Source organism: Ktedonobacter sp. SOSP1-85 (assembly GCF_016587415.1).
In the GTDB taxonomy this organism is placed as follows: domain Bacteria; phylum Chloroflexota; class Ktedonobacteria; order Ktedonobacterales; family Ktedonobacteraceae; genus Ktedonobacter.
The window spans coordinates 6155604-6213274 of record NZ_BNJI01000001.1 but is presented as its reverse complement, the minus strand read 5'-3'; the positions used below and the strand labels follow the sequence as shown (position 1 = coordinate 6213274).

43 protein-coding genes (1 of these 43 only partly in view) are annotated in these 57671 nt (G+C 55.2%); 18 read left to right on the top strand and 25 right to left on the bottom strand.

All coding sequences use genetic code 11. From position 1 onward, the window contains the following. The 4 genes from KTE_RS25980 to KTE_RS25965 form a co-directional block, all read left to right on the top strand. Positions 1-517: the end of a zinc ribbon domain-containing protein gene (locus KTE_RS25980; RefSeq protein WP_201386115.1), read on the top strand. It extends 773 nt beyond the left edge of the window; only the last 517 of its 1290 coding nucleotides appear in the window; its start codon lies beyond the left edge, outside the window; its stop codon occupies positions 515-517. Between the two features lie 32 nt (positions 518-549). Next, complete coding sequence (locus tag KTE_RS25975) at positions 550-2088, top strand: spermidine synthase (RefSeq protein ID WP_236600575.1); 1539 nt, start codon at positions 550-552, stop codon at positions 2086-2088. A 109-nt stretch (positions 2089-2197) separates the two neighbouring features. Next, positions 2198-3496 carry an adenylosuccinate synthase gene (locus tag KTE_RS25970; RefSeq protein ID WP_201386114.1) on the top strand — a complete coding sequence of 433 codons (1299 nt, stop codon included), beginning with the start codon at positions 2198-2200 and terminating at the stop codon, positions 3494-3496. A 277-nt stretch (positions 3497-3773) separates the two neighbouring features. Continuing rightward, positions 3774-5144 carry an MFS transporter gene (locus tag KTE_RS25965; protein WP_201386113.1) on the top strand — a complete coding sequence of 457 codons (1371 nt, stop codon included), beginning with the start codon at positions 3774-3776 and terminating at the stop codon, positions 5142-5144. Between the two features lie 47 nt (positions 5145-5191). On the opposite strand, the gene iscB is transcribed toward KTE_RS25965, so the two are convergent. The 3 genes from iscB to KTE_RS25950 all read right to left on the bottom strand — a co-directional run bounded on the left by iscB (position 5192) and on the right by KTE_RS25950 (position 8322). Next, complete coding sequence (iscB, locus tag KTE_RS25960; RefSeq protein WP_201386112.1) at positions 5192-6511, bottom strand: RNA-guided endonuclease IscB; 1320 nt, start codon at positions 6509-6511, stop codon at positions 5192-5194. A gap of 343 nt (positions 6512-6854) precedes the next feature. Next, the gene (rsmG, locus tag KTE_RS25955) at positions 6855-7559 is read right to left on the bottom strand and encodes a 16S rRNA (guanine(527)-N(7))-methyltransferase RsmG (protein WP_201386111.1); all 705 of its coding nucleotides are present in this window, start codon (positions 7557-7559) and stop codon (positions 6855-6857) included. A 25-nt stretch (positions 7560-7584) separates the two neighbouring features. Then, positions 7585-8322: a TetR/AcrR family transcriptional regulator gene (locus KTE_RS25950; RefSeq protein WP_201386110.1), complete on the bottom strand. Its 738-nt coding sequence runs from the start codon at positions 8320-8322 to the stop codon at positions 7585-7587. A 184-nt stretch (positions 8323-8506) separates the two neighbouring features. Between KTE_RS25950 and KTE_RS25945 the strand changes: the two genes are divergently transcribed. From KTE_RS25945 to KTE_RS49725, 5 genes are read left to right on the top strand one after another with little or no spacing between them, the layout of a single operon-like run. Continuing rightward, the gene (locus KTE_RS25945) at positions 8507-9508 is read left to right on the top strand and encodes a YndJ family transporter (protein ID WP_201386109.1); all 1002 of its coding nucleotides are present in this window, start codon (positions 8507-8509) and stop codon (positions 9506-9508) included. After that, the gene (locus tag KTE_RS25940) at positions 9499-10299 is read left to right on the top strand and encodes a TIGR01777 family oxidoreductase (protein ID WP_201386107.1); all 801 of its coding nucleotides are present in this window, start codon (positions 9499-9501) and stop codon (positions 10297-10299) included. Before KTE_RS25945 ends, KTE_RS25940 begins: the two co-directional genes overlap by 10 nt. A 43-nt stretch (positions 10300-10342) precedes the next feature. After that, complete coding sequence (locus KTE_RS47755) at positions 10343-10834, top strand: winged helix-turn-helix domain-containing protein (protein ID WP_236600252.1); 492 nt, start codon at positions 10343-10345, stop codon at positions 10832-10834. Continuing rightward, entirely contained in the window at positions 10771-11349 is a 579-nt protein-coding gene (locus KTE_RS47750) for an IS630 family transposase (RefSeq protein ID WP_236600253.1), read from the top strand. The genes KTE_RS47755 and KTE_RS47750 overlap by 64 nt, the downstream gene beginning before the upstream one ends. Then, positions 11350-11487: a DUF1731 domain-containing protein gene (locus KTE_RS49725; protein ID WP_374226787.1), complete on the top strand. Its 138-nt coding sequence runs from the start codon at positions 11350-11352 to the stop codon at positions 11485-11487. It begins immediately after the preceding gene. An 81-nt stretch (positions 11488-11568) separates the two neighbouring features. Here the strand turns inward: KTE_RS49725 and KTE_RS25925 are convergent, their stop codons facing one another. The 10 genes from KTE_RS25925 to KTE_RS25880 all read right to left on the bottom strand — a co-directional run bounded on the left by KTE_RS25925 (position 11569) and on the right by KTE_RS25880 (position 26419). Further along, entirely contained in the window at positions 11569-13758 is a 2190-nt protein-coding gene (locus KTE_RS25925; protein WP_201386104.1) for a VWA domain-containing protein, read from the bottom strand. Between the two features lie 99 nt (positions 13759-13857). After that, positions 13858-15261: a sigma 54-interacting transcriptional regulator gene (locus tag KTE_RS25920; RefSeq protein ID WP_201383383.1), complete on the bottom strand. Its 1404-nt coding sequence runs from the start codon at positions 15259-15261 to the stop codon at positions 13858-13860. Between the two features lie 244 nt (positions 15262-15505). After that, on the bottom strand, positions 15506-17686 hold the full coding sequence (locus KTE_RS25915) for an APC family permease (RefSeq protein ID WP_236600574.1): 2181 nt from the start codon (positions 17684-17686) through the stop codon (positions 15506-15508). Between the two features lie 283 nt (positions 17687-17969). Next, positions 17970-19256: a universal stress protein gene (locus KTE_RS25910; RefSeq protein WP_236600573.1), complete on the bottom strand. Its 1287-nt coding sequence runs from the start codon at positions 19254-19256 to the stop codon at positions 17970-17972. An 18-nt stretch (positions 19257-19274) separates the two neighbouring features. After that, positions 19275-19859: a potassium-transporting ATPase subunit KdpC gene (kdpC, locus tag KTE_RS25905; RefSeq protein WP_374226825.1), complete on the bottom strand. Its 585-nt coding sequence runs from the start codon at positions 19857-19859 to the stop codon at positions 19275-19277. Positions 19860-19894: 35 nt separating this feature from the next. Further along, complete coding sequence (gene kdpB, locus KTE_RS25900) at positions 19895-22033, bottom strand: potassium-transporting ATPase subunit KdpB (RefSeq protein WP_201386102.1); 2139 nt, start codon at positions 22031-22033, stop codon at positions 19895-19897. Between the two features lie 3 nt (positions 22034-22036). Next, positions 22037-23770, bottom strand: a complete 1734-nt coding sequence (kdpA, locus tag KTE_RS25895; RefSeq protein WP_201386101.1) for a potassium-transporting ATPase subunit KdpA — start codon at positions 23768-23770, stop codon at positions 22037-22039. A 38-nt stretch (positions 23771-23808) separates the two neighbouring features. Next, entirely contained in the window at positions 23809-23904 is a 96-nt protein-coding gene (locus tag KTE_RS25890; protein ID WP_201386100.1) for a potassium-transporting ATPase subunit F, read from the bottom strand. 221 nt (positions 23905-24125) lie between these two features. Further along, positions 24126-24551 (bottom strand): response regulator, encoded by a 426-nt coding sequence (locus KTE_RS25885; protein ID WP_201386098.1) that lies wholly within the window; start codon positions 24549-24551, stop codon positions 24126-24128. Between the two features lie 245 nt (positions 24552-24796). Next, on the bottom strand, positions 24797-26419 hold the full coding sequence (locus KTE_RS25880; protein WP_201386096.1) for a serine hydrolase: 1623 nt from the start codon (positions 26417-26419) through the stop codon (positions 24797-24799). 182 nt (positions 26420-26601) lie between these two features. On the opposite strand from KTE_RS25880, the gene KTE_RS25875 reads away from it, so the two are divergent. After that, the gene (locus KTE_RS25875) at positions 26602-26940 is read left to right on the top strand and encodes a hypothetical protein (RefSeq protein ID WP_201386094.1); all 339 of its coding nucleotides are present in this window, start codon (positions 26602-26604) and stop codon (positions 26938-26940) included. Between the two features lie 115 nt (positions 26941-27055). Here the strand turns inward: KTE_RS25875 and KTE_RS25870 are convergent, their stop codons facing one another. Next, complete coding sequence (locus tag KTE_RS25870; RefSeq protein ID WP_236600572.1) at positions 27056-28972, bottom strand: glycosyl hydrolase family 28-related protein; 1917 nt, start codon at positions 28970-28972, stop codon at positions 27056-27058. 490 nt (positions 28973-29462) lie between these two features. Between KTE_RS25870 and KTE_RS25865 the strand changes: the two genes are divergently transcribed. From KTE_RS25865 to KTE_RS25845, 5 genes are all read left to right on the top strand, one after another. Then, positions 29463-30770 (top strand): MFS transporter, encoded by a 1308-nt coding sequence (locus tag KTE_RS25865; RefSeq protein WP_201386092.1) that lies wholly within the window; start codon positions 29463-29465, stop codon positions 30768-30770. A gap of 32 nt (positions 30771-30802) precedes the next feature. Next, positions 30803-32089, top strand: a complete 1287-nt coding sequence (locus KTE_RS25860) for a copper resistance CopC/CopD family protein (protein ID WP_201386091.1) — start codon at positions 30803-30805, stop codon at positions 32087-32089. 127 nt (positions 32090-32216) lie between these two features. Beyond that, positions 32217-32522 (top strand): VOC family protein, encoded by a 306-nt coding sequence (locus tag KTE_RS25855; protein WP_201386090.1) that lies wholly within the window; start codon positions 32217-32219, stop codon positions 32520-32522. A 21-nt stretch (positions 32523-32543) separates the two neighbouring features. Beyond that, the gene (locus tag KTE_RS25850; protein WP_201386089.1) at positions 32544-33866 is read left to right on the top strand and encodes an RNA-guided endonuclease TnpB family protein; all 1323 of its coding nucleotides are present in this window, start codon (positions 32544-32546) and stop codon (positions 33864-33866) included. A gap of 215 nt (positions 33867-34081) precedes the next feature. Continuing rightward, positions 34082-35293, top strand: coding sequence for a serine hydrolase (locus tag KTE_RS25845; RefSeq protein WP_201386088.1), 1212 nt, complete (start codon positions 34082-34084; stop codon positions 35291-35293). Positions 35294-35305: 12 nt separating this feature from the next. Here the strand turns inward: KTE_RS25845 and KTE_RS25840 are convergent, their stop codons facing one another. Continuing rightward, on the bottom strand, positions 35306-38176 hold the full coding sequence (locus KTE_RS25840; RefSeq protein WP_201386086.1) for a serine/threonine-protein kinase: 2871 nt from the start codon (positions 38174-38176) through the stop codon (positions 35306-35308). Positions 38177-38490: 314 nt separating this feature from the next. Here KTE_RS25840 and KTE_RS25835 point away from each other — a divergent pair, with 314 nt between their 5' ends. Further along, positions 38491-39300 (top strand): SDR family NAD(P)-dependent oxidoreductase, encoded by an 810-nt coding sequence (locus tag KTE_RS25835; protein WP_236600571.1) that lies wholly within the window; start codon positions 38491-38493, stop codon positions 39298-39300. A gap of 51 nt (positions 39301-39351) precedes the next feature. Next, on the top strand, positions 39352-41088 hold the full coding sequence (gene ilvD / locus KTE_RS25830) for a dihydroxy-acid dehydratase (protein WP_201386084.1): 1737 nt from the start codon (positions 39352-39354) through the stop codon (positions 41086-41088). Positions 41089-41136: 48 nt separating this feature from the next. Here ilvD and KTE_RS25825 read toward each other — a convergent pair whose 3' ends face one another. Beyond that, a complete protein-coding gene (locus tag KTE_RS25825) occupies positions 41137-43908 on the bottom strand; it encodes an amino acid permease (RefSeq protein ID WP_201386081.1) in 2772 nt (923 codons plus the stop codon). A gap of 123 nt (positions 43909-44031) precedes the next feature. Next, positions 44032-44298, bottom strand: coding sequence for a hypothetical protein (locus KTE_RS25820; RefSeq protein ID WP_201386079.1), 267 nt, complete (start codon positions 44296-44298; stop codon positions 44032-44034). A gap of 286 nt (positions 44299-44584) precedes the next feature. On the opposite strand from KTE_RS25820, the gene KTE_RS25815 reads away from it, so the two are divergent. Continuing rightward, entirely contained in the window at positions 44585-45346 is a 762-nt protein-coding gene (locus KTE_RS25815; RefSeq protein ID WP_201386077.1) for a phosphatase PAP2 family protein, read from the top strand. Between the two features lie 110 nt (positions 45347-45456). On the opposite strand, the gene KTE_RS25810 is transcribed toward KTE_RS25815, so the two are convergent. The 8 genes from KTE_RS25810 to dnaK form a co-directional block, all read right to left on the bottom strand. Beyond that, on the bottom strand, positions 45457-46350 hold the full coding sequence (locus tag KTE_RS25810; RefSeq protein ID WP_201386076.1) for a hypothetical protein: 894 nt from the start codon (positions 46348-46350) through the stop codon (positions 45457-45459). Positions 46351-46352: 2 nt separating this feature from the next. Then, positions 46353-48302, bottom strand: a complete 1950-nt coding sequence (locus KTE_RS25805; protein WP_201386075.1) for a cyclic nucleotide-binding domain-containing protein — start codon at positions 48300-48302, stop codon at positions 46353-46355. Between the two features lie 18 nt (positions 48303-48320). After that, complete coding sequence (locus tag KTE_RS25800) at positions 48321-50753, bottom strand: FAD-dependent oxidoreductase (RefSeq protein ID WP_201386074.1); 2433 nt, start codon at positions 50751-50753, stop codon at positions 48321-48323. A 198-nt stretch (positions 50754-50951) separates the two neighbouring features. Continuing rightward, a complete protein-coding gene (locus KTE_RS25795; protein ID WP_201386073.1) occupies positions 50952-51836 on the bottom strand; it encodes an LLM class flavin-dependent oxidoreductase in 885 nt (294 codons plus the stop codon). A 139-nt stretch (positions 51837-51975) separates the two neighbouring features. Further along, entirely contained in the window at positions 51976-52965 is a 990-nt protein-coding gene (locus KTE_RS25790; protein ID WP_201386072.1) for an aldo/keto reductase, read from the bottom strand. A gap of 232 nt (positions 52966-53197) precedes the next feature. Beyond that, a complete protein-coding gene (locus tag KTE_RS25785) occupies positions 53198-55033 on the bottom strand; it encodes a serine/threonine-protein kinase (RefSeq protein WP_201386069.1) in 1836 nt (611 codons plus the stop codon). A gap of 341 nt (positions 55034-55374) precedes the next feature. Then, a complete protein-coding gene (locus tag KTE_RS25780) occupies positions 55375-55662 on the bottom strand; it encodes a hypothetical protein (RefSeq protein WP_201386067.1) in 288 nt (95 codons plus the stop codon). 103 nt (positions 55663-55765) lie between these two features. Then, positions 55766-57664 (bottom strand): molecular chaperone DnaK, encoded by a 1899-nt coding sequence (dnaK, locus tag KTE_RS25775; RefSeq protein ID WP_201386065.1) that lies wholly within the window; start codon positions 57662-57664, stop codon positions 55766-55768. Between the last annotated feature and the right edge of the window lie 7 nt (positions 57665-57671).

Sequence of the window (57671 nt, the reverse complement as noted above, 5' to 3'; positions counted from 1 at the left end):
GCCCAGTCCCACACCTGCGGTAACGGTCACACCGCCGCCCAACCCGGGCTTTGCCTGGTGCGACGCGCAGTGTAAAGCCTTTAGCTTCGCGACCCAGTACCCCGCGGGCTGGACTGTCACTCCCGCCGCCAATGCAGCGGGCATACAGTTCACCAATCCAGGGGCGCCAGATCAGTTCACGTCTTATAAGTCGGCTCTGGCTACAACGTCTTCGGCCAGTGACATGGCTGGCGCCGATCTCCAGACCAATTTTGGCGCCAAGGCGGGGTATACGCCACCGCCGAGCATTAGCGCGACCACCATTGGCGGAGAGACCTGGGTCCAGGCAATAGCCTATTATCAATCAGATCAGAATCCAGCCGCGCGCGAACGCGTGGTTGTCTACTCTACCAATCACAATGGCAAAAATTATATTATTGAACAGCAAGCACAGGACGACCTGTTTGATGCCCTTAATGGCCAGGCCTTCGCTCCTATGCTCAGTACATTTCAGTTCGCCAATCCACCTGCGGCATAGCAAGCAGCATAGAAGGAAAAGGTAGCAGCAGTTTGAAAAGGTCCTTTTTTATCATCCTGGTCTTTATCAGCGGCATGACCAGCCTGGGGCTGGAGATGTGCGCATCGCGTCTCCTGGGAGCGTATTTTGGCAGTTCGCTCTATATCTGGGCGGTCCTGATCGGGCTGATCTTGATCTATCTCACCACGGGGTATTTCCTGGGTGGGCGCGTGGCTGACCGCTATCCCTCTGAGCGCGTACTCTGCCTGATTACCGGCAGCGCCGCGGTCGCCACGGCATTGATTCCCTTTATCAGCCAGAGTGTGCTCTCATGGTCGGTTGACGCCATTGAGCATATCTCCGTCAGCGCCTTCCTCGGCTCGCTCCTGGGAACCGTCTTGCTCTTTGCCATTCCTGTGACCCTGCTGGGCCTCGTCTCACCGCTTGCTATCCGCCTGGTCACCAGTGACGTCAAACGTAGCGGGCGCATCAGTGGCTCGCTGTATGCCATCTCGACCTGCGGCAGCATCCTGGGTTCCTTCTTGCCTGTGCTCTGGCTTATTCCTACCTTTGGTGTGCGCCGCACCTTCCTGATCTTTGCCGCGCTGCTTTTTGCCGCCTCGCTCTGGGGACTCTGGCAGATGCAGCCCCGTCCCATCTGGCGCCCCCTGGCGATAATCATACAGGCCACCCTGATCGGGACGCTGCTGATGCAGTTGGGACCCTTGAAGCAAATTCCTAACCTGATCTACCACCAGGAGTCACTGTACAACTATATCCAGGTTGTTCAGCAGCCAGATGGCACACGCCAGCTCATTCTCAACGAGGGACAGGCCATTCACTCGGTCTATTATCCCGATAAGACGCATGTTCTGACCGGCTGGTACTGGGATTACTTTCTCGCTGCCCCCTACTTCAATAAGGGTTTTACGCCTGATAAATTGCATCGCGTGGGCATTGTTGGCCTGGCTGGCGGGACCATCGCGCACCAGTTTACCCAGGTGTATGGCCCGGTCCCCATTGATGGCGTTGAGATTGATCCCGCGATCGTAGACGTGGGGCGTAAATATTTCGACATGAATGAGTCCAATCTGCATGTGCATGTACAGGATGGGCGGCCCTATATCGCTACCACGCACGAGACCTATGATGAAGTCGTCATCGACGCCTTCCAGCAGCCCTATATTCCCTTTCAGCTTACCACCAAAGAGTTCTTCAGCCAGGTACGCAGCCATCTCTCTCCCCAGGGAGTCGTCACATTAAATACAGGGCATACACAGACCGACTATCGTCTGGTACAATCTATTGTAGCTACTATGAGCACGGTATACCCAAGCGTGTATGTGTTCAATGTACCAAATACATTCAACACGGTCGTCATGGCAACGATGCAACCCACCTCAATGGAGACGTTTCGAGCACAGCTCTCTCAAGTCGATCCATCTACCACGCTAGGACAGGTCGCCAATGAAGTCCTGCCCGTCGTCCAAAAAGGGCAGCCAGGCAATGGAGTCGTCTTCACCGACGACCGCGCACCGATTGAGGAGCTTACTGACCAACTCTTGCTCAGCTATATTCAGGGACAACCCTGATGGCTATTGACAGTCACTGGAGGCGTAATGTAAGGTAACACGGGCAAGCGTTGCGCATACCAGTTTTTGTTTGCGAGAGACTCAAAGAAAGCAAAGAGGAAACATCACTATGGTGGCAGTTGCAATTATTGGAGCACAATGGGGAGACGAAGGCAAAGGCAAGATCATTGATGAACTTTCGATGAAGGCCGATTTTGTCGTGCGTTACCAGGGAGGAACCAATGCAGGTCACCGCGTGGTTCATGAGAAAGGCGAGTTTTCCTTCCAGATTGTGCCTTCCGGCATTCTCTACCCCAACGCGACCTGTATCATTGGCAATGGCGTGGTCGTCGATCCCAAGGCCTTAATCCAGGAAATGGAGACCCTACAAAGCCAGGGCATAGATATTTCTCGCCTCTACATTAGCGAGCGCGCCCACCTGGTTATGCCCTATCATTTTGTGCTTGATCGCCTGGAGGAAGAGGCTCGCGGCAGCGAGGTCGTGGACAATACCTATCGTGGCATGGGACCCGCCTACGTCGACAAACATGCTCGCAATGGTATCCGCATGGCCGATCTGCTGGATGTCGACGCCTTCCGCGCCAAGCTTGCGACTATTCTCCAGCAGAAGAACCGCATGATCACTCAGATCTACGGTCAGCCTCCCCTCTCACTGGAAGAGATTCATGGAGAATATTTTGCCTATGGCCAGCGCCTCTATCCCCACATAGCCGACACGCAACAGATGCTCCAGGAAGCGCTGGAAGCGCAGAAGATCATTCTACTGGAGGGCGCGCAGGGCGCGCTCCTTGATGTCGACTTTGGCACCTACCCCTTCGTCTCCTTCTCCTCCACCATGGCGGCAAACGCCACCGTTGGCGCCGGGCTACCACCTCGCTCTATTGATCGCATCGTCGGGATCTACAAAGCCTATACCACGCGTATTGGCAGCGGGCCGCTCCCAACCGGTCTTTTTGACGATATCGGCCAGATTCTGCGCGAACGCGGCCATGAGTATGGTACACGCTCAGGGCGCGCCCGACGCTGTGGCTGGTTTGACGCCGTTGCCGGGCGCTACGTTGCGCAACTCAACAGCCTGGACTCAGCCATTATTACCAAACTCGATGTCCTGGATACGTTCCCCATCATCAAAATCTGCACCGCCTATAACTTACGCGGGCAAATTATCCATACCCCTCCTGCGACACTCAACGACCTGGCCGCCTGCGAACCCATCTACGAAGAGATCCCTGGCTGGCAGACCAGCACCACCAATATCAATACCTATGAAGAGCTGCCCGCCGAAGCCAAAGCCTATCTCAAGCGCCTGGAAGAACTCCTGGAGACACCGGTCAGTATGGTCTCGGTTAGCCCACAGCGCGGGCGAACCATTCAGCTACAAGATGTGCTTGAATCCACGTCCCACTAACAATCTGGCCCTGCTCCCTCTCACAGCTTCTGGCGCATAGGGAGCAAGGCCCAACCCCCAACCACTTGACAAAATAATGGCTCCCCACCCGACAATAGGGCGCACTATACTTTATATGAGCTGGCTTGTCACGTACACGAATTTAAGTGCAAACGAAAAAGGGGAGCAACTCTATTTTGCACACGATTTGGTCTATATCCGCAAAAAATCAATGATAGAAATATCATACTTCTTGACCCAATTAAAATGCATATAAGACCACAAGAAGGTATTTTATATGCAAAAAATGAGAAATCGCCTATTCCTCCTGTTACCCATTACGGATACGCGCCTGGTCATCTGGGCACGCGCATTGCGCACCTTTGGCTACGGCTTTACCAGTGTCCTGTTGGGTGTGTCCCTGACGGATGCTGGTCTTTCACCGCTGAATGTTGGCATCTTGCTCACTGTCGCGGCCCTTGGCTCAATCACCTTTAGTTGCGTGATGGGGTTCTATGCCGATCGTCTTGGTCGCAAGCGGCTGCTCATTCTCTCAGCCTTGCTGATGATGCTCACCGGTATGGTATTTGCCGCAACCCAGTATTACCCTCTCCTACTGATTGCCGCCTTCTGTGGCACTATCTCGCCTTCAACCAATGATAATACGCCCTTCAGTGGCGTTGAACAAGCAATTCTGGCCCAGTCGGCCTCTACAAAACGCTATACCTCCCTGTATACCTACTATAACCTGACGGCCCAGCTAGCCGGTGCGCTGGGAGGACTGCTTGTGGGTATCAGCAGCGTCCTCTCGCCTCTGGGCATTAGCGAACACATGAGTACACATAGCCTGTTCGCCCTCTATGGGCTGCTGGCTGGCTGTACAGCCCTGCTCTTCCTGCGTCTCTCGCCCAAAGCCGAGCTGACGCTTGAGCAGAAATATACGCAGAAATTGGATAAGCAGGGCGAACATACCCAGCTTCTCTATAAGCCACGTATACGCAAAGTTGTAATCCTGCTCCTGACCCTGTTTGCCTTCGATTCTTTCGCCGGTGGACTTGCAGTGCAGACCATGCTCTCACTGTGGTTTCGCCAGCATTTCGGTGCCTCGCTCGGTTCACTTGGAATGCTCTTCTTTGGCGTCAACATGTTCGCGGCCCTCTCACTTATCTTCGCTCCCTACCTGACGAAACGCCACGGCCTGCTGAAGACCATGCTCGTACCCCATTTCATTTCGAATGTCTTTCTGCTTCTGGTCGCCTGTATGCCAACCTACTTCCTGGCCGCGCTCTGCCTGCTCCTACGCCAGTCGCTCTCAAAAATCGATGTGCCAGCCCGCCAGGCGTTTACCGCCGCCCTGGTAACGCCCGAGGAGCGCACATCCACCGCCAGCTTTGCGACCGTGGCCCGGAGCACAGCCGTGGCGCTCAGTCCCCTCGCCGCGAGCGCGCTCATGATAGGTCCACTCCTCGCACTGGGCCTGCCCATCCTCCTGGCCAGTTGCCTGGAGATTGGCTATGACTTCACAATGTGGCAAACCTTCAAGCGTGTTACTTTACCAAGCGACGCGGTGCTCGCTACCAGCACAATTACTATCCCACCGAGCAAAGTTCCGACCATGAGCGAGATCGAGATTCTACCCAGTGGAGATGCACCCGCCCTCTCAAGGTAATTAAAATGATGCCATCATCACAGAGAGGCGGCAATTCCTCCCCGCCTCTATAGAGGCGGGGAGGAATTGCCGCCTCTCGTGCTGTGGTAACTATATCCATCGTTGCGATGAAGAGGACGACAATAGCGCACAGGGACCCCTTCTATGCGCCCACGTGCGGTTCTCAGATCAAACGATCCCGTTGCTCGTGCTAAGACGCGCCCCACATGTCTCCCCGCTGCCGCAAATCCTTCTGGTACTACCGCTCGCACCAGGTCTCCCGTCTGATACCCATGATGCACCTTTTTGCGTTGTCGATGGCGCTTAGGAAAACCATGCTTATCTACCCCACACAGCTGTCTCTTGCCATAGCCTGTTGCCGTGATCAGCAAGGAAGAGATCCTTGTGATGTTCAGGTGCTCAGGAGTGCTCTGACCGACACACGCCGCGTCTATCCAGTGCGTTTTTGCAAGCTCACGTGTCGTCCTGTTGTACTTCGTTAATCCGCCAGAACCACATTCGATTGGCAGCCCGAAAGCTTGTACCCCTCTGAACAACTCCCACCGTGTGGCATTGACCGCTGCGGCATCGTTGAGCGGGGCTTTTGCCTGAGCAAGAATGTGCTTGAGCACCGCTGGTTTCTTCTTGAGAAAGTCTTTGATGTCCTGCCTTCCCTTGGCCTGGTTACACTTCTCGCAGGCGAGCGTCAAGTTACTGACGCGGTGCGTGCCGTTGTTGGCACGAGGCACGATATGCTCCACTTGCAAAGGAACATTGCCCTTGCCGCAATACGCGCACATTCGGTTCCACTTCTCTAGCAGGTACTCACGCAGTTCATAGCCTGCCAGTGTGCCTTGTTGATACTCCCATCCCTGGATATCGGGGTTCTCCATCGCTTGCATATCAAACTTCACGAGCTCCATGCTGATTGCTGTGATCGGGCAAAGTTTGCGCAGACGCTTCACCCAGGTCAGGACATTGCTGATCCTGCTGGTAAGCGATGGCGGCAACCAGCCCTCGCGTCGTCTCCGATTCTGCCATCTCGCTTTTCTGTAGCGTGTATGGCGTCGGCGTCGTGAACGTCTGACGGCTCTTCGATCATCGAGCGCCTCTTTGATCGTTGCACCGCGATGATGGAGTTCAGCCGCAAAGACGACTTCACCCGACCGGTCGTTGACGAGAGCTATGCCTGTGGTCTTTGAGCCTGGGTCAATCTTGATCCGCAGTTCTTCAACGACGGGAGCGTCTATCGCAACGTTGAGGATGATGGTAAAAGGAAAGCGTTTCAGTACTGCCGCCTTCCCTTGCGAGAGCAATAAGCGGGCCCTTCCAGGATGGACTGGATCGAGCGGTTGCTTGTTGGCATCGACGACAAAAACGTGGCTCATGTGCTTGCTCCTTTCAGAGCCTCCGATTGCTCGGGTAATGGTGGCCTCGATGATGTTATCAGGCGGTACATCCAGCAAGCACTGACTATACCCACGGTCTGTTTAACCTGCTGGTTGTAGAGCGGAAGACTGGCCGCGCATCCTCCGGTACGAACGTTGACACTTCCTGATAACGTAGCCCCATCGCTCCTCCGAAGAAGAGCGGTGGCTGGATCTGGTCATGTTTCAGCTTGCCAACCATTGGGGATTACAAGAAGCGTTCAAACTTCTTGCAAGCCCCGGTTTTCAAACTGGGGTCCATGACACCCTGCAATATTACAACTGAAAAGCACAGTGTCTCGACCTAACCCAGTGGGCGCTTAGCCATGGCGGCACCACTGCGTGGATACTGTTCGGGACAGCGCTTCTGCTGGCGCCAGGTGAGCAAACGACGCCCATCATTGATGCCAGGGAGATCTACCACCGTATCCGCCTCCAGGACAGCTCCTACCTGGGCCGCAGCACGCTTCCCCTGCGCCATCTCATCCTGCAGGTCGCCCTTCTTCGGCAAAATAATGGCTCCCCCCACCCGGCAATAGGGCGCGCAATACTCTAGCAAGGCTGGAAGCGCCGCAACTGCGCGCGCCGTCACCAGGTCGAACGCCGAGCGATAGGCTGGCTTCTGCCCAAGCTCCTCGGCACGCCCATGAATGACCTCGACATGCTCCAGCTCCAACACGTCAACCATATGGCGCAGAAAGGTGACCTTCTTATTGGTGGCCTCGACCAGGGTCACACGCCAGTGTGGACGCGCCATCTTCAGCGGCAAACCGGGAAAGCCCGGTCCCGTGCCAATATCGAGCAGCGTGGCCTCATCCTGAGGGTAGATCGCTAACAGCGAGAGCGAGTCCAGGAAGTGTTTGGTCATTACCTCTTCCGGATCCTTGATGGCAGTGAGGTTAAAGCGTGTATTCCACTCCAGTAACTCCTGGCGGTAGCGCAAAAACGCCGCCTCCAGTTCTCCACTCAACCCCAACCTCTGCAAGCCTTCTTGAAAAACATTTGTCATGATTCAGATTTCTATTCCTGTTTGATTATTCGCCATATTCACCTGGAAAAGTATACTGGTCCCCCTGCGACAATGCAAGATTCTCTTCCCGTCCAAGTAATGGCCCGACAATTTGAACAAACCGGGCAACAAGTTGAGCCGCCCAGGGTAGCCGTAAGAGCGGGCGGAGACGCCCCAGCAACTCATGGACAAACTTCAAGAGCTCTTGTGTTCGCTGGGCCCCCGCGCTCAGATCCTGTAACCAGAACAGTACCAGGGCCAACTGCAACCCGTAGAATAGAGTAGCCAGGTCATCCACCTGTGAAGTGCGCGGGGCATCTCTCGCCTCAGAGACCAGGATGAGATAGCTCGCTCTCGCCCGGCGACGAACCTCCGCCCCCTCTACGCCAAAGACACCTGCGCGTGAGAGCGGATTCAATGCGGCCCCAGATAGCGCCACCAGGGTCAAGCGATGTGGGGCCATCACTACCAGTAACTCGCGCATCAGGTGGCGAAAACGGTCCGCGATAGACGCGGCAGGCAGCAAACGCACCTGTTCTTCCAATTGGGTCGCCAGCCACTGATACAGCTCCAGGACCAGCTCCTCTTTGCTGGCAAAGTACCGGTATGCCAGCCCTAGTGAGCAGTTTGCCGCCGCCGCGATATCTCGCATGGTCGTCTGATCGTAACCTTTGGTAGCAAACAGGTGTAACGCGGCGTCAACAATACGCTGCCGCGTTAAAGCTGCTTTCTGGGTCAACTTACCCACCTCAGAAGATTCCATGATTCCCTCCTGCAAACAAAGGTGCAAGCTAACCGTACACCCCAACACCCTTGACAGTAGCATATCGCATTTGCTACATTTATAACAAATGAACAATGTTCATTTGTAAACTGAGTGCTTTACATAGGAATTTAGCTACCTGAGAGGCATTCTCTTCGAGCATTCCGCATAGAAGGAACCAATTATGTCGCTTAAGACGTTTGATCTGGTCAGGTGGAACATCATCAGTATTGTGCTTGGAGGGAGCATCTGGGTACTGCTCGTGATGGGTGCCTGGTTTCGTTGGATTATCCTCAACGAACTGGAGCTTTTGCTTTTGCTGGCTCTCTTCGTCATTACGCCGTTGATGGTTCCACTCGTGTCGCTCCCTAGACAATCCCGCCAATTTTATCAGCTCTCTTCCCTGATTCTGTTCTTACAGCCCTTTGCCGCACTCATTGGTGGAGTTTCCTTTCTGCTAGCTACCGGTCCACTCGCCGCCGCATTTGCCGCCATATGGCTGCTGTTTACTGGCCTTCTCACGCTGCTGGGTCTGGTCCGGCTTTTCCAGGCAAGAAGAACGCTCCCTGATATCTGCCTGGCAGCGGCACTCCTCTATCTGCCAATTGGCAGCACATGGATGGTGCTGGCACGTTTGGGGCTTCAGCCGCTGGGTTTCGGCGTGCATACCGACTTGCTCACGGCTGTTCACTTTCACTTTATTGCCATGGCGGCTCTGATCATCACGGGCCTTACAGGTCGGGTTATACAAACGACAACATGTACGCTTTCTCGTGCGACCTATCGAGTTGCGGCTCTTGGTGTCCTTATCAATCCAATCCTGGTGGCCGCAGGGCTGACCCTTGCCCAGGTCACCCAACTGCACTTCCTGGATACTGCTCCTGCCGACCTTTTAGCCCTTAGCATGATCCTGATCGCACTGTTGGGTCTGCGTTTCATTGTGCCTACAACCAGTTCCCTTCTCGCGCAAGTACTCCTTCTTTTTTCATATACCGCTGTGTTCTTCACCATGTTGTTTGCCGCCGCCTATGCACTGGGAGTCGCGACCGGAGCCTGGACCATCACCATCTCCCAAATGATTCTGATCCATGGGCTGGAGAACGCCCTGGTCTTTGGCTTCTGTGGTTTGCTCGGCTGGAGACTTAGAGCGAGACAGGGCAGCAAGAGAGGTGAGGAATGCGCGTAATCATTACTGGCGGCAGAGGCCTTATTGGGCGCTCGCTTGTGCAACTCCTGGCCGCCCAGGGATACGATATTATCGTCCTGAGCCGCCGCCCCATACAAACGACTCAGATGTTCTCCCAACTGGGATTAACAAACATCAAAATCATTGGCTGGGATGCGAGATCTGCCCAGGGATGGGGGAATTTGATCACCAGCGAGAGCGCTATCGTCAATCTGGCGGGCGCGACTCCGGCGCATTGGCGCTGGACGCGGTCGTATCGCGCACGTATCCTGGAGAGTCGTTTGCGCGCTGGAGAGGCTATCATACAGGCAATGGAACGCTATGGGCCGCCGAAAGTGCTGGTACAAGCCTCAGCATCAGGATATTACGGGGATCGCGGGCAGGAACTGCTCACAGAAGCCTGCCTTCCTGGTCAAGGTTTCCGAGCGCAGGTCTGCCAGGAGTGGGAAGCCTCCACGGCTCTTGCCCAGACCAGGCGCTGTATTGCGCGCACAGGCCTCGTGCTTGATACACACGTGGGTGCCTTTCCTCCGCTTTTGCACTTTGCGCAACTGCTCGGGAGACGGTTGGGCGATGGAAGGCAATGGATTCCCTGGATTCACAAAGTGGACGTTGCCAGAGCCATCCAGTTCCTCCTTGAACAACAGTCACTCTCTGGCTCCTTCAATCTATGCGCGCCAGAAGCAGTGACAAATCGAGAGTTGCTTCGCGAGGTACAGCATGTTTTGAAGCGACCCTCCGTGCTTCCTCTGCCAGCTTTTGCCCTGCAAATCCTATTATTGACCTCGTGAGAGAGAGCTAAAGTTTGAGCGGATCGAGCCGATTAAAGGAGGCATGGGAGCACCAAAGAAAGCCGATTGGCGAGAAGAGAGGCGCAAACGCGCCTGGGAACTGAAACGACAAGGATGGAAACAAAAAGATATCGCAGGAGCTCTGGGGGTCACGGAGGGAGCGGTGAGCCAGTGGATGACAAGTGGAAGAGAAGGAGGGGAAGAAGCGCTTAAAGCGCATCCGGCGAAAGGAGCCACGCCCCGCTTGACGGCAGAGCAGCAAGCCCAAATCCCAGCCGTGCTGGCGAAAGGAGCGTCAGCCTATGGATTTCGCGGGGATATCTGGAATAGCCGGAGACTGGCGGTGGCGATCAAACGAGAGTTTGGAGTGAGCTATCACCCCGATCATTGTGGGTATCTGGTACGTAAGCTGGGTTACAGCATGCAGAAACCGGTCGAACGAGCCACCCAACGCGATGAGCAAGCGATCAAGTGCTGGAAAACGCAGCGCTGGCCCCATCTAAAAAAAAAGCCGAGCAGGAACGCCGCACGATAGTCTTTGTCGATGAAGCGGGCTTTTATCTGTTGCCGATGGTCGTGCGAACCTATGCTCTGCGAGGGCAGACACCAGTGCTGCGTGTGAGGCTGACGCGCGATCATCTCTCCGCCATTGGAGGGATCACAAAGACCGGACGGCTCTTCATGCAGATGCAAGAGCGGGCATACAACGCCGAGGATGTCGTGCGTTTTTTGCGGATGTTGTTGCGCAAGATCTCGGGCCCACTCCTGGTCATTTGGGATGGATCTCCCATCCACCGCGCAGAGGTGGTCAAGCAGTTTCTTTCAAGTCCGATGGGCAAACGGGTGCATCTGGAACGCTTGCCTGGCTACGCCCCTGAGGTGAATCCGCAGGAACAGGTGTGGAACCTGCTCAAACGTCGCGAACTCAAGAATCTGTGTTGTCGGGATCTGGCTCACCTGCGTCAGGAACTCGTGCGTGCCAAAGAGCGTCTTCGCCATCGACGAACCATTCTTCAACACTGCTTTGCCTATGCTCTTGATGAGGTTTAGTTGTTTCTCACGAGGTCAATAGGGGAGCTATCAACAGTGGTATTGGACAGCCAGCACCTTCTCCCCCAACGTCTGACAGAGGCGCAATTCCAGTTCGCGTATCCCCAACTAAAGCAAGCGCTCCACGACCTGCTGTGAGGCACCTCAAGGAAACAGAAGATGGGTTGGGCTGAGGTTTCTGGCCTCAGCCCAACCCATCTTCTCTTGCTAAGATTCGCGCTACGAGACGAATTTCTTCTTGCTGTTGAGGTAATCTACCAGCAGATACTCACCGAGATTATCTTTGTCGGCATAGAAGGTACGACCGCGGTTGATCTCTGCCATCTGGTTGACGAAGGCCACCATCCAATCATCGTCATAGAGCATGAAGGTGTTGATGGTAATACCGTCGCGCGTGCAGCGCTGGACCTCCAGCAGGGTCTGCTGCTCTGCGTAGGGGCTGGGGAAGGCGAACTGCCAGCCACCATAGCGTTCCTCATACCAGACGGTCGGGCCGCCATCGGTAATCATGATGATCTGCTTGTTGACGCCCCGATGCCTGGCAAGCAACTGGCGAGCCAGCATCAGTCCATGCGCCATATTCGTGCCACGATCATTGTCGTAGCGGCTCAACTCCATCAGTTCGTTGGACTTGTATTCACGTGCGACAAACGAGAAGCCTACGATATAGAGGTTATCACGTGGGAACTGCGAGCGAATAAGGCTCTCCAGCGCCACCGAAACTTTCTTCGCCGCCTGCTGACAACCGTTATAGACCATGCTCAGGCTCATATCGATCATCAACACCGTTGAAGACTGGGTCATAAACTCTGTACGATAGACCTCAAAGTCGTCCTGCTGAAGCGCGAGCGGCGTTCCCGCGCCCTTGCGGTTAATGGAGTTCATCAGCGTCTTTTGCAGGTCGAGCAGGAAGGGGTCGCCAAACTGATAGGTCTTGCTCTCGTCAGTTCGCTCGCCACCAACCCCGCGGAAGGGGCTGACATGACGGCCAAAGCCGTCACGCTTGAGCTTGTTAAAGATGTCCTGCAAGGCCTTCTGACCGATCTTGCGAATACCGCGCGCGGTCAGCTCCCAACGGTTGCCTTTCTTCTCGATATAGCCCGCCTCCTCAAGGGTCTTCATCAGTTCCTTGAGCTGCTCTATCGATTGGTACTCGTCATCGCCAAGCAGTTCTTTGACCTTGTCGCTATCAATGGCTCCCAGTTCATCGAGGCGCCGCGCCTCCTGTAACTGGTCCTGCAGACCCTCCATCTGCTGTAGTCGGCCCATCATACGCATGGCCTCGTTCAGAGGCAAGGTTTCATTGCCTCTAAAGGGGAAACGCGTCCTGACCTGCTCCATAGGAGCGACCGCCTCCAGGTTTTGCGCCAGTTCGAGCATATCGACGCGGATCCGGTCATCACCCATGAGTTGATCCATGAGTTGTTGCAGTTCCTGGCGCTGCTCAGGCGAGAGGTTATCCATGATACCCTGCATCGCCGCCTGCTGCATTTGCATCTGCTCGATGAGATCATCCAGCGAGTTGACTCCAGGGAAGTAGTGCCCGTGCTTCTGCATAAAGGAGTCGAAGTCGGGTTCAAGTCCCTGCTGGCGCTCTTGCAACATCTTGTTGAGATCGCGAATCATCTCACGCAGATTCGCCACATCTTCCTGGGTCATGTTCTGCAACGACTGCTGCATACCCTGGAAGTATTGCTGCATCATCTGCTGCTGCAAGCTTGCCAGTAACTCCTGGAACTGTTCGCGGGCCTGGTCATCCATGAAGTCATACTCGGAGAGCTGCTTGATCTGCCCAGGAATATCCTGGGGCAGGCCCTCCAGGTACTCTTGCTTGCGCTTGGCGATCATCTCCAGCATCTTGCGCATCTGCTCAGGCGAGAGCTGGTCGCCACCGGCTCCCTCCTGGCCCGAAGTACCCTCCTGCCCCTGCTGGCCGGGCTGCTGACTCTCCGCTGAAGGAGATTCAGAGCCGGAGCGAGCAGATGGCTGTTGCCCGGAGGATTGCTGGTTCTCGCCTCCAGGCTGTGGCTGACCCTGTTGTCCAGGTTGCTGCTCGCCATTTTGTGCATCCAGGCGACGCTGAATGCCTTCGCGCTCCAGTTGCTTGATCTCTTCCAGTTTTTCGCGCAAGTCATCCATCACGCCGGAGGCCATGTTATAGCGATTGAGCTGCTCGCTACGATTCTGGCGCAAGCGCTCCATGATCTCACGCAGCCCCATGGCCTGCCGCCCATCCTCGTTGCGCACGCCATCTTGCATCAAGCGCCGAAGCGCCTGTTGCAGGTTGCCGTTCTCCATGTAGTCATCGGAGAGCGCTTTGAGGATATCGTCGGCATCAAGGCCATCGATACGCTGTGAGCCATCCCAGCGGGTATAGCCGTAGCGATTCTTTATAAAGCGTTGAAACATAGCGCGTATCCTTTAGTGCCTCTCCGGAAACCTGAGCGCGCTTGTCCCCGAATGGGGGAAGCGCTAGTCGCGTGAGCGACGTTGGTTTCCGCATAAAAGTTACCGACGATAGCGCACCTTGCCTCTGACCTCATCCTTGTTGAGACGCCGATTCAGGTGCAGCCCTTCGAGAATAAACTCAATGGAGGAGGCGATGCTCGCAGGGTTGCCGCGTCCATTCAGCTTATCAATAGCCTTACTCAAGCCTCCCACTTTGGAAAGCTGGTTGACGTACTCCATGGACGACATATCATCTCCAACCTGGACATTCAGGCCCTTCTCAAAACCCGCCACCAGTTGGTCAAAGTCGCGCTGCTCGAAGTATTCGCCGAAGATGTTGAGGATAGCCGAGTTAATCAGTTTCTGGACCACGCGCTCCTCTTTGACATCCCCTACCGCGTCCAGCTCGATCTTGCCACAGGTCGAGGCCAGAATCGCCGAAAGGTCGCTCACACGCGGCACAGCCGAGCGCTCGTTGAGGCGCAGGGCGCGACGCACAGCGTTGCTCAGCACGTTCTCAAAGTTTGAGACCGACACGCGCACACTGACACCTGAACGCTGGCTAATGTCGTTACTGATGCGCGCCAGTTGTGTGACCTCAGCGATTACTTCCTTCATAAACTTGGGGACAACGATCTCAAGCCCCTCGGTCGGGAAGTGCGTGCTCTCGGCCTCCATGATATTGATCTCATGCTCAAGGCCGCGGGGATAGTGCGTGCGGATCTCCGAACCGATACGGTCCTTCAGCGGCGTAATGATACGCCCACGATTGGTATAGTCCTCGGGGTTGGCGCTAGCCACCACGTAGACGTCCAGGGGCAGGCGAATTTTGTAGCCGCGAATCTGCACATCGCGCTCTTCCATGATGTTGAGCAGGCCCACCTGAATACGCTCAGCCAGGTCCGGCAGCTCATTGATACAGAAGATACCGCGATTGGTGCGTGGGATCATGCCATAGTGAATGGTCAACTCGTCCGAGAGATAGCGCCCCTCCGCCACACGGATGGGATCAACCTCACCCACCAGGTCAGAGATCGTTATATCCGGAGTCGCCAATTTTTCACCATAACGTCGATCACGGGGCAACCAGGCGATCTCTACCTCTTCGCCAGACTGGGCGACTTTATCGCGACATGCCTTACAAATCGGCTCATAGGGACTGTCATTTATCTCACATCCCGCGATCACGGGAACCTCGTCATCCAGCAGGTTCGCCAGGCTACGGGCCATACGCGTCTTGGCCTGTCCTCGCTCACCAAGGAAGATGATGTCCTGACCTGAAAGGATGGCATTCTCGATTTGAGGAATAACCGTCTCTTCATAGCCAACAATCCCAGGGAACAACTCTTCACCTGCGCGAATCTTGGCAATCAAGTTTTTGCGCATCTCCTCTTTGACCGAGAGCACCTTGTAGCCACTTGCACGCAACTCTCCAATAGTTCGCGGCCGAGTAGTGATTGACATTGAGTTTCTATGCTACCTTTCTTGGGGATTGGCTTCATGTGGACGCATGCGAGAGAGAGAGGAAACAGTATTTGCTCCTGCATGGGCCCCACGATACCAGACAGAGGTGGAACCACTATGATTCTACAGCCTGACACAAGAAAACGCAAGAGACAGGATATAAGCCCATCTATGTTATTTATGGTAGATAGTGAAGAGTCCCCTGGCGGCCGCCAGGGGACTCTTCACTATCTACCATAAGACTTTAGCGGCCACTCAACTCCGCGACCTCGGCCATGTCGGGGGTGCGCGAGGGCAGGTGTTGGGGCATACTCGTGACCACAATACCTGGGCGGAAGAGCAGCGCGGCCTTCAGACGCAAGGCCGTCTGGTTGTGCAGGAAATGCTCCCACCAGTGCGCGACCACAAACTCGGGCAGAAGCACGGTGATTGTAAATTCGGGATAGAGCTCTTTCACCGAATCGATATAATCGAGGATTGGGCGATAGAGCGAGCGATACGGCGACTCAATCACGACCAGCATGGTCTTATCATCGCTTGGCAGGCGTTTGGCCCAATCCTGCCAGGTCGCACGCACCTTGTCTGTATCCCCTTCATCGATCGAGACATGGACCGCGACCACGTTTTGCGTAATCGAGCGCGCATAGGCGATACTCTGGACCGAGACGCGATCCATAGCTGCAATCGGCACAATAAAGAGATGCTTGATCTCCGCCGCGCGTCCGGGCACCGTCGTGGTTCGCTGCCGCTCAACGCCATAATAGTGCTTATGAATGCTCATAAACATCAGCACCAGAATCGGGATCAGGATTACGACGACCCAGGCCCCCTCTAAGAACTTCGTCGAGGCAATCACCAGCGCAACCACCAGTGTAGTACAGGCGCCCAGCGCGTTAATACTGATCTTGCGCTGCCAGCCGCGCTCCGTCGAGCGCAAGCGCCACCAGTGAATGACCATTCCGCTCTGTGAGAGTGTAAAGGACATGAAGACACCGACAGCATATAGGCCGATCAAAGCATCAGTGCTCCCCTTAAAGATGATCAGGAGCGCGCTCGCGAAAATAGCCAGGACAACGATACCCGTTGAGAAGGCCAGGCGATCACCACGGAAGGCGAACTGGTGCGGCAAGAAATGATCGCGCGCCAGCAGAGACGCCAGGCGGGGAAAGTCAGCATAGCTCGTGTTTGCCGCCAGCACCAGGATAAAGAGCACTGACAACTGGAAGATGGGGAAGAAGAAGGCAAAAGGTCCCTGAAAGACCCTCTGCGCAATCTGGGCGATAACGGTAGGATTGCCACCAACTTGAGGCGTGACACCATAGGCCATAGCCAGCAGGGTGATACCAATAAACAAAGTCGCCAGGATACTAGCCATCCAGGTCAGCGTGATGGCTGCGTTTTTCGTCTCCGGCTTTTTAAAGGCAGGCACGCCATTGGAGATGGCCTCAACACCCGTCATGGCCGAACAGCCCGAGGCAAAGGCCTTGAGGATCAAGAAGATCGAGACTGGCTCCGTACCTGTTATGCCTGTAGGAGGATGGAAAGCAGCCATAAAAGGTTGCTGATCGATGAGATAGGCCCTGAAGAGTCCACCAACGATCATGATCACAGCGCTTGCGATAAAGAAGTAGGTGGGGATGGCAAAGACAGAGCCAGACTCACGAATACCGCGCAGGTTCACAATCGTAATCAAGATCACGAGCGCAACATCGATGGCAACCACATACGGTCCCAGGCCCTGAAAGACCGAGGCAAGGTTCTGGACGCCTGAGGAGACGCTTACCGATACTGTGAGGATATAGTCAATCAAGAGCGAGGCCGCGGCGACCAGGCCAGGCAGAGTACCCAGGTTATCCTTGGCGACGATATAGGAGCCACCACCACCGGGATAGGCGGGAATCGTCTGGCGATAAGAGATGGCCACAATGGCCAGCAAGAGCACAATGGCGATGCTGATGGGAAAAACTATACCAGTTGCCATCGCCCCTGCCGCGAGCAAGGCCACCATACTGGCCTCGGTCGCGTACGCGACCGAGGAGATCGCATCCGAGGAGAGCACTGCCAGGGCTTTAAACTTGGTTAAGCGCTCGTGAGCAGCCTGGGCAGTAGTGAGTGGCGAACCAATTAAGAAGCGCTTGACCCGGTAGGTGACGCGCTCACTGCCACTTCTGGGGGCTAGTGAGGCCTCCGTCGCCTCCAACACTCCTTCTCCAACACGCCGGAGTGAGGAATGACTTGGGCGCACAATGCGAATACGCTCATGCCCTGGCAACTTTCCTGGGACCAGTTGCGCACGGGCCAGAAGCGAGGGATCCTCCTCCCTTAGTAATCCATCTTGTTCGTCTGGCGCTTGCTTAGACGAAGCCACAGCCTGACCTACCGGTTCATACTCCTGCGAGGAAGCCTGAACGTCCTTGTGCTCCATGAATCAAAACCCTTCTCTATGTGTATGTACAGGCATAGCGCTCCACTGTGTCTTTCTTAAATGCTTGCCTCATAGCATTTATACCTTAGGATACCTAAAGATAGTCTAAAGAAATGGAGAAGAGCGCTAAAAATTTGCTCCTCACTCCCAGCGACATGCTCAAAAAAAATACTCAAAGCACACACAAACCCTCAAAAGCACCTGCCTCACCCCTACAATTAAGAGCAGAAAAACGCTGGGGTAGAAAGGCTTGTGGCCTTTCTACCCCAGCGTTTTTCTGCTCTTAATTAACCTGCGCTCGCTCCAGGGGAACGACATGGATATCGACATTGACGTGTAAACGCAGCAACTTGTTGACCACTGAGCCGAAGAAAAACTCCTCCAGGCGCGTATGCGTCGGTTGGCCAATGACCAGTTGCGTAATCCGTTGCTCGCGCGAGACCTGGGCCAGGGCGGTCGCAATGTCCTGGCTCTTGAGGCGTACGACTTCAGCTCCAAGGTCCTCTGCGAACAAGGCATGTTCCTCCAGACGCTGCTTCGCCTCTTCAAGGTATCTCTTTGCTCCACTGCCATATTTAAGCAAAGCCAGGATCTGGCGTTGCAGAGCCGTATATCCTTCAAGTTCGATAGAGACCGCGACCAGGTCCGCGTGCAGGCCATGGGCCAGGCGCCAGGCGTCACGAATAATGAGTCGGCTCTGAACGCGATGATCGAATCCGACCAGCACACGCTCATTGGTAGCCCAGGCGCCGGTAATGGCGTGCCCAGTCATATATGCCTGTAGCTGCGACTCGGCTTTATTGGCGGTCAGGCGCAGGGCGATCTCGCGCAGGGCCGTCAGGTTGCCCTCGCGAAAGAAGTTCTTCAGCGCCGGTTCAATACGCTCAGGTGGATAAATATTGCCATGCAGCATTCGCTGTCGCAAGGCACTGGGGGCTATATCGACCAATTCTACTTCATCAGCCTGGTCGAGAATCGAGTCGGGGAGCGTCTCACGCACGCGAATGCCGGTGATATTCTCAACCAGGTCATTCAGACTCTCCAGATGTTGGACGTTGAGTGTTGTAATCACATCGATGCCGGCATCCAGAAGTTCCTGCACATCTTTATAGCGCTTGCGATGCTTTGAACCCGAGACATTGGTATGCGCCAGTTCATCAACAAGTGCGACTTGGGGATGCCGTGCTATAACAGCATCCGTATCCATCTCCTCCAGCACCACTCCACGGTAGCCAATTTTCTTGCGCGGCACGATCTCCAGGTCGCCAATCTGCTCGGCGGTATTCTGGCGCTTATGTGTCTCGACATAGCCAACGACAACATCTGTGCCACGCTCTTTCCGTCGTCGCCCCTCGTTAAGCATCGCATAGGTCTTACCGACGCCAGCGGAGGCGCCTAGATACACGCGGAGATGACCACGTCCTGGCGTCGGATCGCTCACATCGTCGAGTGACGTAGGGGATGGAACCCCTACGTCACTATCGCGTAGTTTATACCGATTCAGCAGCGCTTCAGGATCTAGGCGTCCATCCTCACGCCGATTATTATTAGGATTTGACGTGTCCATCATTATCCTGGTGTTACTAGCTTATTTACCGTCTAGCGCTAAATTAAGCTCAAGGACATTCACATGCTCTTCGCCCAGAATCCCCAGGAAACGCCCCTGGACATGCTTCATGATCAATGCCCGCACCTGGTCCTCACTCACACCTCGCTCTTTAGCGATGCGTGGTACCTGGAAGAGAGCGCCCGCGACCGAAATGTCTGGGTCCAGGCCCGAACCCGAAGTGGTCACCAGGTCAACCGGCACTGGCACCCCCGGATTCTCCTTCTGCAACTCCTTCACCCGCGCCTGAACCGCATCCTGTAATGTCTTACTGGTTGGACCCAGGTTTGATGCAGCGGAGTTCTGCGCATTGTATGGCTCACTCTTACTGCTATCGGTCACTGAAACCGTCGCGGAGGGACGGCCATGAAAGTATTTCGGCGCGGTCCAGTACTGCCCGATCAGGTCTGAGCCAATCACCTGTCCATTAACGGTGTGCAAGCTACCATTGGCCTGGGAGGGGAAAAGCAGTTGCGCCAGCCCCGTTACAATACCAGGATAGAGTAACCCCGTAACCACTGTCAATAAAAGGGTCAGCACTATCGCTGGACGAATTTGCTTCTTCATCTCAAGAGCCATGTCTCTCTCTCCTTCCGCAACTCCTACGCGAGATGCAACAACACGAGCAGCAGGTCAATCAATTTAATGCCAATAAATGGGACAATCAAACCACCTACGCCGTAGATGAGCAGGTTGCGCCGCAGCAGTGGACCCGCCCCTAGCGGCTTGTAGTTGACGCCACGCAGGGCCAACGGAATCAAGAGAATAATGATAATCGCGTTAAAGATGACTGCCGAGAGAATCGCGCTATGTGGCGTTGCCAGATGCATAATATTGAGCGCATTCAGCACCGGAAACGCTACCGAGAACATCGCCGGAATAATGGCGAAGTATTTGGCGACATCGTTAGCAATACTAAAGGTGGTCAACGCGCCACGCGTCATGAGTAACTGCTTCCCAACCTCGACGACTTCGATCAACTTGGTCGGATTCGAGTCCAGGTCGACCATGTTCGCGGCCTCTTTCGCCGCCTGGGTGCCTGTATTCATGGCCACGCCGACATCTGCCTGCGCCAGGGCGGGCGCGTCATTGGTGCCATCACCAGTCATAGCCACCAGGCGACCACCCGCCTGCTGCTCCCGAATCAGCTTCATCTTGGTCTCGGGCGTGGCCTGAGCCAGGAAGTCATCGACACCAGCCTCTTTGGCGATAGCGCCTGCGGTCAGCGGATTATCGCCTGTGATCATGATGGTGCGAATACCCATCTTGCGCAACTGCTCAAAGCGCTCACGCATACCACCCTTGACGATATCCTTTAGCTCGATTACACCGAGCAAGCGCGCCGAACCATGGGCGCCGCCATTGTCGGCCACCACGAGCGGCGTACTACCAGCTCGCGCAATATCCTCTACCAACTGCGTCAGCTCTTCGCTGGCAGAGCCACCATTCTCAGCTGCATATCGATTAAGGGCATCACCAGCACCTTTACGAATCGAGCGTGTACCAGCCCTGGTTTGGAAATCGACCCCACTCATACGTGTCTGAGCCGAGAAGGGGATAAAGATCGCCTCATCTGTATTGGCAGAAATCTGCAGACCATACTGCTCTTCGGCAAGCTTAACAATGGAGCGGCCCTCGGGCGTCTCATCAGCCAGGCTCGAGAGCAGAGCCGCCTCAGCCAGCTCGCGCTCTTCAATGCCCTTCAGGGGTACAAAGCGGCTCGCCATGCGGTTACCAAGCGTGATGGTCCCTGTCTTATCCAGCAGCAACACATCCACGTCACCCGCGGCCTCAACGGCGCGTCCGCTCATCGCCAGCACATTGCGCTGCACCATGCGGTCCATGCCCGCGATACCAATCGCGGAGAGCAGGCCACCAATGGTCGTTGGGATGAGGCAGACCAACAACGCGATCAGGGTCGTAATCGCCACCGGGCTGCCCGAGTAAATGGCGAACGGCTCCAGGGTGATGACCGCCAGCATAAAGATGATCGTCAGGCTGGCCAGCAGGATGTTGAGCGCGATCTCATTTGGCGTCTTCTGGCGCGCCGCACCCTCGACCAGGGCAATCATGCGATCCAGGAACGACTCACCAGGGTTGGCACTGATGCGCACCACGATCCAGTCAGAGAGCACCCGCGTGCCGCCAGTGACCGCGCTACGATCACCACCACTCTCGCGAATCACGGGTGCGGACTCACCCGTGATCGCCGACTCATCCACCGAGGCCACACCCTCAATGACATCGCCATCACCTGGAATTACCTCGCCAGCCTCGACCAGGACCAGGTCACCCTTGCGCAGATCGGGCGCCTGTACCTCGGTGAAACCTGCCTGGCGCTCGCTTGTCTTCAGGCGCTTCGCCATCGTTGAGGTACGTGTGCTGCGCAGCGCGTCGGCCTGGGCCTTACCACGCCCCTCGGCCATGGCCTCGGCAAAGTTAGCGAAGATCACTGTAAACCAGAGCCAGAAGGCAACGCCCAGAGTAAACCACATCTCGCTTACAGGGCCTTGAAGTAGCAGCCGCACCCACTCAATCGTCGTAATGACGCTACCTACCTCGACCACAAACATGACCGGGTTTTTCAACTGCCAGCGCGGATCTAGCTTCCTCAATGAATCGACCATCGCCCGGCGCAGGATTGGACCATTGAAGATGGAGCTGGCGCTCTTGCGTCGTGTCTTCCACTGCTTCGACTCTAACGACTCTGTCTGCTCTATGGTATCAGTCTCTATACTCATTTTTTAAAACACCTTGCCCGACAGCATCAGCAAATGCTCAACGATTGGTCCTAGCGCATAGGCCGGGAAGTAGGTCAACGCGCCTACGATAATTACCACACCCACCAGCAGGCTGACAAACAGCGGGCCAGTAGTTGGGAAGGTACCAGCATTGGCGGGCACCACTTTCTTCGTGACCAGCGAACCGGCCAGGGCCATCACTGGAATAACGAAGAGGAAACGTCCGACCAGCATCGCGAACGAAAGCGTCCAGTTATAGAAATTGGTGTTCGCTGAAAGCCCTGCAAAGGCAGAGCCATTGTTGCCAGTACCAGACGTATAGGCGTAGAGAATCTCTGACAGGCCATGCGGTCCCGAATTGAGAATAGAGCTTGTCCCCGCTGGCAGAACACTCGCGATGGCTGCGAAGCCAAGAATGCTCGCCGGAAGGATCAGGATAGCCAGCGCGGCCATCTTCATCTCTTTCTGCTCAATCTTCTTCCCAAGGTATTCAGGGGTACGCCCAACCATCAAGCCAGCAATAAAGACCGCCAGAATGGCAAAGATCAGCATACCGTAGAGGCCCGATCCGACCCCGCCGAAGACGATCTCACCCAGGGCAATATTGGCCAGTGGCACCAGGCCACCCAGGGGGGTAAAACTATCATGGAACCCGTTCACCGCACCACAGGAGGCATCGGTAGTAATCACCGCGAAGAGCGAGGACTGCGCGATGCCAAAGCGTACCTCTTTGCCCTCCATATTGCCGCCCGCCTGCTGGGCCGTCACCGCTTGATTGGCGCCAAGCGTTGTTAGCATTGGGTTACCAGTCTGCTCCATGGGCAGTGCCACCGCGACGCCGAGCAGGAAGAGCGCGCACATGGCATACCAGATCGCCCAACCTTGCTTCGTATTGCCAACCATACGGCCAAACATATAGACAAGACCAGCGGGAATCGCGAAGATGGCCAGCATCTCAAGCATGTTGGTGATGACATTGGGATTCTCAAAGGGATGCGCCGAGTTAGCATTGAAGAAGCCACCGCCATTCGTGCCAAACTCTTTAATGAACTCCTGAGAGGCGACAGGTCCTTGCGCGATAGTTTGTGTCACACCATCAAGCGTGTGAACAACCGTATAAGCATTAAAGTTCTGCACCACACCCTGCGAAACCAGGACCAGGGCGCCAATAATACTGATAGGCAACAGGATGTACAGAATACAGCGTGTCACATCAACCCAGAAGTTGCCCAGGTGTTGCGCGCTCCGGCGCGATAGGCCGCGAATAAAGGCTACAGCCAGCGCGATACCAGTGGCAGCCGAGACAAAGTTATGGAACGCGAGGCCCGCCATCTGGGTCAGATAACTCATGGTCTGCTCGCCGGTATAGGCCTGCCAGTTGGTATTGGTCGTAAAACTGGCTGCGGTATTAAATGCCAGGCCGGGAGCGACCGCCCCCATTTGCTGGGGATTGAAAGGCAGCCACTGCTGGGTACGCTCAAGCAGATAGAGCAACAACATACCAGCTATGCTAAAAAGCAGCATCGAGATAGTGTAGCCAGTCCAGCGCTGCTCTTCCTCCTTGCGTACTCCGCAGAGCTTGTAGAAGAGACGCTCTACCGGCACCAGCGCAGGCGAGAGCCAGGTACGCTCACCTGCAAAGACCCTGGTCATGTAAAGTCCCAGCGGTTTGGTGGCCAGAACCAGGAGCACTACATAGACAAGCACCTGCAAGATCGCATTCATCGTCACAGGCATAATTTTTTCAACCTCACCTCAATCTTTAACATATGTCTTTAAAATTTCTCGGGCATCAGCAGGGCAATCGCGAGATAGACGATAAGCCCCAAAGCAATCATGCCCACCAGGATATACTCGATAGGCGAATTCATTTTTGACCTCTGCTACAAACGATCACAGACATGGGTAAAGCCAATACAAACAAAGAAAAAAGCGACCGTTGCGATCACGACAACCAGGTCAAGCACGATATCGGACATTGGTTCCTTTCCCTCCTCATTTACTTCTTATGCAAAAACCAACCCCCATTCGGGGGCGCGGCGCCACTGCCGTGGCTAGCGCTCCGCGCTCAAGTTTTCGATAGGAGTTCCTGCTAGTAGCTTGTTTTCACTTCACTGGCATGCTTCTGAGCCGCGTTGGCAGCCAATCGGAGTAGCGCATCCATTGGAAACGGCTTGGGCAGATAGGCCAATGGGTGAAACTCCGCCAGTCGACGAGGACTGACGCGTACCGCAGATAGGATCACAACTGGAAGTTTTTCAACTGGTGTACTCCCCTCTTTCCGGCAAGGCACAAGCAGGTGTTCCTGCTGGGCGATGCGTAGCACATCCCAGCCCGTGTGCTCAGAGAGATTAATATCCAGGAACACCAGGTCAAACGACTCCGCACGCAAATGAGCAAGCGCATCTTCGGCGGCACAGGCACACCATACGCTGTGTCCCCGAGCTACCAGGTTCTGCTCAATCAAACTGCGCAACATGGCGTCGTCTTCTACTAGAAGAATATGTGCTTGCGGCATCTCAAGATCCCTCGTTTACTGGTATCGGCAAGTGCGGGTAAGTTTAATACACTTTTAGCTCGTTTGATGGTCAGCGATTGAAGACATATTTCTTATCCCAAAAACTGCCAGGGTTGTTGGGCCTCTCAGCGTTTTCCTGGACACATCGTATCGCTTATTCGCTCAGGGTGGCATCAAGAGAGGAGAGAGACAACTAAAAATTTGCTCAATACTATAGATTTTTATAAAACGAATGCAGGTGCGTGCTATGGCGTAAACGTGCGGAAATAGTCGCCACCCGCAATGCTCGCTCGTAAGGTCCGCTGGTTCACCACCGTGTCAAAGTGGATGCATTCAGGTTCGTACTCCTCTTCACCAATGCGGAAGGAGTCTGAGGTGTTGCCAAGCGCAGTGAGTTTCTTTTCTTCTCCGGAAGGATAGATGAATATCAGCGCTCCTTTACGCAACACAATGCGAAAATTGCTCAGCCAGGGATTGTAGGAACGATAGTGGCCGACATAGGTCTCCCAATGTGGAGGAGGAGTAAATGTAGTGGACACCATAGCTTGCTCACTCACATACCAGTCTGAACCATGATAGAGTTCGACAATCTTGCCTTTGTCGCGTACAAAGCGGAGAGGATAGAGCGCAAAAGCGGGATGATCTGTGTAGAAGACATCGGGCGAGGCATTAAGCCTTGCCAGTAGAATCCCCTCGCCTTGATACTCAAGCCTCAATTGCCCCTTTTCATGGGTAATAACAAGTACCTTGTCGTTGTCGCCACAACGATATATCCCCGTATAGTCAGCCACGTGTTCGATGGAAAGTGCCGTAGAGAGGGCTGGAGGCTCTGGCAATGTTTCTCCAAGAGAAGCAGCACGCAACAGTTTAAGCGCAAAGTTGGCGATGCCAAAAGGATTTGCTGGGCCATTGACGAAGACGATTGTCCCCAGACCATGCTCAGGATCTGCCAGGAGGATGGAGCGATAGCCAACCATCTCCCCATGATGTCCAATCGCCCTACTACCATCTCGCTCACTGGTAAACAAGCCGTAGCCATAAAAGACGCCTTCTTCCATCTGTATCAAGCGTTGCGTCATCAGGTGATAGTTTGCCTCGGAGAGGACCTGTGACCCCTGTCCTTTGTTGAGAAGTAGGCGCAGATAGATTGCCAGGTCGGCGGCTGTCGCGGAAATGCTGCCATCTCCAGCGCCACACTCAAGCCAGGTCGCAGGCGCAAGCGCGCTTGTGGCAAGGTTGGGACGATCATCATAAAAATACTCATACCCAACGGCCAGGCGTTTGCGTGTCTCATGCGTGAACACCGGCTCAGTGGCATGCATACCCAGGGGCGTCAGAAGACGCTCTTGCAGAATCTGCGCGTATGGCTGGTGGAGCAGTTCTTCCAGCAAATAGCCGAGTGCCTGATAGGCAACGTTAGAGTAATGGAAATGGGTGCCCGGCGCGGAGGCCGCCGTGGTTTCACGTAAGGCCCATGTGCTATAGCGGGAACTCGGCGCAAAATCTACCCCAGAGGTGATACCAGCCGTGTGACTCAGCAGATGGTGTACGGTAATGGGTTCATAGGTAGACTGCACTTGAAACCAGGGGAGATAGCGCGTCACAGGCACGTGCAGATCGAGACGTCCCTCAGCCTGCAATTGCAGGAGGAGCATGGAGGTAAATGATTTGCTGATGGAGCCGATTTCAAAGAGCGTATCAGGGGTTACAGGGGCGCGTGTGGCAATATCAGCAAAGCCGTACGTAGAGACGCGCAGCAAGTGTTCCCGATCCGTAAGGGCCACCACCATACCAGGAATGTTTGCTTGCTGTATTTTCTCTTCAAGAAAACGATCCAGAGCGGCATAGGCTGGAGCAAGATTGACCATAATTTGCTATCCTTCTCAGCGTTTTTATAGAAGTGTATCATATTGACCGTCCAGCAAAGGGCGCGCCTTCAAGTTCAGTTCCTCTGGCACAGTGCAGCCAGTCTCCACTCAAGTTCTGGTGATATAATGCTGTTTTGGCGGCGCAATGTTTTTTTGCAATTGAGAGAGTAGAGAAAGAGCTTATGCCACAAATCACAGAAGAATTTATGCGCGAGATGCTGGCAAAGAGCAGACCGTATTGTGTGGTTATTTTGAAGGCCGGGCCAAAGATAGGGATGGAAGGGGTCAGAGATATCATCTGGCAGCACGGATGTAGGAATATGGAGTTGCGTATGGCTGGCCTGCTGCCGATCGTATGTCGGGTCACGGACGACAGTGACGTCGCAGGTATTGGCATCTTCAATGCGAGCGAGGAGGAGGTGCGCAAGATTATGGATGAGGATCCAGGTGTCCAGGCAGGCGTCTTCATCTACGACGTACATCCCTGTCAGAGCTTCCCCGGCGATAGCTTACCAGGATAAGAGCCCGATAGAGAGAGCCGGATGTCGCTTCGCTTTTGTGCGAAGCAACATCCGGCTCTCTCTATGAAGCAGTGAATGTCCTGCTCTGGCTAGTACGGCTGCATTTCATGCTACCCTATGGGTAGCTCACGACAGTGACCGGGACATCCGGGTTGGCGGAGGTCGATGAGCCACCAGTGTCGTTGACCACGTGCTGGATACCACCAGACCCGGCCGTGGAGAGGAAGATTGTGAGCAGGTCGTGGAGGCTGGATGCCGGAAGGGTAGCAGGAACCTCAAACGCGTGTGCTGCGTAGATATCCACTCCCTGGTTGAAGAAGCTATAGCTCCCCATACCATACCCAGCGAAGCTGGTCACAGTGTCGGCAACCTTGAAGGCCGCCCAGCCATCCACACCAGGAGCCTCCATCCAGGCCGACTGGGCAGGTGGATCATAGGGCATCTCATTCTGGAAGAAGACGTCCGTGCCACCGTTACCGTTCCAGATCACCTCGTACTTCTGATAGTGCTCGACGAAAAGGCCGTACGCAGTCACATTGTCACCGTTCACGATGACACCAGTATCTGCTGTGTTGCTGGTCCAGCCCACGCCATTGCCATGATCGGCCCGCCATGCCCAGATGTCGTCGAGGATAACGTTGTCGCTATTCACGACCAGGCTATTTGTTGCCTTGCCCGGCTCCGCGCCGCCGATACGGAAGAAGACATCCTGAAGAGCGGTCGGATCGGAAGCATCATGGTCGCTGCGCGCATGGCCATCTCCAACCTGCAACAGCGCTGGCGAGTTCGTCACCCCCGCGTCGAAGATTATCCCCGAGATCGAGATCCCCTTGGCACTGGCAACCGTCATGGACACGATTCCATTTTCAGGAATCAGGGTTGGGAAACCGAGACCCAGCACCACCGTATCGGGACGCGTGACCTTAAGGCTCTGGTCCAGGTGATAGATGCCCGGGGTCAAGATGAGGTCTCGACCAGAACCTAATGCGTCATTGATCGTAGCTGCGGAATCCGTAGGTTGCGCGATAAAGAACTTCTTAAGCGGGAGAGACGAGCCGGGCGTCGCGCCATCGGCCCACGTTGTCCCCACAGAGTTGTGCTGCACCGAGGGCACGAAGACATTGTAGTTCCCGGTGGAGTCCTCATACAGGTAGGGGGCCTCGCGTGTCACTGGACTGGCCGCGACTGTAGTGTAGGGGCCACCACATGATGACTGAGCGGGGAAACACTGAGCAGGGGCACCCACAACACCTGAGAAGACCTGATTCCAGACACCGTTGGTCCAACCATCAAGCTTGCTATTGCGGACCATGAATTGCTGCTGCGAACCGTTGATCACGGTGCCACCATCGAAGGCCGAATCGGCGATGAAGCCGCCGCTCGCGTAGGACGGGCCGGAGCAATAGTCCATAAGCGTGACGGGGCCGTTGATGTGGACACGACGCATCGGCGCAGCCTGCGACACGGCCCAGAACTCGCCATTGTAGCAACCGGCGTTCGGGGTGTTGACGTTGATCGTCAGGTTCGACAATGAGCGCCAAAAGTTCACGAGCGCGATGCAGTTGTTGGTACCCAGGCACTGATTGTAGACATCAATGGACCCGTTGATGACAACATCGCTTGGAGAGAGGCCGAGGCCAGCCACGGTAGTGTAGTAGCCAACCTTGAAGTTGAGAGGGTTGGTACTAGATCCGTAGGTGCCGGGTTCGAACAACAGCGCATAGCGCTGAGTTCCAAACTCGTTAGAGACCTGCTGGTCTGCTATGGCGTCGACCGTCGCCTGAATCTGGCTCTGTGGCATACTGGGATTGAAGATATAGACATTCGAGCCAAAATTGGATTGGTTGGACGCCAACGAAGCCGCATGTGCGGGGGCGGCGCCGCTGGTAGCCATCACGCACGCGAAGGCCACGAGGGCGCATGTAACGAAGATCGAAAGACCACGCAACCATCCGCCATCGACGCGGACACGCTGCGTCCTGCGTGTGTCTGGCTTCCATTGCCATTGGGAAAGAAATGTGCGCAAGTTCATCTCCTCCTTGATTTGTAAATATGCCGCAACCCTGCGGCTCCCACATCTGTTCAGAAGAAGCAACCCACAATAAGTAACTGCACCTCGATGTGCTTACTCAGGCCATCCTGCTGCCCTGAGCATTCAATCCTGGACGGGCTTTTCAGGATAGGTAGCCTTGTCTGTCCTATACTTTGCCAACCACATTGGTAAGTTTCAATGTAGAATGTTTTTTTAATAAAGCAAAGCATTTGGGACATGACTCTCATAGTATAGAGTGAGAAACCGCTTTCTGCAATACATGCGTCTTTAATTTTACTTTCAATTCGTCCGCGTAGGTGTCTTAGGATCCTCATTTCTCAATGAGGACACGCCTCTTCCGCGATGGCTGCTGGATTGAGTCACTAGTATTTTTTTGTCGGTAATTTGGAATACATGTATGCTTCCGATGAGTTACCTCTGATGTAGAGTTTTCTGGTGATGTGTTGTATCCGTTTGAAAGGGAATTTCTGTGCTGGCAAAATATATCCGTTTGCGCTTTCATTATGGCTGGTTGATTGCGGTCATCACGTTCCTGGCGCTCCTCGCATCGGCGGGAATGCGTTCGACGCCGAGCGTTCTGATTGTTCCGCTTGAGAAGAATTTTGGCTGGAGCAACGCCACTATTTCGTTTGCGATCTCTATCAATCTTGTCCTTTATGGCCTGAGTGGACCTTTCGCGGCGGCTCTGATGCAGCGTATGGGCATTCGTCGCGTCATGATCGGAGCACTAATTCTTATCGCGCTGGCATGTGGATTAACGACTATCATGAATGCTCCCTGGCAGCTTGATCTGCTCTGGGGTGTTCTGGTAGGCCTGGCTACGGGATCAATCGCCTCGGTTCTGGCGGCCCTGATCGCCAACCGCTGGTTTGTGAAGAACCGAGGCCTCGTCATGGGGTTGCTAACGGCCAGCAATGCCACCGGACAGCTTGTTTTTCTCCCTTTGCTTGCCTCGCTCGCGGTCTCGTGGGGCTGGCGCGCTTCGGCCTGGGCGACCGCCATCGCCGCGCTCATACTCCTTCCCCTGGTTATTCTCCTCTTTAGTGATCATCCGCGTGATATCGGTTTACGCCCTTACGGCGCAGATCCCGAGGAGGATGATCCATCGAATGCGACGAATGCGACTGGCAACCCCTTCTCCGATGCCATCAAGGGCCTGGTACTCGGGATGCGCTCGAAAGATTTCTGGCTCCTGGCTGGGAGTTTCTTCATTTGTGGCGCCTCTACCAATGGCTTGATCGGGACACACCTTATTCCCGCGTCGATGGATCACGGCATTTCAGAGGTGACGGCGGCGAGTATGCTGGCGCTCATTGGCATCTTTGACCTGATCGGAACCACTGTATCTGGCTGGTTGTCTGATCGCGTCGACGCTCGCTGGCTGCTCTGCTGGTATTATGGTTTGCGCGGGCTGTCACTGCTCCTGCTACCCTATGCCCTGGGTAGCACCTATCTTCTCCTGCTGGTTTTCATCGTCTTCTATGGCCTGGATTGGGTGGCGACCGTTCCTCCCACGTCTCGCCTGGCCGCCGATATCTTCGGCAAAGAGCAGGTAGGCATCGTCTATGGCTGGATCTTTGCCGCTCACCAGTTTGGGGCCGCGACGGCGGCCTATACCGCGGGCGCGCTTCGCACCACTGAGGGCAGCTATCAAATTAGCTTCATTTCCGCGGGCATTCTCTGCCTGTTCGCAGCAGGCATGGTCATTCGTATTGGCCGGACACGCCGTAAGCAGGTAGCGATAGAGGTTCCAGTAGAGCCTGCTGGCGCCCTTTAGTAGCAAGCACACAATAGGAGAAGAGAAGCGGCATGAAAAGACAGCACGGCGGAAGCAGACAGTATAGTTTTGTGCTGTCTATCGCATTGCTCCTCGCGGGCCTCGTCATGTTTCTGCCGGGCAAAGCCCATGCCCAGACATTGCATGCTGTGCTGTTGAGTTCTTCTCCCGCGGAGGGGAGTGTGCTGGCGCACTCTCCTTCCACGGTTCGGCTGTGGTTCTCGGAACCGGTACAACTGGTGGGACAATCAATAACGATCTTTGCTCCATCAGGAGACGCTATCAGGCAAGAAACCATTCAGGCGCGGGGGCAGGAGATCAGTATGCCGCTTAAGGCCAGCGCAGAAGGAACCTACCTGGTCAACTGGCAGGTCATCTCGGAGGATACCGATCCCACCAGTGGAAGCTTTACCTTTAGCATTGGACATCCAGGTGGCGCATGGACTGGAACTGTTAGCGATAGCACTTCAGCGACAGGGTTCTGGTTGCAAATCCTCGCGCATCTGCTGCACTTTCTGGGCTATGCGCTCAGTTTTGGTGTGCTGGCCTTTCTCCGCCTGGTTGTCTATCCAGCCGTACCGTCGCATCGAGAGACACTTCAACAGCCCATCTGGCGACTCGTCAACCTTGGCATTCTCGTCTTACTGCTTGCCGAGGGCGCGGCTCTCATCGCGCAGTCTGCCAGTCTGAGGGGGCATGCGATCTTTGATATGGCCTTCCTTGTAACCATTCTGGGGTCCAGTTTTGGGCGCGTTCTGGCCCTCCGTCTTGGCACGGCTCTGGCGCTCTGGATATTGGTTGGAATCGCCCAGCAGGGCAGTAAGAGAGCCGTGACGCTCTCCCTGGTCCTGGGAGGCATCCTGGCCTTTATTGATAGTGACGCGAGCCACGCCATCTCTTCACAGATAGCGTGGCTCGCCTTGCTGGCAACAACGCTGCATATCACGGCCATGGGAGTCTGGCTTGGTGGCCTAATTGCCTTGCTCACGCTTTGGAGGCTTCAGGCGACAAAGGCCTATCGAAATGTGTTGCTTCTCCGCTTTGGCCCATTGGCCCTGGGCTCGGTAGCTGAGCTGTTCCTGACAGGTATCGTGCTCTCCTGGTTGCACCTGGCCCAGGCGACGGACCTCTTCACGACATCCTATGGTCGCGTGCTTGGCATCAAGGCACTGGCTTTATTTCTTCCGCTCCTCTTCGCTATCCTTAGTAATTGGCAACAGCGACCCTCACGAAAACGCTGGTGGCTGTTGGAGATGTTGTCTCTGCTAGGCATGCTCGCGCTTGCGGCAACGCTTGTCTCGCTTCCGGCTCCGCGCTGACCCTTTGCAAAAGACTGGGACAGAAAGCAAGATGGAAGAAGTATTCCATCTTGCACTCTGGTACACTTTTCCTGTGCAGTCAAGAGCACAAAGTTCTGGTTTGTATTTGCTAAAAAGGAAGAGACGCATGTTCAAAAACACGAAAGCATTTTCGGGATTTTCGGTAGATAATCTGCAAGTGGCCAAAGATTTCTATGGTCAGACGCTCGGGCTGGACGTTGTGGAAAGGCATGGTTTATTGGAGCTCCATCTCGCTGGCGGAACAAACATCTTAGTCTATCCCAAAGATAATCACATTCCGGCCACATTCACAGCATTGAACTTGCTGGAAGCCACGGTATTTCAATCCGTGGCTTCCAGCAGGTTTTGCGTGGCTTTAGCCCTTGATGCACCTGCAATATTCAACATATTTCATTTCTTAACAATTCTGTGAATATATGGTAAAATACAAAGTATGAAAACAGTGATATCTGCAAAGCTCAAACTAAATACAACTCCAGAGCAGTTTAATCAATTGCGTGCTACTCAATTGGCATATCGAGACTCTCTCAATTTTGTGAGTCAATATGCGTTTGAACATGATAAGATGAGCAATAAGGTTGCTTTGCAAGATGGAACCTATCATGATCTCCGCGCTCGTTTTCATCTTTGCTCTCAAATGGCTTGTAGCGTTCCCAGACAAGTCGGCGCAACCTACAAGGGATTGTGGACAAAGGTCAAAAAGAATGCAGAGGATCGCAAGGCGGGGCGTACGAAGAAGCGATACAAGGGACTTGATCGTGCTCCAAAGTATGTATCTCCTACCCTGACCTATCAATACAAGAAAGACTACAGTTTTAAGACTGACAATCATGTGAGTATTCTGAGTTTGGAAGGGCGTGTCATTGTTCCCTATACTGGATACAATCAACATGTTGCCTTGATCCAAAGGGGTGCTGAAATCGGGGCTGCCAAACTGTGGTATGACAAACCCAAGAAACAGTTCTATCTGCTGGTTTCTCTTGAGATTGAGAGAGCAGACCCAACACCAGAAACCCATACAGGTATTGTCGGTGTTGATGTGGGTGTTCGCTACTTGGCAGTAACCAGCACAACAAGGGGAGATTGCTCCTTCCATTCTGGCCAGAAGATAGTCCCCAAAGCCAATCATTATGCGAGACTGAGAAAGCGTCTGCAAAGAAAAGGCACTCGCTCTGCTACCCGCCGTCTGGTGGTGATTAGTGGACGAGAGAGACGGTTGAAAGCTGACGCAAATCACATGGTCTCTAAGCGCATTGCCACACGACACCCCAATAGTCTGATCGGATTGGAAAGTTTGACAGACATCAGAGATCGAACCAAGCGTAAGCATGGCAAACGAGCGAGCAAGAAGCAGAGGAAAGCCAATGCTGTCTACTCCAAATGGTCCTTTGCTGAGTTGCAAGGCATGATAGCATATAAGGCTCTCATGCAGGGTTCGATGGCAATCAAGGTAGATGCTAACTACACAAGCCAAGCGTGTCCGATGTGTGGACATACCTGCCCGGAAAATCGTCCTCAAAAAGGTCTGATGTTCATCTGTCAAAACTGCCATTATACGTTACACGCCGATCTTCTAGGTGCCAAGAATATCACGATGCGAGCGTTGCTCGTTCGGCAAGACTGGACGAGTACGGGCATATTGTCAGAATGCCCTGATGTGTCAGACAAAGAAGCCAAAGCTGCACGCCTGCAAAGGTATGCAGAGTTGCGGTGGAGTCTAGACACAAGCCCCTCGGATTTATCCAGGGGTATTTGACCATCCTTAACTTCCCCGTCGATAACATCGAGCATGTCGTAGATGAGCTGAGCAAGCGAGGTGTGCACTTCGAGTCCTACAATGCTGGCAACCTTGTGACAGATGAAAAGAGAATTTCTCGCGGTCAGGGTCCCAACATTGCATGGTTTAAAGATCCGGCGGGCAATATCTTGTCTGTACTTGAAGGTGCGTAAGCGAGATAAGGAGAAACAACCATGAGCGTTACAGCATTGTCCAGGGCGCGGCTTGCGCGTATGCATGATATCATGGCAAGCCATGTTGAGCGCGGCAGCGTGCCCGGTCTTGTTACCCTGGTTAGCCACCGAGGCGAGATCCATGTCGATACAATCGGCACCCAGACAAGAGATAGGAATATCCCGGTGCAACGCGATACCATCTTCCGCATCTCCTCAATGACCAAGCCGATCACGGCTGTAGCGACCATGATTCTTGTCGAGGAATGCAGAGTGCGGTTAGACGAGCCTGTGGACCGCTGGCTTCCCGAATTGGCGGAACGCAAAGTATTAAGGCGCGAAAATGGGCCGCTTGAGGATACAGTCCCTGCGAACCGATCAATCACGGTGCGTGACCTCCTCACCTTCCGCATGGGATTTGGGCAGATGATGGCTTCGCCAGAAGACTATCCAATCCTGAAGGAAGCCATCGCCCAGGAGATCGGGATGGGACCACCAAGCCCTTCAACGCTTCCTGCACCCGATGAGTGGCTACGCCGTTTGGGACAGCTTCCACTCATGCATCAGCCAGGAGAGAAGTGGATGTATAACACGGGATCTGATGTCCTGGGAATGCTGATTGCCCGCGTCTCGGGGCAACCACTTGAGACCTTCTTACGCGAACGGGTCTTCGAGCCGCTGGGCATGAAGGATACCGGATTCAGCGTACCGCCTTCAGAGATCGACCGACTAGCAACCAGTTATTGGACTGATCCTGCAAGCGGAGAACTCACCGTCTATGATGAGGCCGCAAACGGCCAATGGAGTCGTCCTCCAGCTTTCCCCTCAGGCGCCGGGGGACTCGTTTCAACCATCGACGACTATCTGGCCTTTGCCCAGATGATGCTTGCGTATGGCAAACACGAAGGCACACGCATCCTCTCCCGCCCCACCATTGAGACCATGATCACCGATCAGTTAACTCCTGAGCAGAAAGCAAAGTCGGGCCTGGTCTCGGGCTACTTTGATAATCATGGTTGGGGATTTGGCGTCTCTATAGTCACCAGGCGCTATGATGTGGCAGCGGCGCCTGGACGTTATGGATGGGATGGTGGTCTGGGAACCTCCTGGTACTCAGACCCTAAAGAGGACATGATCACCATCCTCATGACCCAACGCGCCTGGACATCCCCACAACCACCAGAAGTTTGCCTCGACTTTTGGACCTCGGCCTATCAGGCCATCGATGATTGAGAGGTCAGCCTCCTACCCAGTATAGCCCAGCGAGCGCGCTGTATCCAGAGCTTCCCGGGCCTCTTGCTGGCGTCCTACCAAGTTCAGCACTAACCCTTTGTTGTAGTAAGCCAGGGCGTATTTGGGATCGATGCGCAAGGCCTGATTATACGCCTCAAGCGCTTCATCATAGCGCTTGAGCGCCTTGAAGATCAGGCCTCGATTGTTGTGGGCAGCGGCAAAGTTCTCATCCAGGCGCAGCACCTGCTCATAGGCCGCCAGCGCCTCGTCATAGCGCCGTAAAGCCAGCAAGGCATTGCCTTTCCGATTCAACGTAATCGTATCGTTGGGATGGGTACGAAGGATATCGTTGCATGCGTCGAGGGCCTCCTGGTTGCGCCCCAGGTCATAGAGGGCCAGCGCTCTACGGCTACGAAACTTCAGCGATGTGGAGTCATGCACCAGGGACTGCTCAAAGGCGACGAGAGCCTCTTGATGGCGTTCCAGCGCGCTGAGGGCCAGGCCCTTGTTATAATATCCCGTAGCATAGGAGGGACTCAGACGTATAAGCTGTTCATACATCTCCAGCGCTTCGCGATATCTCCTCAGTTCATAGAGGGCATCTCCACGGTCTCGATAGCTCTTCGCATCCTGCGAGCCAAGCTCGGCGGCCTTCTCGAAGGCGTCGAGGGCCTCCTGGTAGCGCCTCATTTCATAGAGAACATCGCCTTTATCGCTATAGACCAGCGCATCACGAGGATCAAGCCGCTGCGCCTGCTCCAGCATCTGTAGCGCCTCGGGGTAACGCCGTTGGGATTTATAGATGATACCTTTATTAATGTAAGCGGAAATAGCGCTGGAATCCAACCTCAACACAAGGTCATACACTTGCAACGCCTCGTCATCGCGGCGCAAACCAAGGAAGGCATTGCCCTTGCGAATCAAGTAGGTCACATTGTTTGGCTCCAGACGCAGAGCGGCTTCGCTTGCCAGCAGGGCCTCGTCATATCGCTTGAGATTATTTAATACCCAGGCCTTATTGCCATATGCCTGCGTGAATTGCGGATCGAGACGAATCGCCTCTTCGCAGGCTTGCAAGGCCTCATCATAACGCTGCAAGAGACAGAGCACATAGCCCAGGTTGCCAAAGGGATCGCTGTAGGAGGGATCAAGTTGCGTCGCTCGCTTGTAAACCTCGACCGCTTCAGGATATCTTTTTAGACCAATCAGCGCCAGGCCCTTGCGGTTATACATCACAGCGCTCCGGGGATCAAGCGCGAGGGCATGATCGCAGGCTTTGATGGCCTCTTCATAGCGATTCAATGTATTGAGCAAGCGGGCCATGCTAATGTAGGCATTGATGTAGTTGGGGTTGGTGCGCACGGCCTGCTCATACGCCTCTATCGCCTCGGGATAACGCTTCATAGAGCTTAAGACCAGAGCCTTGTTGTTATAGGCAGCGGTATAGCGTGGATTGAGGCGTAGCGCGTCTTCATGCGCTTCCAGGGCCTCTTGATAACGCTCCAGACCCCAGAGCGCATTTCCTTTACGCGTCAGGGATGCGGCATCGTTGGGATCGAGGCGCAGGGCCTGTTCGCAGGCTTGAAGCGCCTCTGCATCTCTACCGACAAGCGTCAGGATCCAACCCTTACTGCTATAAGAGAGCATATGCGAGGGGTCAATCTGGATGGCCCGGTCCCAGGCCTGCAGCGCCTCTTCATAGCGCTTCAGGTTCGCCAAGGTAAGGCCTTTGTTATAATAGAACTCAGCATTAGAGGATTCCAGCAGAATGGCCTGCTCAAAGGACGCTAAGGCCTGTGCATCCCGTAGGAGATCGCTTAAAAGTAGGCCCTTGCGATTATAGAGCGCCGCGCGCGTTGGGGCACGCAGTATCTCCTGCTCACAGGCAAGGAGGGCATCTTCTAAGGCCCTGTTGGAGTTTGATGCCTCTGTGGCCTGTGCTGTGGTCTGTCGAAGCACTTCCATTGCCTGGGGCAGTCCGGTTATCACTGCGGGAAACTGCGGCTCTTGCACTTTTGCAGCCTGTAGTGGAGCGGCTTTCTCTGGCAGAGGCACCGCCTGCCGTAGGGCCGATACAAATGCTTGTACATCAGCGTGACGCTCCGTACGCTGCTTGGACAGCGCCTTGAGTACCGCCTGCTCAACCGCAAGCGGGAGCAGGGGATTGTACTGACGCAGCGAGACAGGCTGTTCAGTCGCATGCAGAAAGCCAATGGCGATAAAGTCTCCGGCCTGGAAGGGCTGGCGACCTGTGAAGAGTTCGTAGGCGATACACCCCAGGGCATACTGGTCGCTCTCACGACTCAGCTTTCCCTGGAACTGCTCGGGGGCCATATATAATGGGGTTCCCACTACTGACGTTACCAGTTGTGAACGCGTCGTGGCCGAGGCAATAGTGGCAATGCCAAAATCAGCCAGTAACGCATCACCCTGGGCATTGAAGAGAATATTCTCGGGCTTGATATCACGGTGAATGACGTTATGCTGATGCGCAAAGGCAAGCGCTTCTCCCACCTGCGCCAGGATCGTGATTGTTTGCTCGATTGAGAGGGGCAGCCTTTGTCTGAGGCGTTCGCGCAACGAGCCGCCCGCCGCGTACTCGGTGATCAGATAGGGCGTGGGCGCCCCTTCGAGAAAACCAACATCTAGCAGTGGCAGAATATAATGATGTTTAAGGCTCTCTAAAAACTGGGCTTCCTGCAAGAACTGCTCACGCTCTTGCTCGGTCTGGAGAAACATGTGGAGCAGTTTGACAGCAACCGCGCGCTCTTTCAGCAATGTATGGTGCGCAAGATAGACCTGGCCGAACCCACCACTACTGATCCGGGAGGCAAGTTGATAATTACCAATACGTCTACCAAGATAGTCCTTCTCTTCAGGCATAAGATACTCCTTTTTCAATCATGTCTGGGCAGAGGGAAAAATAGCCAGTAACCATGTAATAGTGCTCTTTGCGCCCTCATAATAGCTTATCAGGAATAAGAGGGATCATGATTGTTTGCAATACTGCAACATAGTATACGTCCTTCTCCCTACAACATATCTCGCAAGCAAAGAGGACTCATAGGCCAGAAGAGTGCTACAAACTCACAACAATCCCATTTCGTGAATACAAACTGGAGATTAAATTTAGATCATTATACAATAAATACACCTGCGAGAAGACACTGATTCAGTTAGACATAGAGGGGAAATGCATGAGTATGTTTTCGGGGAAAGCAGTGCTCGTCACCGGGGCCGGGACAGGCATCGGCTACGCACTCTGCCAGGCCTTCGCCAGCGAGGGCGCCACGGTAGCCTTAAATGATATCGACCCGGATCTCTGCGCGAGGGCCGCACAGCAGATAAACAGGGCAGTGGGAGCCGAACGAGTCACACCCTACGCGGGCGATATCGCCGATGTAGAGGCCATCCGCGCCATCTTTCAGCGTTTTACCGAGGCCGCTGGCCGGCTGGATATTGTAATCGCGAATGCTGGCATCACCAACTATGGGAACTTTCTCACCTATACGCCCGATGCCTTCGACCGTCTGACCAGCGTCAACCTGCGCGGCAGTTTCTTTACCGCCCAGACCGCTGCCAACAGTATGATCAAAGCCCGCATTCCTGGTCGCATTATTTTGATGTCTTCTGTCACCGGCATTCAAGCGCACGCGAACCTGGAGGGATATGGCATTACCAAGGCAGGCATCCGCATGATGGCGCGAGGAATCGCGCTGGACCTGGGGAAGTATGGCATTACCGTCAACGCCATCTGTCCGGGGGCGACGCTCACGGAACGCACCCTCCTGGATGACCCCAACTATGAGGCAAACTGGGCCGGGGTGACGCCAACCGGGCGCGTGGGGAATGTCGAGGATATTGTCGCCGCCGCCCTCTATCTCGCCTCGCCCCAGGCGCGCCATGTTACCGGGCAGACCCTGGTCATCGACGGTGGCTGGACTCTGCAGAGCCCCCTACCCAGCGCACATCCAGACCTGCCCGAGTATTCTTCCCAATTACACTAAATCCACCACGTGTAGGGTCCATGCTGGCATGGACTAAAGGAGCGAAAAACAGTGCCGATAGATCCGAAGAAGCTACGGAGTCAACGCCTACGGGCGGTCAATCACCAGGGTGATGCCTTGCGTATGGGCATGAACTGGACCGAAGAAGACCTGGGCAAGCCCCAGGTGCTTGTCGATAGCGCCTATGGCATGGGACATCCAGGCACCTTTCATTTTCGCTCGCTCGTCGAGGAGGTCAGTAATGGCGTCTTTGAGGCGGGCGGCAAGCCAGGGGTTTTCACCGTCAGCGATATCTGCGATGGCGTCGCCCAGGCGCACGCGGGGATGTCTTACTCCCTGGTATCGCGCGATATCATGACGGCCATGATCGAGATCCACGCCCTTGGACACCCCCACGACGGCATGGTCCTGGTCTCGGGCAATGATAAGTCTGTGCCCGCACACTTGCTGGCCATCGCGCGTTGCAACCTGCCCGCCATTCATCTCCCTGGAGGCACGCAACTCAACGCCCCCGATTATGTGACCTCGAATCATCTCTGGCCCATGGGTATGGCAGTCGAACGCGGCGAACTCCCCAGGGAGGACTTTGAGCAGGCGGAGCATGGAGCCTGCCCCACCTGTGGGGCCTGCCAGTTTATGGGCAGCGCCAGCACGGGCCAGGTCATCTCCGAGGCGCTGGGCTTGGCTCTGCCTGGTTCGGCCCTTGTTCCAGCGCCCCTCACCCAGTTGCTGCGCTATGCCCGCGCCACGGGGAAGCAGCTCCTCAGGCTGATTGAGGAAGAGATCACGCCTCGACGTATCCTGACGCGCGAGGCCTTTGAGAACGCCATCATCATTCACGCCGCCGTGGGTGGCTCGACGAATATGCTCCTGCACCTGCCGCTCATCGCACGCGAGGCTGGTGTCGATATCAGCATCGACGACTTTGATCGTATTCATCGCCAGGTCCCTGTGCTAGCCAACGTTAAGACCACTGGGCGCTACCCGGTCGAGTATTTCTGGTATGCGGGCGGAGTGCCAGCCGTCATGCTTGAGCTGCGTGACATGCTGCACCTGGATTGCCTGACCGTCACCGGCAAGACCGTGGGAGAGAACCTGGAAGAGATAGAACACAGCCGCTTCTTCGCCGAGCGCATTGGCTACCTGCACAACGTCAAGGTCTCGCGCCGTGAGGTGCTGCGCCCGCGCTCAGATCCCTTTGGTCCCGATGGGGGAATCGCGGTGCTACGCGGCAATCTGGCCCCGGGAGGAGCCGTCATTAAGGCCTTCTCGGTCCCTAAAGAGATGCACATCCATACTGGACCCGCCCGCGTCTTTGACTTTGAAGACGAGGCCCTGTCCGCCCTGCGTGAGCGCAAGATTACCCCTGGCGATGTCGTCGTCATTCGCTACGAGGGACCACGGGCCAATGGCATGCCCGAGATGTATTTTGCCTCGACCCTCATCGCCGACGATCCCGCGCTCAACACCACCACGGCCCTGATTACGGATGGACGCTTCTCTGGCGCCATGAAGGGTCCGTGCGTGGGACATATTACGCCCGAGGCCCTCGATGGTGGTCCCATCGCGCTTATTGAAGAGGGCGACCTGGTCGAGATTCATATTCCCGAACGGCGGCTGGCAATTGTGGGCGTCCAGAGGCAACCACTCCCCCAGGAGCAGATAGCGAGCATTCTCAGCGAGCGTCGCGCGCACTGGACGCCACCTGCGCCCCGCCACAGCAGCGGCATTCTCTCACTCTATGCGCGGGTCGCACGCGGCGCCTCTGAAGGCGCCTCCATGACATAAACATCTCATATCAACTCTGACCTGGATCAAGGAACACGCCCATACCTCTTACCCAGAAGGCTCACGCTGCGATTGAGGAAGCCTAATGGCCTCTAAGTCAGCATCTGTCGTACGCTGCTGGGTCTGGAGTACCTGGAGGAAGGCGCGTATAACGGCCGGATCGAAGCGTGTTCCTGCGCAGTTCACTAGCTTCTGGCAGATCGCGGTCTCGCTTCTGGCGGTGGAGCATAAGCACAAAGTATCATAGGCATCGACAACGGCCACGATACGGGCCGCCAGGGGAATTTCTTCTCCACACAGCCCATAGGGATAGCCCAGGCCATCCCAACGTGCATGATGCGCTTCTATAGACGGAGCCACAAGCGAGAAGATATCGCCAGCCTCCGCCACAATCGCCTTCCCATAGGCTGTATGCTTACACAGGTCAGTAGCATTTGCTTCCTGTCTGAGTGGACAAGTATCAGCCAGCGCCAGCATGCCGATGTCATGTAGCATAGCTGTCAGACGCGTCACGAGCACCATGTTACCAGTGGATTGCATATTTCTGGCCACCATCACCGCAAGCGGGGCGATGCGCTGCCCCTGCTCGTAGAGTTGCGGGTCCTTTACCATTAATAGCCCTAGCAAGGCATGTGTCTGTAAGCTGGCTGTATAGGCCATCGGACCGGTATGGGTTACCGAGGAAGATAGAGCGCCTGTATCCAGCCCGGCGATACGTACACAATTGCGCCCCCCCTGCTTCGCCTGGTACATCAAACGATCAGCGGCTTCAAGCAACGTGCCCCGGTTAGCGCCGTGGAATGGATATAAGACAACACCGATACTCGCCGTCAGGCGCACATACACCGGAGGGCTATACTCACTTGGACTCCAGACATGTAATGCCTGCTGAAGCTGAACACGAACATGCTCAGCAAGTTCGCCTGCCTGCAACAGCGAGATGTTGGGCACAATCACAACAAACTCTTCGCCTCCATAGCGACCCACAACGGCCTGGGGCGATACCGCCTGGCGCAAATTTGCGCCCACCTCGTGTAAGAAAAAATCGCCCGCTTGATGACCCCAGGTATCATTGGCATGCTTAAAATTATCCAGGTCAATAAACAGCAGCGCACATGTCTCGCCCTGCTCTCGACTCTGTGCTAATAGTCCATCGAGCGCCTTCATCAAAGCGCGATGGTTGGGCAGCCCGGTCACCGGATCAGTCACGGCTAATTGTGCGTGCTGCCGGAAGAGCGTATCGCGTTCTTGTAGCAGCACTTGTTGCCTCTGGGCGAGAATAATCTTCTCATCATAGGCCTTTTGCAGCTGACTTCGTAGTAGACGAGCGTTATCATTTTTCGCGTGCAGGTCATAGGTGAGCCGCCACTGGCGAGGCAGTTCAGCCCCCAGCCATCCCAGAAGCAGCACCACACCAGTAAAAGAGGCAATCGTAAACGTCCAATGCGAGGGCGAAAGCAGGCGCGGTATCCAGGAAGAGGAGAGAACAAGGATACCACCCAACAAGGTCGTCAGCACACCCACCACAGTCACACCAAGGACGCGCCCCATGATTCGCCAGGACACGATTCTCTGGCGCTCGCACAGGCGCACAAATGTCTGCGGCCTGGTAGTACATGTCCAGATGAGGAGTCCGTACAGCAGCAGAGTCGCCATCGACCAGATGACAGCCGCAAGGGCCTGCAGGACCACATTCACAATCTTCCCCGGAAGAGCTATCCAGGCCGAGGGATCGGAGAAACTATACAGAGGGACATAGATGAGGGAAAATATCAGGCCGCACAGCAGCACCATCGTCAGAACGCTAGCAAAGGGGGTCCCTTTCCAGGAAAGATTACCAATAGCCCTTGGCAAAAGGCGATCATAGGCCATGAACATCAGCATGCGCGAACAGACCAGGAAAACGGCGATAGAGATAGCAATTTGACAGAAGCCTAACAGGATGAGAAAGAGGGCGCCAGCCAGGGGGCCAAAACTATTTTGTACCGCGAGCAGCATGGCATCAAACGCCTCTACATGTTCATATGGGACGACAACCAGGACACCAAAGGTGGCAATGACATACGCCACGAAGATCAGGGCACACGCCCACCAGATAAAGCGTCCCGTCCGCGTTCGTGCCTCGTCATCATCGCCACGCACCTCTTTACCCATGATAAAAGGCCAGTCGACACCCATAAAAGCCCACATGACAATGCCATAGATCCCAATGTGTTGTTTGACAGCAGGCCAGCCATGCCACACTGGCCAGGTGGCATGAAAGGGATGCCCCTGCCACAGCCACCAGATACCCGCCGCTCCAACGGCCAGGAACAATGAGATATAGAGGCCAGCCCCCAGCAGCAACATATGTTTAAGATAACGCAATGGCACCAGCGCAAGCGCGGCACAGAACAACACCAGGAACATCTGGGCACAGTAGAGTGTCAAAGGATTATCAAACCAGTGAGGCTCAAAATCCGTAATAAGAATCAGCTCTCCTTGTAAAATAGTCAGGATCACAAAAACACCATATAAGCAGGTAAAAGCGCCGGTGATCTCACCCCAGCGCAGACCACCCAACTTTCTAATCCAGATATAGTGCCCTCCATGAAATGAGAGATGCACCGATAGCCAGCGAGAGACATAAGCTGATGGGAGCAGAAAACAGAGGCCAATCAGCCAATAACTAAAGGTCTCCAAAGTCCCTGTCTGCACAGAGTTGACACATAAGAAATAGAGGACAATCAACACTGACATAGCAGCGAGATCGCGGGCGCGCAACTCTCGAGGAAGTTTCTGTTTTTCTGGTGCTTCTCTTATTTCATCTCCAGCAAGCATAGAAGGATATCCTCATGTGTGTAAGCTCGTCTCCAACTGTGGAGACGAGCTACCTTCATCCCTTGATTCCAACAGCGTCCAAGCCATGTTGAGATGTCCCTTCACGCTGCATGTGGGCGCACACTACCAGTAGTAGGGATAGTAATAATGGTGATAGTAGTAGAAGGGATGATAGAAGAAGGGTCGGGAATAGAAGAAGAAGGGTCGGGAATAGCCATGCCCTCTATACCAGCCACCATACCCTCCATACGGCCACCAGGCTGTTTTGGCTGCGCTTCCTGTGCTTGTGGTCACGCTTGAGGTTGAGGCAGATACAGGTGTTGCCATACCAACCATCAAGAGCAACGCAAACGCAGCGCTCATGAGGAAAAGACATAACATCTTTCTCATGGTGCAATCCTCGTTTCCGGTGCTTTGTTATATAGCGCTATCTTTGCTTCAAGCTCTACCAGGCGAATCTACGATTACCTATGCTTATCTTTACTATTATAGAAAACTGCAAAAGCTCATACATGCACGAGAAGACCTGCAACACCCTGTTATGAGTCCAACTGAGCAAAGGAGTTCTGTTCGCAATCCTGAAGAAAAACGGAGAGACTTGCATCCATACTCTACCGTAACAACGTATTCAATAGCAGGAGTACGCTCCCATACAGCAATCAAGGAGGAACGTTCTATGGAGCAATCTGCATCTCATTCAAGGGAGGAAACAAAGAAGCGCCTGGTAAGCGGCCCGACTCTTGTTTTATGGCTTGTGGGACTCATCTTACTCGCAATTCTTGGGTTTCTCGTCTCTATTCACCCAACGTTCTGGCCTCTAGAAAAAAATGTGGCCGATTTTATTCAGGGTCCCCATGCCATACCCTGCCACTTTTCGCCAAACGCACGCACGTGGATCGATACAGCCTCTGACTACGTCAATACATTTAATGATCCAATTCCATCAGTCATCATTCCCGGCATCCTCGGCATTGTGTTTCTGCTCTTTCGCGGCTGGATCGAGACGCTGGTCATGTGGATAACGGTGGCGACGGCCAGCGTCGTCTGGGGCGGATTAACCATCCTGGTGGGTCGCCCACGCGCTACACCCGCCGATGGCATCTGTATGCATCGCCTGATCCAGGCCTATAGCTTCCCCTCTGGACATGTCATGCACGACGTTGTCTTGTGGGGCTTTGTCTTCTACCTGACGCTTACCAGGCCTGCGCGCACTTCGACGTTGCGCTGGCTACTGCCTGTTCTACAGATACTCATGATCATCTATGTCCTTATCGTTGGCTACGCACGTATAGAGGCGGGCGAGCACCACTTCTTTGATGTCCTGGGTGGCTACCTGGCTGGCCTGCTCTGGTTGGGCATTGGCATTACTGTCTATCAATGGCTTAAATATCGCTGGGAGCAGCGCCAGGCGCGCCGACATAAGGTACAAACCGCCTAAGTATCTTCTTTGTTAACGGCTGTTTTCGCGCCTGCGGCGCTCAAAGTAAGGTGTGTTGGCGCAAAAATTGGGGCTTTGCTCCAATTTTTGCCCAACACACCTTACGAAACCTACAGTGGGCGGGTATGAATCAGGCCTAGCAGGACGCGGATCAGCTCGGCGACGGCGTGATAGGAGATGACGAGCAGGATCAGTGGCACCAGGACCATGTGGATACGGCGCCAGGTCTTGAAGATCAGGCGCGCCCGGGTCTGCACCTGGAGCGAGGCAGCGAGGCGTGCATGCTCCGCCAGGGCCGCGTGGGTACGCTGGAAATCCGCTTGCTCCTGCACAGGAAGCGCGGGAAGGTCCGTTGGTAGCAGCCCGACACACGCCAGGGCGCGCTCACAATACTGCTTAAAGGCATCCGACTTCCCCGCATTCAGGCGCTCAATGATATACTCCAGCTCCGAGAGGCGCGCCGGGATGGCCTTGGCGATACCCACACCATTTGTGCTCGCATCCTGGGCGATCATCTTTGTCTGCCAGCTATCCAGCAGACGTCCGACGATTCCACTAAACACGAGAAAGATCAGACCGTAGAGCGAGGGCAGGGCCAGGTATTTATCCGTGAGGCAGTTCACGCCGCTACACTCAAAGTGCAGGATATAGCGGAAATCGGCGTGGAGCAGGGCCAGCATGATGGAGGCGATCCCCACCCACATATGCGCCCAGACCCAGTTCTGCGCCTTCCAGGGCAGACCATGAAAGAAACGCGCCCGTAGCGAGTACGCGGCAACGCCCAGGATCATGAGATAGGACATCACGCCGCAGCGAAACACCACGTCGAAGAAGGGGCCTTTGAAGAAGCGTGCCTTCTCGTGCAGGAGCAAGAGGTAGAGAATATAGAACAGCGCGGTATAGCCTGCGGCGAAGAGCAGCCAATACAAAGCCGCCTTTGACGTCGGAGTGTGCCAGATGCGCGCCACTGCCTTCTTGCCGGGCGTCTTGGTCGAAACAGCCATGGTTAACGCTCCTGAGATGTAGTAAGATTGAGAATGTCTTCGGTGGAACCAAAGAACTGGCCCGGTTGCACGCGGAAGGCCGCGCCCGTCGGGCAAGCCTGCACACAGGCCTGATTGCTATATCCCGCGCAGAGGTCGCACTTGATCGCCAGTTTTTTGCGCACTTCGGCGATGGCGTCAGAGCCATCGCCGGGCGTCAGGGGGCCAGGCATCGCGAACTGCTGCGCCATGGGGAGCTGGCGCTTGCCATATTCTCTGCCAACGCCTTTCGAGAAGAAGCGCGTGAAGCGCTCCCAAGTTGAAGAGGGAGCCGCCTCCTGCTCGTTCAGTGAGATAATGGAGATGTTGTCATAGGGGCAGCGCTCGGCGCAAATGCCACAACCGATACAGCTCTCGGTGATGTAGACCTCACCACTGGGCAGACGTGCAATGCCAGCACGGCTACAAAGCAGGCAGACGGGGTCCTGGCAGTGGCGACAGGCGGTGGCCACACTGATATTGCCTACGACCATACCACGACGGTTCATGCGCGAGTGTCCATGCCTGCGCTCGCACGCCTCCTCGCACTTATCACAGTGAACACACTTATCTAGATCGATGACCAGCACTTCGGTCCCCTCAACGACGCCTCCACCAACCAGGGCGCGCAAGCCAGCCCTGGCCTCCGCCTCGGCCAGGGCCTGCGTCTGTCCGCGTTGGAGAAGGTCACGCGGCCCGATGAAGGTCTGGGCCGCGTCCGCCATCACGCGATACTCCTGCAAGCGATGCATAAAGCGCTGGTTGACCTCGGGATAGCGCGAGAGAATCACGAGCATATCTTCGCGCCGGATCTCCGCCAACCGCACACGGTTAATCGCAGTCGCCGTTACCGCTTTCCCATCGCCAAGCATGTCCAGGCCTCCGGCGAAATAGTCGCCATTCTGGCGGTAGGCAATGATGCGCTCTTTTCCCTGACCAGGATGAGAACCCGAGGACATGCGCGCCACCTTCACAAAGCCGTCCAGGATGACATGTAGCGCCTCACGAGCCGGTTGCGCCTCCTCCCTATCGGCGAAAAGCACTTCGTCGCGCTCGTAGTTTCTAAAGCGCACTTTACTCGCCAGCCAGCGCATATCCTGGTCCGCAACCCCCTGGAAGAGGGCCATACGCTTGAGGATGCTGACAATCGAGCGGGTATTATGCAGGTTCTCAAAGTAGTGGCGCACTGGGGGCGCGACCTCCATCATGCGCTGGATCACCTGCTCAGGAACCTCAAGCACCATGGCCGTGGTCTGGGCCTTGACGGTGGCAGTCCGCTGCTGGCCCGTTAGCATTCCACGCTCACCCACAAATTCGCCACGCCCAAGCACCGCTATGGGCAATTCCTGTCCCAAAGGGCCGAGCGTGCTCGTCATGAAGCGCCCTTCGAGGATAAAGTACATCTCTCGGCCATAGGTACGCTCCTGAATGAGGATGGAATCAGGCACCAGTGACAGGAGTTTGGAGCTGCTCAACAGGTGTTTGAGGTAATTATCTGGCACCAGTTGCGCATCACCAAACATAGGTTGCTCACGCAGGCGGCTCAGCAGCAGAGGGAGCGTCCACCCCTGGGGGAGATACTCAAGCACCAGGCTCATATCCACGTTACGATCCCAGGAGATTCCCAGGCGCTGTTTGAGCGAGAGCATAAGCAGATCGCGATGGTTGCTGACCGGGCAGACCGGCACACAGGAGCCACACATAACGCACTCCTGCGTAAAACGCGCCACGTGAGGCGCGACCTCATCAGAGATCGTGGCCAGGTTGAGATCGGCGATATTGACCTGCGACGAGAGCGGGAGCGGACATGCCCGCATACAGCGGTCGCAGCCGATACACATATCAATCTCAAAGCGCACCTCACTCTCGGTGAGTGGAGTGAGATGACTGCGATGCTGCACGCCAATCATGGGCAGGGCAGTTGGTTTCTGCATAGACTTTCTCTCAACTCCTTATTGTGGTGAACCGCAACTGGGGCAGAAGCGCGCCTGAGGGGACACGAGTGACGCGCCACACTGGCGGCAATACGCCGTCTTCGTCGCGATCCCAGCGCGTACAGGCTCGCTACCTGGCGCTGCTACAGCTTGCATGACGGGTATTCCCTTTCCTCCACTGCGAACAGGCAGCGGTGAGTGTGGCTGCTGATAGTTCAGGAAATAAGCCTTCACATTCCCAAGTTCAATTGCGGCCTCGTGGGTCAGAGGGTAGGCCGACGTAATCTTGTGATGATTCACGCGCACCCCATTGCCACTCTGGAGATCGCGAATGTAAAGACTATCGAGACCATCGGGTCCAGGGAAAATGGCGGCGTGCTTGCGTGAGATGGACATCTCCTGGAGCCTAATCTCATTCCCTTGCTCCCGGCCAATGGTGACCTGCCTCTTTAGAGGCAGAGCAAAGACCAGGGGTTGACCATTAAGTACACATACCAGGGCTGGTCCCTGGCGCAGAGGCGCCACGAGATTCGCCGAAAGGGGTGTAGCCACACCAGGCAACGAGAGGGAACCATCGCTGGCAAGCACTGGTTGTCCCTGGGACAACGCTGGCGCAGGAGCGTGAATCACCGTCTGCTCGCCCGCTCCTGCGATCGCGGACGAGAACGTGGGGATATTCGCGGCCGAGACTGGTGTGGCATTAAAGAAGGCTTGCTTCTGCTCTTTATTGAGCAAAACAGATTCGGCAGGATCAACTGTTTGCAGTTTCAACGCAAATTTCACCGAGCCAAACTGGACCTGGTTCTCTGGCGCAAGTACGGTCAGGCTATTGGGCGCCACTCGCTGCCCATTTACCTGCGTCCCATTCTTACTTCCCAGGTCGCGCAACACATACTGCCCATTGGCGTAGCTAATCTCCGCGTGGCGACGCGAGATCGTATTATGGTTAATGACCAGGCTCGAACCCTCCAGCCGGCCAACGGTAACGACCCGCGTCTGACTGAGATAGACATCGGTTAGGGGAGGTGTGATCGATAGCTGATTCACAGGCACTAGCCGGGCCTCGCGCAGAGTCGGCGCGGTTCCAGGCTTATCAATAGCGGGCTTCACTTCAGGTACAACCCCAGTCGCGTAAGCCATGCGCTGGACGGCGACCATACCCTCGCGATTGACCCCGAGCAGAGGAGGCGGCACCCCCTGCGTATCCAACCAGGCCCCCAGGTGAAAATCAGGGGCAAAGAGGCGTGAGGCGACCGGGGAGAGATTCACGCTGTGATCGATAGCGCGTTTATAGGTCAGCACACTCCTACGGTCACCCAGGGCCACCATCCCCACGGGGACGCCTTGCTTTAAAATAACCTTCTGATAATGGCGAGGTTGGGGATCAGCGACTAGTTCCTGGTAGTTCTTCTCGCCCCTGGGAACCGTTGAGATGCCCACCGAGGCGAAATCAAGTCCATAGAGGAAAGTGGCGTTATAAAAGTTGCCGAAGCGGAAGAGATGTTCTGTGTCCAGCAGATCGAGCATACTATACGCGGCGGCACGCGCCTGCTGCACTGAGGGATACCACTGCCCGATCACACGCGCCTTGCCCGTAATGGGATCAGCGGTCTCAATCAGGTCGCCTGCCGCAAAAATATCTGGCACAGTGGTACGCATCGCGCCATCGACCTTGACCCCACGCCCACAGGCGATGCCCGCGCTCTTCACAAAGTCGATAATTGGCTCAATGCCAATGCCCAGCAAGACGATCTCACAGGGGATATGCTGCCCCGTCGTCGTGATTACACCAGTCACCTGCCCATTTTGCCCACAGACCTCGGCGATCTCCTGCTCGGTGCGCACATCGACGCCCTCACGCCTTTCCTGTTGTAGAACCAGGTCGGAGGCCACGGGGTCCAGCACCTCGGACCAGAGGGTGCGTCGGCGCAAGAGGTGCGTTACCTCGTATCCACGATGGCGCAACGTCTCGATAGATTCAAGTGCCAGCGTCCCGCTCCCCACAACCACGATACGGCGCGCGTTGTTCAGCCGCGCCAGCACGCGCTGGTAGTCGGCGACAGTGCGCAACGTCGTGACACCCGCCAGGTCGACGCCAGGGCAGGTCAGCGAGGTTGCGCGCGCGCCATGCGCCAGTAGTAAGCGCGAGTAGGCAAGCGTCGCCCCGCTGCGTAGCGCCAGAGTGTGCTCTCCTGGCCTGATAGCCATGACGCGGTCGGTCACAAAGCGAATGTGACGATCGGGATAGAAACTGATGGGGCGTGCCCAGAGCTTCTCCTCACGAATTTTGCCGCCCAGGTAGTCCTTGAGCGCGGGGCGGTAGAAGACGGGAGTCGGCTCCTCCGCGACCACTGTAATCTCTGCGGCCCTATCTTCCGCGCGTATGACCTCCGCGGCGGTCGCGCCCGCGATTCCATTGCCAATGATGACATATGCTTGCTGCGTTGCCATTACATCCCCTGATACAAGTAGTAGAACCAACGCGAACGATAAATGACGGTATAAAAAATTTTAACTTCTCATAAAACCACATTATAAACGGCAACAGAAGACCTTTTTGGGCATTATTTTCAGTAAAGGGGAATGATTTGGGAGGCCCTGGCTGCCGTACGGCAGCCAGGGCCTCCCAAATCATTCCCCTTTACTGAATTACTGAAAGTGGGGCGCGACCTGCTCATTGAAGTAATGCAGGGTCTGGAGGTTGGAAATGCGGAAGATAAAATGTGTGACGCCGATGGCCTGGAATTGCTCCAACTCCTGGCGCACCTCGCTCGCGTTGCCGGCGATGTAGTGCTTCTGCGGGTGGCGCTGCACCTGGGCAGGATCAGCGGAGGCGCTCAGCGTACCCAGGTAGGTTAGCTTAATCTCGTCGGGATTACGTCCGATGCGCTCGCAGTGCTGGCGCAGGATCGCCAGCTTACGCGCATATTCCTCGACGGGGCAGGAATTGAAGTTCCACCAGTCCGCGTGGCGCGCCACAATTGCCAGCGTGCGCTGCTCCCCACCACCTCCAATCAGAATGGGAATGGACGGCTCAGGCCGAGGCGCGCAATAGGCATCCTGTATATGATAGAATGCGCCATCGAAGCTGGCAGGCTGTGACTGCCAGAGCGAGCGCAGGATATTTACCGTATCCTCCAGCTGGCCCATGCGCTCCTTGACGGAGGGGAAGGGATACCCATACGCCCGGTATTCATCCTCCTTCCAACCGGCACCCACGCCCAGAATCAGGCGCCCACCAGTCAAGGCCTGGATATTGGCCGCCATCTTCGCCAACAGGGCGGGATTGCGGTAGGATTGGGAGAGGACCAGCGTACCAACCTTGAAGCGCTGGTACTGCGCGGCCAGGTACGTCAGCGTCGTCAAGGCCTCCAGGTGGTCGTTCGCCCCCACCTGAAGATGATCCTCCAGCCAGAGCGTCGTAAAGGCGGGAGAGAGAGCCTCGATACAATGCCGGTTATACTGCATCAAATCCTGAAAAGAGTCCCCAGGATTGGTCGGACGCAACATCAAACCAAAATCAACCTGTGCCAAAATACACCTCCAAAAGCTAAGATATAAAAACTAAGATATATATACCCTCTAATCATTATGCGACACACCTCTGGAAGAGAACAGCTGGGGGCTGTGTGCGGTAAGCACACAGCCCCCAGCTGTTCTCTTCCACTCTCTTTTACCAGCGGGAGTGGACGCTGGCGCGGAAGCGCCGATCATAGAGTTCCTGGATGCGCTTCATGGTCTCTTCGCTCAGCGCGGGGAGTTCTGAGGCAGCAGTGTTATCCTGCGCCTGCTGTGGATTCTTCGCCCCGGCGATTACCGTCGAGACCTCGGGGAACATCAAGATCCAGCGCAGGGCGAACTGCGCCATAGTCGTTCCTTCGGGAACCAGGTCCCGTAGCTCTTCAACCGCCTTCAGGCCCTCCTCATAGTCCACCCCGGAGAAGGTCTCGCCCTGGTCAAAGGCCTCGCCATGACGGTTATAATTGCGGTGGTCGCTCGTGGAGAACTGGCTCTGCGCGCTAAACTTGCCCGTCAAGAGTCCGCTGGCCAGGGGGACACGTACAATGACGCCAACGTTGCGCTCCCGTGCCGCCGCGAAGAACTGCTCGGCAGGCTTGAGACGGAACATATTAAAGATGATCTGCACGCTCTTGACGTTGGAATATTGTATGGCTTTAAGTGCCTCTTCCACCTTCTCGACACTGACGCCATAGTTGCGGATCTTGCCCTGCTGCTGCAAATCATCGAGGATCGCAAATACCTCGGGCATAGCGTAGACCTCAGAGGGTGGGCAGTGCAGTTGCACCAGGTCCAGGGCCTCGACGTCGAGATTGCGCAGGCTACGCTCAATAAAGCCTGCTAGATTCTGGCGATTGTTGTACCCTTCAGCCGTGTGGGGATTGAGGCGACGGCCCGCCTTCGTCACAATAATAAGCTCTTCTTTGCGCGCTTTGCGCACCTGGGCAATCAGTTGCTCGGAATGGCCATCACCATAGACATCGGCGGTATCAATGAAGTTCACACCCAGGTCAATAGCCTTATTGAGAGCCGCAAGCGCGGCGGTATCGTCTTGCTGTCCCCAGGCATCTCCGCCAATTCCCCAGGCCCCAAAGCCAATCTCAGAGACATTCCAGCCAGTTCGTCCAAATGAACGGTATCGCATATATACACAACCTCTCTTCTCAACAGAGAATTTTCATACGAATTTTTATGAAAGACGTGAAAGACGCACAACGCCATCTCTTAGCTAGTACGCACAACAGGACCGCTCCAATGACGCCGTCCTCTTAGATTACCGCACCCATAAACCATTCTGCAAACAAACAGTTTTTCCACACATAAAGAGAGGGGACGCGACATGGCTCTTGTCGCGTCCCTCTCGAAATAAAGAGAACCTAAGCGGGAAACTGAATCTGCCAGACCTGAATAGAGCCATCGGCATCGCCACAGGCCAGCAGCGAACCACCTGGCGACCAGGCCACCACGTGCACGGGAGGGTGCTTACTACTGTAAGCAAAGACACAGGCTCCTGTGCGCACATCCCAGATACGCACGCTCCCATCGGCGCTCGAAGAGGCCAGGAGTTTGCCATCGTGTGACCAGGAGAGCGAGAGAATCTTCTGCGTGTGTCCACTGAAGAGCAGTTTATCCCGGCCCGTGTTGGTATTCCAGTAGTGGATAACCTGCTCCTCTCCGCCTGAAGCCATATAGCTATTCCCAGGCGCCCAGGCCAGGGCCTGCACACTAGCAAACGAGGGGTCGCTAAAGATGCGCCCATGATGCCGTGGCGTGTTGACATGCCAGATCTGTACGCCCCCATCCTCGCTGGCCACGGCGACACAGGTGCCATCAGGAGACCAGGTGAGCGCGGCCACATCTTTATCCTGAGGTTTAAAGGTCGCGTGCTGCGTTCCCGACATGGCTTCCCAGACACGGACCATGCCATCTGGTCCATCCACCGAGGCAAGACGCTGGCCATCGGAGGACCAGGCCAGGGCCTTCACCGGTTGCGTATGCGCCTGGAAGGTATGCATAATAGCACCCCTGGTCGCGCTCCACACATGAACCTGTGGATCATAGCCCGCCGAGGCAATCAATAGCCCTCTGGGTGACCAGGCCACGGTATGCACACCCGTCCGGTGCCCACCGTAGGAGAGGAGAACCTTTCCCGTAGAGGCGTCCCAGACGCGAGCCTGCATATCATTCCCGCCCGAGACAAGCCGGCGCCCATCATAAGACCAGGAAAGACTCCGAACTGCGCCATGGTTCGCGCGCGCCGTCCAGATTACTCTTCCCGCTGCCTTCACCTCTGCCGGGGCTTCCGGCACATCTACGGCAACACCATCTGGTGTCGAGAGGGGAGATAAAGGGGTAGTCATCTGGCCAGCAGGGGCAACCGCCACCCGCTGTGGGAAGGAGCGCAGCGGCCCAGAGGAGGGACGCGCACGAAACGCCTCTTCAAGCGCACTCGCGAAGGCTTGCATGCTTTTGAAACGCTGGTGTGGCTCCCGCGCCAGCGCGGTCATGACCACCTGCTCAACTTCGGTCGACACGCTGGGGACCTTCGCCCGCAATGGAGGCAACAGCGAGCCATACTGAAACAGGCGCGTGCTAAGCGGATCATAAGTCGGACGCTCACCCGTAAACCATTCATAAATGATCAGTCCTAAGGCATACTGGTCACTGGTCTGACGAGCCACGCCCTGATATTGCTCGGGGGCCATGTAGAGCGAGTTCTCTGGGGAACGAGCCGTAAATATTCCCAGAGGAAGAAAGAAGTCACTCAACAGTACATTGCCTTGCTTATCAAGCAGCATATTCTCTGGCTTAATAAACTGGTGCAGATAGTTTTCGCTATGTGCATAGTGCAAGGCCTCAGAAATCTGCCTGGCATACGCCAGAATGCGTTGCGCGGAGAGACGCGTCCCTTCGAGATGGCGACGACGCAAACTCCCATTGAGGGCAACCTCCATGACCAGGTAGGGAACATTCCATTCGACACCATAATCACGCACACGCATAATATGGGGATGGCTCAGGTTCGCGATTCGACGAGCCGAACGCGAGAATTTTTCAATTTCTTCCTGAGCAAGGCGCGCCCGTAACATTTTGATAGCCACAGGCGCTTGAGAAGGAAGATGCTCTGCAACAAATACCTGAGCATGCGGTCCCTCCCCGACAATATGGGTTAAACGATAGTGGCCTATCTGTTGTCCCGCACGATACAGCATGAAATAAGTCCTTTGGGGGCGATGTAATCCTAAATATCCATGTAACTGATTATAGAGAAGTTGCTTTTTCACGTCAATGCAAAGCCTGCTCGCTCACTTAAAAAGAGCCTCACCGTCATCCCCATAAGGCAATTGCGCAACACACATCTTGAAATAACATGAAGCACAAACCATGCTCCTGCGCCTGCTGCACAAGCACCGGATAAGCTCAAGGGCGAACAACGGTCTCTTGTGCAGCATAAAGAGGTATTCACAAAAGAGGCTATAATCACCTAGCCTATTTTGGGGGTGCGATTCTACCAATCAAGCGCCAATAGCCAGAATGACGAAGCAGCAGGAACTTACAGGCTGTCAGGATATTTCTGCTGAACACACTGCATAATCTTCTCCCGCGTTTCTGAGGGCTGCAAGCCAGTATTATCAATAACCACATCCCAACGCCGGGTAAAGTCCTCCTGCTCAGTCTCACAATTTGATGAAAGCATCCAGTTAACGACACGTCTCTGGATCTTTATTGCTCCGTTGGTGATCGATCCAGCACAAGCCACCCGCCTGTGCTCCCACCTGGAAGCGCTCGCCAGCTCTACAATGCCATTCTCTCCGAAGGGCAGCGTAAGGGCAAGCCGCATCCCGGAGCGTCCCGAATGCGGCTTGCCCTTCCTCGCACGCACAAGGCCGAATGAGCAGCCAGGTAAGCTGGCGTTTCGCTACTGTCTCCTGCGTCGCGAGTAGTTAGAGTTCGCGATATTCGCCTTCGATGGTTCCCGGTTCGCTACTAGAACCGGTCTGTGCTCTCGCTTCAGTGGCTTGGCTACCAGCCGGAGCGCCTGTATAGCTGGCGATTTCCTGCTGCATACGCTGAGCGGTGCTCTCCAATTCAGCCATGGTGCTCTGCACACGCGCTGTATCACTCCCGGTCAGCGCGTCACGTACGGCTTTGATTCGATTCTCCGCTTCACTGCGCACATCGGGTGAGAGTTTCTCAGTGTTCTCTCGGAGAATCCGTTCTGCCTGGTAGGCTACACTGGAGGCATTGTTGCGTATCTCGATCTCCTGGCGGCGCTGACGATCTTCCTGAGCGTGCTGCTCCGCTTCACGCACCATGCGGTCAACATCACTTTGCGAGAGACCACTGGATGCCGTAATAGTTATCTTTTGCTCACGGCCCGTGGCCTTGTCGCGCGCGGTCACGTTGAGAATGCCGTTTGCGTCAATATCGAAGGTGACTTCGATTTGTGGCATGCCACGCGGCACGGGACTGATACCCTCCAGGCGGAAATGTCCCAGGCTCTTGTTATCGCGCGCCAGCTCACGTTCACCCTGGAGTACATGGACATCTACCGCCGATTGATTATCCTCGGCTGTGCTGAAGGTCTCGCTCTTGCGTGTAGGAATGGTCGTGTTGCGCTCAATGAGCTTGGTTGTCACTCCACCCAATGTCTCGACGCCAAGTGAGAGCGGGGTGACATCCAGGAGCAAGACATCCTTAACCTCGCCTCCCAGCACACCTCCCTGGATAGCCGCGCCAATGGCGACCACCTCATCGGGATTAACGCCCTTGTGCGGGTCCTTGCCGAAAATGTTTTTGACAAACTCAACTACGGCTGGCATACGAGTTTGTCCACCTACCAGCACATCCTCGTTGACGTCGCTTGGCTTGACCTGCGCATCCTCCAAGGCACGCATGACTGGGCCGCGCGTGCGCTCGATCAGGTCGCCCACCAGTTGCTCTAGCTTGGCACGTGTGAGTGTCATCACAAGGTGCCTTGGCCCACTGGGATCAGCCGTGATAAAGGGGAGGTTAATCTCGGTCTGGGTCGATGAGGAGAGCTCGATCTTGGCTCGCTCGGCCGCTTCTTTCAGGCGTTGGAGCGCCATGCGATCGTTGCGTAAATCAATGCCCTGATCCTTGCGAAACTCATCAGCAAGCCAATCCACAATCCGCTGATCAAAGTCGTCACCACCCAGATGAGTATCACCATTGGTGGCCTTGACTTCAATGACACCCTCTCCCAGTTGCAAGACGGAGATATCAAAGGTGCCACCACCAAGGTCATAGACGCCAATCAGCTCGTCATGCTTCTTGTCCAGCCCATAGGCAAGTGAGGCCGCGGTTGGCTCATTAATGATGCGTAAGACTTCAAGTCCTGCAATGGTACCCGCGTCTTTCGTGGCCTGGCGCTGTGAGTCGTTGAAGTAGGCGGGGACAGTGATGACGGCCTGCGTAATGCGCTCTCCCAATTTGTCTTCCGCATCGACTTTCAGCTTTTGGAGGATCATGGCTGAAATTTCTGGCGGACTATACTCACGCCCTCCCATCACGACGCGGACATCACCGTTCGCAGCGCCTGTAATCTTGTAGGGAACCATTTTTATCGTACGCTGTACCTCGGGATCATCGAACCTACGCCCCATGAGACGCTTAATGGAGAAGACGGTATTTTCCGGGTTGGTCACGGCCTGGCGTTTGGCGACCTGGCCCACCAGGCGCTCGCCATTCTTTGTAATCGCAACGATAGAGGGTGTAATCCGCCCGCCCTCCCTGTTCTCAATGACGGTGGGTTCACCCGCCTCCATAATTGACATGACTGAGTTTGTTGTTCCCAGGTCTATACCGAGTACCTTTGCCATTGTTGCC

Bases quoted from the DNA above. Each gene is read 5' to 3' on its own strand.
- KTE_RS25790 (WP_201386072.1), bottom strand. From the start codon at position 52,965: ATGCGATACCGTTCATTTGGACGAACTGGCTGGAATGTCTCTGAGATT.
- kdpA (WP_201386101.1), bottom strand. From the start codon at position 23,770: ATGCCTGTGACGATGAATGCGATCTTGCAGGTGCTTGTCTATGTAGTG.
- KTE_RS25915 (WP_236600574.1), bottom strand. From the start codon at position 17,686: ATGGAGCACAAGGACGTTCAGGCTTCCTCGCAGGAGTATGAACCGGTA.
- KTE_RS25785 (WP_201386069.1), bottom strand. From the start codon at position 55,033: ATGCTGTATCGTGCGGGACAACAGATAGGCCACTATCGTTTAACCCAT.
- rsmG (WP_201386111.1), bottom strand. From the start codon at position 7,559: ATGACAAATGTTTTTCAAGAAGGCTTGCAGAGGTTGGGGTTGAGTGGA.
- iscB (WP_201386112.1), bottom strand. From the start codon at position 6,511: ATGAGCCACGTTTTTGTCGTCGATGCCAACAAGCAACCGCTCGATCCA.
- KTE_RS25835 (WP_236600571.1), top strand. From the start codon at position 38,491: ATGAGTATGTTTTCGGGGAAAGCAGTGCTCGTCACCGGGGCCGGGACA.
- KTE_RS25950 (WP_201386110.1), bottom strand. From the start codon at position 8,322: ATGGAATCTTCTGAGGTGGGTAAGTTGACCCAGAAAGCAGCTTTAACG.
- KTE_RS25800 (WP_201386074.1), bottom strand. From the start codon at position 50,753: ATGGCAACGCAGCAAGCATATGTCATCATTGGCAATGGAATCGCGGGC.
- KTE_RS25925 (WP_201386104.1), bottom strand. From the start codon at position 13,758: ATGTTTCAACGCTTTATAAAGAATCGCTACGGCTATACCCGCTGGGAT.
- KTE_RS25805 (WP_201386075.1), bottom strand. From the start codon at position 48,302: ATGCAGAAACCAACTGCCCTGCCCATGATTGGCGTGCAGCATCGCAGT.
- KTE_RS25910 (WP_236600573.1), bottom strand. From the start codon at position 19,256: ATGATGGACACGTCAAATCCTAATAATAATCGGCGTGAGGATGGACGC.
- KTE_RS25810 (WP_201386076.1), bottom strand. From the start codon at position 46,350: ATGGCTGTTTCGACCAAGACGCCCGGCAAGAAGGCAGTGGCGCGCATC.
- KTE_RS25890 (WP_201386100.1), bottom strand. From the start codon at position 23,904: ATGAATTCGCCTATCGAGTATATCCTGGTGGGCATGATTGCTTTGGGG.
- KTE_RS25840 (WP_201386086.1), bottom strand. From the start codon at position 38,176: ATGCCTGAAGAGAAGGACTATCTTGGTAGACGTATTGGTAATTATCAA.
- KTE_RS25945 (WP_201386109.1), top strand. From the start codon at position 8,507: ATGTCGCTTAAGACGTTTGATCTGGTCAGGTGGAACATCATCAGTATT.
- kdpC (WP_374226825.1), bottom strand. From the start codon at position 19,859: ATGAAGAAGCAAATTCGTCCAGCGATAGTGCTGACCCTTTTATTGACA.
- KTE_RS25860 (WP_201386091.1), top strand. From the start codon at position 30,803: ATGAAAAGACAGCACGGCGGAAGCAGACAGTATAGTTTTGTGCTGTCT.
- KTE_RS25780 (WP_201386067.1), bottom strand. From the start codon at position 55,662: ATGCGGCTTGCCCTTACGCTGCCCTTCGGAGAGAATGGCATTGTAGAG.
- KTE_RS25855 (WP_201386090.1), top strand. From the start codon at position 32,217: ATGTTCAAAAACACGAAAGCATTTTCGGGATTTTCGGTAGATAATCTG.
- KTE_RS25920 (WP_201383383.1), bottom strand. From the start codon at position 15,261: ATGTCAATCACTACTCGGCCGCGAACTATTGGAGAGTTGCGTGCAAGT.
- KTE_RS25870 (WP_236600572.1), bottom strand. From the start codon at position 28,972: ATGAACTTGCGCACATTTCTTTCCCAATGGCAATGGAAGCCAGACACA.
- kdpB (WP_201386102.1), bottom strand. From the start codon at position 22,033: ATGAGTATAGAGACTGATACCATAGAGCAGACAGAGTCGTTAGAGTCG.
- KTE_RS47755 (WP_236600252.1), top strand. From the start codon at position 10,343: ATGGGAGCACCAAAGAAAGCCGATTGGCGAGAAGAGAGGCGCAAACGC.
- KTE_RS25825 (WP_201386081.1), bottom strand. From the start codon at position 43,908: ATGCTTGCTGGAGATGAAATAAGAGAAGCACCAGAAAAACAGAAACTT.
- KTE_RS25850 (WP_201386089.1), top strand. From the start codon at position 32,544: ATGAAAACAGTGATATCTGCAAAGCTCAAACTAAATACAACTCCAGAG.
- KTE_RS25845 (WP_201386088.1), top strand. From the start codon at position 34,082: ATGAGCGTTACAGCATTGTCCAGGGCGCGGCTTGCGCGTATGCATGAT.
- KTE_RS25820 (WP_201386079.1), bottom strand. From the start codon at position 44,298: ATGAGAAAGATGTTATGTCTTTTCCTCATGAGCGCTGCGTTTGCGTTG.
- KTE_RS25885 (WP_201386098.1), bottom strand. From the start codon at position 24,551: ATGCCGCAAGCACATATTCTTCTAGTAGAAGACGACGCCATGTTGCGC.
- dnaK (WP_201386065.1), bottom strand. From the start codon at position 57,664: ATGGCAAAGGTACTCGGTATAGACCTGGGAACAACAAACTCAGTCATG.
- KTE_RS25965 (WP_201386113.1), top strand. From the start codon at position 3,774: ATGCAAAAAATGAGAAATCGCCTATTCCTCCTGTTACCCATTACGGAT.
- KTE_RS25970 (WP_201386114.1), top strand. From the start codon at position 2,198: ATGGTGGCAGTTGCAATTATTGGAGCACAATGGGGAGACGAAGGCAAA.
- KTE_RS25875 (WP_201386094.1), top strand. From the start codon at position 26,602: ATGCCACAAATCACAGAAGAATTTATGCGCGAGATGCTGGCAAAGAGC.
- KTE_RS25815 (WP_201386077.1), top strand. From the start codon at position 44,585: ATGGAGCAATCTGCATCTCATTCAAGGGAGGAAACAAAGAAGCGCCTG.
- KTE_RS25880 (WP_201386096.1), bottom strand. From the start codon at position 26,419: ATGGTCAATCTTGCTCCAGCCTATGCCGCTCTGGATCGTTTTCTTGAA.
- KTE_RS25940 (WP_201386107.1), top strand. From the start codon at position 9,499: ATGCGCGTAATCATTACTGGCGGCAGAGGCCTTATTGGGCGCTCGCTT.